The organism is Streptomyces sp. NPDC001750 (assembly GCF_042892615.1).
Lineage (GTDB): Bacteria > Actinomycetota > Actinomycetes > Streptomycetales > Streptomycetaceae > Streptomyces.
In genome coordinates, this window is the sequence record NZ_JBIAUE010000002.1 from 352,607 (window position 1) to 410,277 (window position 57,671).

A 57,671-nucleotide genomic window follows, 5' to 3' on the forward strand; every position below is an offset into this window, starting at 1 on the left:
GGCCGGTTCCGCGCCCCGGTCGCGCCAGGAGACGCGGAGCCGTTCTCGTACCTCGGTGACCAGCTGGGCGCGCAACTCCCGTCGCAACTCCCATAGTTCGCCGTCGGGGATGTCGGTGGCACCCTCCCAGGGCCCGGCGGCGCCGTCCCAGCGCCCGGGGGACCCGCCGTACCGGCCGCACAGCCGCAGGATCTCGGGGGCGACCCAGGTGGGAGCGTGGACTCCGTTGGTCACCGAGGCGATCGGCACCTCCTCGGCGTCGAAGCCCGGCCACAGCCCGGCGAACATCTCACGGCTGACCCGCCCGTGGAGGGTGGAGACGCCGTTGGCGCGCTGGGCGAGACGCAGCCCCATCACCGCCATGTTGAAGACGCGCGGCTCGCCGCCGGGGTAGGTCTCCGTGCCCAGGTCCAGGACGTGTTCGACGTCCACGCCCGGGAGTTCGCCCTCGTCGCCGAAGTACCGGGCGACGAGTTCGCGGTCGAAGCGGTCGATGCCGGCCGGCACGGGCGTGTGGGTGGTGAAGACCGTTCCGGCCCGTACGAACTCCACCGCGGCGTCGAAGTCCAGCCCCGAGTCGGCGAGTTCACGGATGCGTTCGAGGCCGAGGAATCCGGCGTGCCCCTCGTTGGTGTGGAACACCTCGGGCGCCGGATGGCCGGTGAGGCGGCAGTACGTGCGCACCGCCCGTACCCCGCCGATGCCGAGCAGCATCTCCTGGAGCAGCCGGTGCTCGCTGCCGCCCCCGTACAGCCGGTCGGTCACCTCGCGTTCGCCGGGAGCGTTCTCCTCCACCTCGGAGTCCAGCATCAGCAGCGGTACGCGTCCGACCCGGGCCTGCCAGATGTGGGCGTGCAGCGAGCGCCCGCCGGGCAGCGCGAGCACCACCCGGCTGGGGGTTCCGTCGGCCTCGCGGAGCTGGGTGAGCGGCAGCTCGTCCGGGTCGAGCACGGGGTAGTGCTCCTGCTGCCAGCCGTCGCGGGACAGGCTCTGACGGAAGTAGCCGTGCCGGTAGAGCAGACCGACGGCGACGAGCGGGACGCCCAGGTCGCTGGCGGCCTTGAGGTGGTCCCCGGCGAGGATGCCGAGCCCGCCGGAGTACTGGGGCAGAGCGGCGGTGACGCCGAACTCGGGCGAGAAGTAGGCGACGGCGGCCGGTAGTTCCACGCCGCGGCCGAGCTGTTCCTGGTACCACCTGGGCCCGTCCAGATAGTTCCGCAGATCCGCGGACACCTCGGCCAGCCGCTGCAGGAACTGTTCGTCCGCCGCCAGCTCGGCGAGCCGTGCGGCCGACACGGCGCCGAGCAGCCGCACGGGGTCGCATTCCGCCGTCCGCCGGATCTCCGGGTCGACGGCCTGGAAGAGTTCACGGGTCTCGGTGTGCCAGGACCAGCGCAGGTTGTGGGCGAGGTCGCTGAGCGGTCGAAGGGGGTCGGGGAGGACGGGACGCACGGTGAATCGACGAATGGCCTTCACACGTTCCACCTTTACAGGGGACATGCCGTTCCCGGCGGACGCACCACGGCGCGGCTCCGTCACCCTGCGGGATTCCCCGCCGCCCACGGAATGCCTCGGCGATGCGCGGATGTCCTTCGGGCCCGAATGGACGAATACGGCCCCGACACCTTCCGCACCCCGTGAATTCCGCCCGAATGCACTAAGAAATCGGGGTGCCGCAGGCCGTTTCGCGCGCGCTCGGCACTTCCACACCCGGCCGTTCGAGTGCCATTTGAGTGAATGCGAAAGAAGCGGCCACGCCCACACACCGTCAGCCGCCGACCGAGCGGCCGGAAGCGGCTAGAAAGGACGGACCCCCGTCGGTCGCGGTGGGCGCATTCGGCCCTCCGCGACACCGGCGCGCCCTGCTCGGCCCGAGCCCTGTCCCCAGAGGTTTCCATGATCGGTCGCATTCCCGTCCTCGACGTCGGCCCCCTCGTCGACTGCGGCAGAAGGCCAGCCAAGGCGGTCACCGGCGAGACCTTCCAGGTCACCGCGACCGTCTTCGGGGAGGGCCACGGTGCCGTCGCCGCGAACGTGGTCCTGCTGGACCCGAACGGGCGACCCGGGCCCTGGACGCCGATGCGCGAACTCGCCCCCGGCACCGACCGGTGGGGCGCCGACGTCACCCCGGACGCCGAGGGGCGCTGGACGTACGCGGTCGAGGCGTGGAGCGATCCGGTCACCACCTGGCGGCACGAGGCCGGCATCAAGATCCCGGCGGGGATCGACACCGCGCTCGTCCTGGCGGAGGGCGCCGAGCTGCACGAGCGGGCCGCCATGGGCGTGCCCAAGCGGGACGGGCGCGAGGCCGTGCTGGCCGCGGCCGACGCGCTGCGTGACGCGTCCCGCCCGGCCGCCGCCCGGCTGGCCGCGGCGCTGGCCCCCGAGGTACGGGCCGCGCTCGACCGCCATCCGCTGCGCGAGCTGGTCACCGGGTCCGCCCCGCTGCCGCTGCTGGTCGAGCGCCGAAGGGCCCTGTTCGGCTCGTGGTACGAACTGTTCCCGCGCTCGGAGGGCGCCACCGTCGAGCCGGCGGGGACTGCCGGGGCGGTCGCGGTGTCCGAGCCGGCCGGACGGTCCGGGCGGCCGGGACGGGCCGGACCGGACGGGGCCACGACGGCCGCGCCGCCGCGGATCGTCAGCGGCACCTTCCGTACCGCCGCCGAGCGGCTGCCCGCGGTCGCCGCCATGGGGTTCGACGTGGTCTACCTTCCGCCCGTCCACCCCATCGGCACCACGCATCGCAAGGGTCCCAACAACTCCCTCTCCGCCGCGCCGCACGACGTCGGCGTGCCGTGGGCGATCGGATCGGCCGAGGGCGGTCACGACGCCGTCCACCCGGATCTCGGCACCCTCGACGACTTCGACCATTTCGTCGCGACGGCGCGCAAGCTGCGCATGGAGATCGCGCTGGACTTCGCGCTCCAGTGCTCCCCCGACCACCCCTGGGTCCAGGAGCACCCCGACTGGTTCCGGCACCGCGCCGACGGTTCGATCGCCTACGCCGAGAATCCGCCGAAGAAATACCAGGACATCTATCCGATCGCCTTCGACAAGGACATGCGCGGCCTGGTCGAGGAAACGGTTCGCATTCTCCGTTTCTGGATGGACCACGGAGTGCGGATCTTCCGGGTCGACAATCCGCACACCAAACCGGTGGTCTTCTGGGAGAAGGTGATCGCCGAAATCAACGGGACCGACCCGGATGTGATCTTCCTGGCCGAGGCGTTCACCCGTCCCGCGATGATGCGTGCGCTGGCCGCCGTCGGTTTCCAGCAGTCCTACACGTATTTCACCTGGCGCGAGAGCAAGAAGGAGATCACCGAGTACATCACGGAACTGGCGGGCGAGACCGCCCCGTTCATGCGGCCCAATTTCTTCGTGAACACCCCGGACATCCTGCCGGGCCATCTTCAGGGCGGGGGTCGGCCGGCCTTCGAGGCACGGGCCGTGCTCGCCGCGACGCTGGCGCCTTCCTGGGGCGTGTACGCGGGCTACGAGCTGTGCGAGAACACGCCGGTGCGGCCGGGCAGCGAGGAATACCTCGACTCGGAGAAGTACCAGATCCGGATCAGGGACTGGGAGGCGGCGGCGCGCGAGGGCCGCACGCTGGCCCCGCTCATCACCCGTCTCAACCGCATCAGACGGTGTCACCCGGCTCTCCAGCAATTGCGTGATGTGCACTTCCACACCGTCGACAACGACGCGGTGATCGCGTACAGCAAGCGCTCGGGGCAGGACACCGTACTGGTGGTCGTCAACCTCGACCCGCACCACACCCAGGAGGCCACGGTCTCGTTGGACATGTCGCGACTCGGCCTCGACCGGCACGAGAGCGTGCCGGTGCGCGACGAGCTCACCGGCGACACCTATCACTGGGGCAGGGCCTTCTATGTGCGCCTGGAGCCGGGCGTCACGCCCGCGCACATCGTGGTCCTGCGACCGTCCCCGTCTACCGGAGGGTCACCCACACCATGATCGTCAATGAGCCCGTCCCCGACACGTTCGAGGACACCCCCGCCAAGGACCGCGATCCCGACTGGTTCAAGCGTGCCGTCTTCTACGAGGTACTGGTCCGTTCCTTCCAGGACTCCAACGGCGACGGCATCGGCGACCTCAAGGGCATCACCGCCAAGCTGGACTACCTCCAGTGGCTGGGCGTCGACTGCCTCTGGCTGCCACCGTTCTTCAAGTCCCCGCTGCGCGACGGCGGTTACGACGTCTCCGACTACACCGCCGTGCTGCCGGAGTTCGGCGACCTGGCCGACTTCGTCGAGTTCGTCGACGCCGCGCACCAGCGCGGCATGCGCGTGATCATCGACTTCGTCGTGAACCACACGAGCGATCAGCACGAGTGGTTCCAGCAGTCCCGCACCGACCCGGAGGGGCCGTACGGCGACTACTACGTCTGGGCCGACGACGACAAGCAGTTCCCGGACGCCCGGATCATCTTCGTCGACACGGAGACGTCCAACTGGACGTTCGACCCGGTGCGCAAGCAGTACTACTGGCACCGGTTCTTCTCCCACCAGCCCGACCTCAACTACGAGAACCCGGCGGTGCAGGAGGAGATCCTGGCCGCGCTGCGCTTCTGGCTGGACCTCGGCATCGACGGGTTCCGGCTGGACGCCGTGCCGTACCTCTTCCAGCGCGAGGGCACCAACTGCGAGAACCTCCCGGAGACTCACGACTTCCTCAAGCGGGTGCGCGAGGAGATCGACACGCACTACCCGGACACCGTGCTGCTCGCCGAGGCCAATCAGTGGCCGGAGGACGTCGTCGACTACTTCGGCGACTACCAGCGCGGCGGGGACGAGTGCCACATGGCGTTCCACTTCCCCGTGATGCCGAGGATCTTCATGGCGGTCCGGCGGGAGAGCCGCTACCCGGTCTCCGAAGTGCTGGCGAAGACCCCGGCGATCCCGAGCAACTGCCAGTGGGGCATCTTCCTGCGCAACCACGACGAACTCACCCTCGAAATGGTCACGGACGAGGAACGTGACTACATGTACGCGGAGTACGCCAAGGACCCGCGGATGCGCGCCAACATCGGCATCCGACGGCGCCTGGCGCCCCTGCTCGACAACGACCGCAACCAGATCGAACTGTTCACCGCGCTGCTGCTGTCCCTGCCGGGCTCCCCGATCCTCTACTACGGGGACGAGATCGGGATGGGCGACAACATCTGGCTGGGCGACCGGGACGCGGTGCGCACTCCGATGCAGTGGACGCCCGATCGCAACGCGGGCTTCTCCTCCAGCGATCCCGGGCGGCTCTACCTCCCCACGATCATGGACCCGGTCTACGGCTACCAGGTCACCAACGTCGAGGCGTCGATGGCCTCCCCGTCGTCGCTGCTGCACTGGACCCGGCGGATGATCGAGATCCGCAAGCAGAACCCCGCCTTCGGGCTCGGCTCGTTCAACGAACTGCCGTCGTCGAACCCGGCGGTGCTCGCCTTCACTCGCGAGCACGGGGACGACCTGGTGCTGTGCGTGAACAACTTCTCGCGGTTCGCGCAGCCCACGGAGCTCGATCTGCGCTCGTACGACGGGCGCCATCCGGTCGAGCTGATCGGCGGGGTGCGCTTCCCCGCCATCGGCTCGCTGCCCTATCTGCTGACGCTGGCGGGGCACGGGTTCTACTGGTTCCGGCTGCGGAAGGACGTACCGTCCAACTGACGGCGCGTCACTTCACGGCAACTGAACGCGGGGCGGTGACCGCCGCCCCGCACGGGGAACGCCCTTCCCCTCTCTCGCTCCTCTCGCCCATTCGCCGCGTCGAACGCTTCCGGACCCCTCTTCGAGCCGAGTCCGTACGGACCATCCTGACCCGACACATCCCGCACAGTCGGACAGCCAATGCCGCAATCCGGAACACTCTTCGCATCCTGTGGTGTGCCCGGGGAAAGGACGCGTTGCCATGTCGGAGGCTGCATCCATCCGGGTCGCCCTGGCCGACAGCACAGCTCTGCTTCCGTCTCTCGTCCCCCTGCTGCACGAATGGCTGCCCCGGCAGCGGTGGTTCGCGGGCAAGGGGCAGCCGATCAACGGCTTCTCGCTGGTGTCGGCGACCGAGATGCTGCCGGTGGACGCCCCTTCCGTGACCGCCGGATCCGGGGCCGGGCTGCTCCATCTGCTGGTGCGGGCCCATCAGCCGGCGGCGCCCGCGCGATGGCCCGCCGACTGCTACCAACTGCTGCTCGGAGTACGGGCCGCGCTGCCTCCCCCGCTGGCGCCCGCGCTCATCGGCCGTCCGGCGAACGGACCGCTCGCGGGCCGCGCGGTCTACGAGGGGCTGCGCGACCCCCGCCTCGCCGCGCTCCTGCTGGAGCGGCTGCGCACCCCCGGCGCGCTGGGCGCCCTGCGCTTCGGCCGGGGCGGCACACCCGTCGCCGCCGGACCGGCGCCGCGCGTGCTGGAAACCGAGCAGTCCAACACCTCGCTCGTCTACGGCGACGCCTACATCCTCAAGATCTTCCGCCGGGTGTTCCCGGGCACCAACCCCGATCTGGAACTGCCGCTGGCGCTCGCCCGCGAGGGGTGCGGCCGGGTGCCCGCCCCCGTCGCCTGGTTCGAGTCCATCGCGCCGGAACCGCTCACCCTCGGCGTTCTCCAGCCGTACCTGCGCGGCGCGGAGGACGGCTGGCAGCTCGCCCTGCGCGCCCTCGCCCGGGGCCACGACTTCACCGAAGAGGCGCACGCCCTCGGCCGGGCCACCGCCGAGGTGCACACCGCGCTCGCCGCCGCGCTGCCCACGCCCGTCCTGCGCCCCGCCCAGACCGCGCACCTGGCGGCCGGCATGGTGCGCAGACTGGAGGCTGCGGCGCGCGCGGTGCCCGCGCTCGTGCCGTACGTGCCCGGTCTGCGCGCGGCGTTCGACGCGGTGGCCTCGCTCGGGGACCGGGGCCACGGCCGGGCGGCCCAGCGGATCCACGGCGATCTCCATCTCGGCCAGACCCTGCGCGCGGCCGACGGTTTCTGGTCGCTGATCGACTTCGAGGGCGAGCCGGCCAGGCCGCTGGCCGAGCGCCGCCGCCCGCAGCCACCGGTGCGCGACGTCGCCGGCATGCTCCGCTCCTTCGACTACGCGGCCCGTTCGCACCGCCCGTGGAACGCCGAGTGGGCGGCGCGCTGCCGGACCGCGTACTGCGAGGGCTACGCCGAGGCCGCGGGCGTCGACCCGCGCAGCGAACCGGAACTGCTGCGCGCCCACGAGACCGACAAGGCGGTGTACGAGGTGCTGTACGAGGCACGGCACCGGCCCGACTGGCTGCCGGTCCCGATGGCGGCGATCCACCGTCTGGCCGCCGTCTCCGGCTGACGGGCCGCCTGCCCGGCGGCTGCCCGGCATCCGGCCGACACCTGTCCTCCCCGTTCGCTCTCCCCCACCACCCCGCGAAGGAGGCCGTCCCTGTGACCGCCCGTAAGCCGTCCCGCAACACGCCCGTCGACGAAGCGCCCGCCACACTCCCGGCCGCCACCGCATCGGTCGCCGCTGCCTCGGTCGCCACCGCATCGGTCGCCGCTGCCTCGGTCGCCACTCCGGCCACTACCGCACCGTCCGTCGCGGCGGCACCGATGACCACGGCCCCCGTGACCGCAGCACCGGCCACGACCGCCCCTGCCTCATCCGTCACTTCCGTCGCTTCCGTCGCATCCGCCTCCTCCGCCGCGGCGGCCCGGCTGAGGAGGCCCGCCGCTGAGCGGGACGGGGCGGGACGGGCCGTCGGGCGGACCGCACCCGCGCGTGCGCGCGTGGAGGGCTCCGGCGGCCAGGGGGTCCGCGAGGCGAGCCCCCTCGACGACGGCGACCGGGCCCGGCTGCTCGCCGGGGAGCACCACGACCCGCACGCCCTGCTCGGCGCCCATCCGGTGCGCGGCGGGGTGGTCTTCCGGGCGTTGCGCCCGTTCGCGCGGTCCGTGACCGTACTCGCCAAGGGGCTGCGGGCGCGGCTCCACGACGACGGGGACGGACTCTTCTCCGGGCTGCTGCCGATGCCCTCGCTGCCCGAGTACCGATTGCAGGTGGCCTACGAGGACACCGAGACCGAGGTGCACGACCCGTACCGCTTCCTGCCCGCGCTCGGTGAACTCGATCTGCATCTGATCGGCGAGGGTCGGCACGAGGAGCTGTGGACCGCGCTCGGCGCACACCCCATGGAGCACCAGGGCGTGGCCGGGACCCGTTTCACCGTCTGGGCGCCCGACGCGCGCGGGGTGCGGGTGGTCGGGGACTTCAACTTCTGGGACGGCACCGCGTTCCCGATGCGTTCGCTGGGCGCCAGCGGGGTGTGGGAGCTGTTCCTGCCCGGGATCGGCGAGGGCGCCCTGTACAAGTTCGACATCTGCCGCCCCGACGGTTCGCGCACCACGCGCGCCGACCCGATGGCGCGCCGCACCGAGGTGCCGCCCGCCACCGCGTCGATCGTGACGGCCGCGCACCACGAGTGGCGGGACCAGGAGTGGATGGCGCACCGCGGCGACGTGCCGGTGCACGAGGCGCCGTTCTCCGTCTACGAGGTCCATCTGCCTTCCTGGCGACCTGGTCTGACGTATCGCCAACTCGCCGAGCAGCTCCCCGGGTACGTACGCGACCTGGGATTCACGCACGTGGAGCTGATGCCGGTCGCCGAGCATCCCTTCGGCGGGTCCTGGGGCTATCAGGTCACGGGTTTCTACGCGCCGACGTCCCGTCTGGGCACGCCGGACGACTTCCGTCACCTCGTCGACGCGCTGCACCGGGCCGGTATCGGGGTGATCGTGGACTGGGTGCCCGCGCACTTCCCGCGCGACGACTGGGCACTCGCGGAGTTCGACGGCCGCCCGCTGTACGAACACTCCGACCCGGCGCGGGCCGCGCATCCGGACTGGGGGACGCTGGAGTTCGACTACGGACGCAAGGAGGTGCGCAACTTCCTGGTCGCGAACGCCACTTACTGGTGCGAGGAGTTCCACGTCGACGGGCTGCGCGTCGACGCGGTCGCCTCGATGCTCTACCTCGACTACTCGCGCGAGGACGGGCAGTGGTCCCCCAACGAGCACGGGGGCAGGGAGAATCCGGACGCCGTCGCCTTCCTCCAGGAGATGAACGCCACCGTCTACCGCCGCAACCCCGGCGTCGTCACCATCGCCGAGGAGTCCACCGCCTGGGACGGCGTCACCCGGGCCACCCACCACGTCGGGCACGGCGGTTACGGCGGGCTGGGCTTCGGGCTGAAGTGGAACATGGGCTGGATGCACGACTCCCTCCAGTACATGACGAAGGAGCCGGTGCACCGCAAGTACCACCACGACGAGATGACCTTCTCGATGGTGTACGCCTACAGCGAGAACTACGTGCTGCCGATCTCGCACGACGAGGTGGTGCACGGCAAGCAGGCGCTGGTGAGCAAGATGCCCGGCGACTGGTGGCAGCGGCGCGCCAACCACCGCGCCTACCTCGGCTTCATGTGGGCCCATCCGGGCAAGCAACTCCTCTTCATGGGGCAGGAGTTCGCGCAGGGGGCGGAATGGTCGCAGGAGCACGGCCCGGAGTGGTGGCTGCTCGACCCGACGTACGCGTCGGCGGGCGACCACCGGGGCGTGCGCGACCTGGTCGCCGATCTGAACGCGGTGTACCGCGCCACGCCCGCGCTCTGGCAGTGCGACACCGTGCCGGAGGGCTTCTCCTGGGTGGACGGCGGCGCGGCCGAGGACAACGTCTTCGCCTTCCTGCGCCACGACAGGCACGGTGCGCCGCTGCTCGCCGTCAGCAACTTCTCCCCGGTGGTGCGGCACGACTACCGCATCGGCGTCCCGGACGGGCTCGGCGGCCGGGTGGCGTGGGCGGAGGTGCTCAACACGGACGCGGCGCGGTACGGCGGCGGCGGTGTGTGCCACCCCGGTCCGCTGAAGGCCGAACCGGTGGCCGCGCACGGCCGGCCCGGCAGCCTGCTGCTGACACTGCCGCCGCTGGCCACGGTCTGGTTCCGGCCGGTGTGAGGACGGGGGCGGGGCGCGCGACCCGGCACACGGTCGCGCGTCCGCCGCTCACGCCGTCTCGTACGCGAGCACGTCGTCCAGTTCCTGGAGCAGCTTGCGCTTGGGCCGGGCGCCCACCATCGACTTCACCGGCTCGCCGGAGCGGAACACGAGCAGGGTCGGTGCCGACAGGACCGCGTAGCGGGTGCCGATGCCCGGGTTGTGGTCGATGTCGATCTGCACGACCTTGACGCGCCCGGCCCGCTCGGCGGCGACGGCGGCGAGCACCGGGGCGAGCCGGCGGCAGGGGCCGCACCAATCGGCGGTGAACTCGACCAGTACGGGGAGGTCGGCCGCCAGGACCTCCGTGTCGAAGGTGGCGTCGGTGACCTCGGTCACGCCCTCGGCATGGATCATCTGTCATCCTCCCAGTTCACAACGTGGTTCCGGTCCGCCGGGAAGCTCCGCCTCGGCCTCCAGCTCGGCCCGTGCGAGCTGCGCGCCCACCTGGGCGCGCACCGCCCGGAGCTGTTCGATGAGCGCGTCGAGTTCGCCGAGCTTGCGCCGGTAGACGGCGAGTGAGGCGGGGCAGGCGTCACCGGCCGGATGACCGGCACGCAGACACTCGACGAACGGGCGGGTCTCCTCCAGTTCGAACCCGAAGTCCTGGAGGGTCCGGATCTGCTCGACGAGGCGCAGGTCGTCCTCGTCGTACGCGCGGTACCCGTTCTCGGCGCGGCGCGCGGGCAGCAGTCCCCGCGACTCGTAGTACCGCAGGGTCCGTGTGGTCGTCCCGGCCCGCTCGGCCAACTCCCCGATCCGCATGACATCGACCGTAGACGTTGACGTGGACGTCAAGGCAAGCACGAAGGGCCGCCGCGGGAGATCCCGCGACGGCCCGTGCGACGACCGGCCGGTGGGCCGGGCATCCGTTCGGCCGGTGAGCCGGTGGCCCGGCGGTCGGGTCGGCGGTGATCCCCGATGCCGGTGGGCCGGCGATCAGGTCGGCCGGTCGTCCCGTGCCTGGTGACCCGGTCGCCCGGTGCCCGGCCGGCCCGCGCCTACGCCCTCGCCATGGCGGACTCCAGGTCACCGGCGCGCGGCTCCGGGATCTCCGCGCCCTCGTCCTCCTGGCTCAGCATCCGCTCGTTCCACGGGAGCGCGCCGGAGAGGACCTGGTCCACCCGCTCCTTGTCGATCTCCTTGGTCCAGGTGCCGACGAGGACGGTGGCCACCGCGTTCCCGGCGAAGTTCGTCAGGGCGCGGGCCTCGCTCATGAAGCGGTCGATGCCGACGATGAGCCCGACGCCGTCGACCAGTCCGGGCCGGTGCGACTGGAGACCGCCCGCGAGGGTGGCCAGGCCCGCGCCGGTGACCCCGGCCGCGCCCTTCGAGGCGACGATCATGAAGAGCAGCAGGGAGACCTGCTCACCGAAGCTCAGCGGGTCGCCCAGCGCGTTGGCGATGAAGAGCGAGGACATCGTGAGGTAGATCGCGGTGCCGTCGAGGTTGAAGGAGTACCCCGTCGGCACGGTGATGCCGACGACCGGCTTGCTGACGCCCAGGTGCTCCATCTTCGCGATGAGCCGCGGCAGCGCGGATTCGGAGGAGGAGGTGGAGAGGATCAGCAGGAACTCACGGCCCAGGTACTTCAGCAGCGCGATCAGATTGACCCCGGCGACCAGCCGCAGGATCGTACCGAGCACCACGAAGACGAAGAGCGCGCAGGTGACGTAGAAGCCGATCATGATGACGGCGAGGGACTTCAGCGCGTCGACGCCGGTCTCGCCGACCACGGCCGCCATCGCGCCGAACGCGCCGACCGGGGCCGCCCACATGATCATGGCGAGGATGCGGAAGACCAGGCGCTGGATGTGGCCGATGCCGCGCAGCACCGGTTCGCCCGCCGCTCCCATGGCCTGGAGCGCGAAACCCGCGAGCAGGGCGATCAGCAGGGTCTGGAGCACCTGGCCCTCGGTGAACGCGGACACGATCGTGGTGGGGATGATGCCGAGCAGGAAGTCCGTGGTCGACTCGCTCGCGCCCGTCGCCTGCTTCTCACCGGCGGCGCGTGCCGCCTCGGTGAGGTGGAGGCCCTGGCCGGGCTCCAGCAGGTTGCCGACGAGCAGACCGATGGCGAGCGCCACCGTCGACATCACCAGGAAGTAGCCGAGGGCGAGTCCGCCGACCGCGCCGACCTTGGCGGCCTTGCGCACCGATCCGACGCCCAGCACGATCGTGCAGAAGATGATGGGCGAGATCATCATCTTGATGAGGTTCACGAAGCCGGTGCCGATCGGCTTGAGCTCGACGGCGACGTCCGGGGCCACGAAGCCCACCAGGATGCCGAGAGCTACGGCGGCGATCACGGCCAGATACAGATAGTGCGTACGGTCCCGCTTGGCGGCTGCCACTCCCACGGGGGTTCTCCTCGGCTCGTCCGGGTCACTCCCCCGTCCCTGGGGGCGCAAGGGCTTTCCGGCGGATCGGGGCCGGAAAAACCCTCGGTGAATATCTCGCTCCGTGTGAGGGCGGTCACTGTTACGTGCATTTCGTTCATATGTTTCCGGCCAGGCAGACTGGGGGACATGCGTCTGCCCCTCACCCGTCCGCGAAGCCTGGCCGGACAGCTGTTCGCCATGCACGTGGTGCTGGTCGCGGCGGTGGTGGCGGGGTGCGCGTTCTTCACGTTCGCCTCCGGCCGGAAACAGGCGGAGGAGACCGCGACCCGGCAGGTGAGGACGGCGGCGCTGGCAATCGCCGACTCCCCGTCCGTACGTGAGGCGATCCGCGCCCCGGACCCGTCCGCCGTGCTTCAGCCGTACGCGGAGAAGGTCCGCAGGGACACCGGGATCGCGTTCGTCACCATCATGTCCCCGGAGCGGATCCGCTGGACGCATCCGGTCACCGACCGGATCGGGGAGGAGTTCCTCGGCCACACCTCGCGGGCGCTGCGCGGCGAGACGTTCGCCGAGACGTACACCGGCACCCTCGGTCCCTCGATCCGGGTCGTCACCCCGATCCGGGACGGCGGCAGGATCACCGGCCTGGTCAGCGCCGGCATCACGGTCGACCGGGTCTCCTCGCAGGTGCGGGCGCAGCTGGGGGCGCTGGGGCTGGCCGCGGGCGGGGCGCTGGTGCTCGGCGGTCTCGGCACGTACGTGATCAACGCCCGGCTCCGCCGGCACACGCACGGCATGAACGCGGCCGAGCTGAGCCGGCTGCACGACTACCACCAGGCCACGCTCCACGCGATGCGCGAGGGACTGCTGATGCTCGACGGGCGGCGCAGGATCGCGCTGATCAACGACGCGGGCCGGGAGCTGCTGGGGCTGGGGCCGGACGCCCTCGGACGCCGGGTCGCCGAGCTGAGGCTTCCGGCGCCGCTGACCGGGGCACTGCTCGCCTCCGAGGAGCGGGTCGACGAGCTGCATGTGACAGCGGACCGGGTGATCGTGGTCAACACCCGCCCGGTGGTGGGCGGGGAGCAGCGCGGCACGGTCGTGACCCTGCGCGATCACACCGAACTCCAGGCGCTGTCGGGGGAGTTGGACTCCGAGCGGGGGTTCACCCAGGCGTTGCGCTCGCAGGCCCACGAGGCGGCGAACCGGCTGCACACCGTGGTCTCGCTGATCGAACTGGGGCGGGCCGACGAGGCGGTCGGATTCGCCACCGTCGAACTGGAGCTGGCCCAGACCCTCACCGACCGGGTCGTCGGCGCGGTCGGCGAACCGGTACTGGCGGCGCTGCTGTTGGGCAAGGCGGCACAGGCCCACGAGCGGGGTGTGGAGCTGGTGCTCGCGGAGGACAGTCTGATCGACGACGGCGCCCTGCCCGCGACGCTGCCGGACCGGGACCTGGTGACGATCCTCGGCAACCTGATCGACAACGCGGTGGACGCGGCGTCGGAGGCGGCGGCCGACCACGACCCGCGGGGCGCGCCCCCTCCGACCGCACCCCCGGCCGCACCCGACGCGCCCCGCTCGGCCGACGCCCCCGTCGTGCCCGCCCCCCGTGACGGGGACCCGGGACGGCCCGCGGCCGGGACGGCCCCCGGGCGGGCCGGGCAGTACGGACGGGCCACGGTCACCGTGACCGCTCTCGCCGGGGAGGACGTGTTGCTGCTGAAGGTCGCCGACACCGGGGCGGGCATCGATCCTGCCGACGCCGCCGAGGTGTTCGACCGCGGCTGGTCGACGCGCGGCACGGGCCGGGGCATCGGGCTGGCCCTCGTACGGCAGGCGGTACGCCGCAACGGCGGGACGGTGGAGCTGGACCACAATGCCGGGGGCGGCGCCCGGTTCACGGTCCGATTGCCGCTGACGACCGGCGACCGCACGGAACACACCGCCGGGGAGGTCGTCCCGTGATCCGGGTACTGGTCGTCGAGGACGACCCCGTCGCCGCCGACGCCCATCGGCTGTACGTGGGCCGCGTCCCCGGGTTCGAGGTGGCCGCGGTCGCGCACTCGCGCGCGGAGGCGGTACGGACACTGGACCGCACACCGGTCGATCTGCTCCTCCTCGACCTGTACCTGCCCGACGGGCACGGCCTGCACCTGCTGCGTTCGCTGCGTGCGGCAGGGCACTCGGCGGACGTCATCGCGGTGACCTCGGCACGTGATCTGTCGGTGGTCCGGGAAGGGGTGTCGCTCGGCGTCGTCCAGTACGTGCTGAAGCCGTTCACCTTCGCCACGCTGCGCGACCGGCTCGTCCGCTACGCCGAGTTCCACGCGGCGGCCGGTGAGGCGAGCGGTCAGGACGAGGTGGACCGGGCGCTCGGAGTACTGCGCGCCCCGCAGCCGAACCGGCTGCCGAAGGGGCTCAGCGCCCCGACGCTGGAGGCCGTCACCCGCGTCCTGCGGGCCTCGGACGGCGTGACGGCGGCAGCGGCCGGGACCGAGCTGGGCATCTCGCGGATCACCGCGCGCCGGTACCTGGAGCACCTGGTGACGACCGGGCGCGCGGTGCGCAAGCCGCAGTACGGCCAGGTCGGGCGCCCGGAACTGCACTACCGGTGGGTGACCCGGGACCACTGACGCCGTGCCGACGGCGGCCCGGCCCGGCCGGCAACACGAGAGAGCACAGAACCGCGAGCCCGCGTCACGGGCACGGGCCCCGCACGAGCACAGGACCTCCGAACTCCTACCGGCACGGCTCGCGCGGGCACACCTCCGCACGGGCACACCTCCGCGCGGGCACGGCCCCGTACCGGCATAGGACCTTCCTACGAGCCGTGATATCGGTGGAACACACCGTGGTCGGACGGCGTTCCCGCTCCTACGGTGAAGCCGTGCGCCCCTCCCACTCCTCCGGCTCTCCCTCGTCCTTCGGCTCCCGACCTCCCTTCGACGCCTCCGCCGCACGCCGCCTCCGCGAGGCCCTGGGGATGCTGCCCGGCCACGTCGCGTACGGCCTCGCGGCCCAGTACGGGCTCCGGATCAGCACCGCGACGGTGCTCGCCTGGGAGCGCGGGCACGCCGTCCCGACCGGGCACGAACTCGCGGCACTGGCCGGGGTGTTGTGGTGCTCACCGGGCGAGTTGCTGACCTCGGTGCGCACCCTGCGGGAACACCGGACGGCCCGGCGGATGACCGTGGCGGAACTGGCCGGTCAGGTGGGGCTGACGCCCGCCGCGTATCTGCGGATGGAGGAGTCGGGGCGCTGGCGGGGCAACGAGCGCCAGTCGGCGGCGCTCTCCGAGGTGCTGGGGCTGACGGCCGCCGGGCTGGTGACGGTGTCCGGGCGGGACGAGGAGCTGGCGGAGCTGCTGCGCGCCTCGGTCACGACACGACGGCAGGCACCCGTCCGAGCGGTGGCGAAGCTGGTGCGGCTGGAGCGGGGGCGCCTCCAGGACGTGCTGGACCAGCTCCACGCCGACTACCGGGCGCTGGCGGCATCGGCGCCGGGCCGGACCGGCGCGGTCGGGGAGCCGCCCCGGGAGCCCTCCGGGGCGACGGGCGACGCGGAGCGGGCGTTCCTGGCGGGGATCGTGGAACGGTTCTGGCGGACGGCGGGGATGCGGGACAAAAGCGCCTGAACCACCCGCCGCCACGTGCATACGCCGCCGTCACGCCCGTACGCCGCCGCCACGTGCATACGCCGCCGTCACGTGGCCGGGGAAAACGCCACCGGGTCGAAGGAGAACAGGACCGTGCGGGCCGCCCCGTCGCAGCTCGTCTGCACCAGCTCGGCCTCGCGCCTGCCGTTGTGCACCTCCGTGCCGACGCACAGACGCGTGTGGACGGGGCGGATGCGGTAGCCCTCGACCGGATGCCCCACGGGCTCGATCCGGAACTCCTCCGCCGGGCCGCGACGGCCGCACTCCTGGTCCTGCATCGAGGCGCCGGCCTCCCGCGCCCCGTCCCAGACGCCCGTGCAGCCCAGGCCGTAGTCGGGGTGATCGGTCACGATCCGCCAGACGTCGTCCCCCAGCGGTTTCAGGGAGAAGTCCGGGATGGTCGGCCCGTCACAGGAGGTCTCGAAGAGCCGGCCGCTCTCGGAGCCGCGTTCCTCGGAGAGGCAGAGCCCGGAGCGGACCGAGCGGAGCTGTACCGTCCGCCCTTCGACAGGGCCGCCGACGGGAGCCGCCCCCGGCCGTTCGTCGCGTACGAGAACGACCGCGGTCACCGCGAGGGCGGCGAGCGCCACGAGGGACGCGGCGGCCGGCAGGACGGAACGGCGTCGGCGCAGGGCGGAGGGCGGAATCGCGGCCGGAACGATGGCCCGCCCGACCGCCCGACCGGCGTCCCTCCCCCGGCCCTCCCCGTTCCCATCGGCTTCCTCGCCCGCTGCGCCGGTCCCGCCCGCCTCCCCGCTCCCGTCCCCTCTCTCGTCTCCGTCGGCTCCCTCGGCCGCCGCGCCGGTTCCGTCCGCCTCCTCGATCCCGTCCGCCGCACCGGCCCGCCTCCCGCGCACGGCGAGTTCCTCGCGTACGGCGAGCCAGTCCACCACTTCCGCGGGCTCCCGGCCGCAGGCCCGTAAGAAGGCGACGAGAAGCTCCTCGCGCGGGACGGAGGCGCGCGCCAGCATGTTGGCGATCGTGGAGCGCGGGAGCACGTCGCCGGCCGCCTCCGCCCGCCGGGTCAGTTCGCGGAACGTCAGACCGGAACCGTCCTTGACCACCCTCAGCAGGGCGACGAACTCGGCCGCGCTCCGCACCTTCCGGGGATCCGGAATCCCGCCCTCGACCACCATGCGCTGTGCCCTCCCCTGGAATCGGCCGTCCGGACAGAGCTGGGACATGTCCGGGACAGGGGCAAGCCTTGTTGATCCGGGCCGGTGCCTCAAGAGTGGATTCCGGCAGCACGCCCCGCCCGGCGAGGCCCCACGAGGGCCCCGACCCGCGAGGGGAGACGGCCGGCGGCCCTGACCTTCCACGGGGGGATGGTCAGGGCCGCCGGGAACCCGCGGCCTCGCCCCGGCCCGCGACCGCTCGTCGGCGGGGGCGGGGCAGGGCAGGCAGCGGGCGGAAGGATCAGAAGACCGACTCGGCCTCGTCCATCCGGTTCTTGGGGACCGTCTTGAGCTGGGTGATGGCGTCCGCCAGCGGAACCATCGCGATGTCGTTGCCGCGCAGAGCCGTCATCCGGCCGAAGTCGCCCCGGTGCGCGGCCTCCACCGCGTGCCAGCCGAAGCGGGTGGCAAGCACCCGGTCGTACGCGGTCGGCGTACCGCCGCGCTGCACATGGCCGAGGATGACCGGCCGGGCCTCCTTGCCGAGCCTGGTCTCCAGCTCGATGGCCAGCCGGTTGCCGATGCCCTGGAAGCGTTCGTGACCGTACTGGTCGATCTCGCCCTTGGCGTACGGCATGGAGCCCTCGGCCGGGTGCGCGCCCTCGGCGACGCAGATGACCGCGAACTTCTTGCCGCGCGCGAACCGCGCCTCGACCATCTTGACCAGGTCGTCGACCTCGAAGCGGCGCTCGGGCAGGCAGATGCCGTGCGCACCGCCCGCCATCCCGGACTCCAGCGCGATCCAGCCGGCGTGCCGCCCCATCACCTCGACGACCATGACCCGCTGGTGCGACTCGGCGGTGGTCTTCAGACGGTCTATGGCGTCGGTGGCGACACCCACTGCCGTGTCGAAGCCGAAGGTGCGGTCGGTGGCGGAGATGTCGTTGTCGATGGTCTTGGGGACGCCGACGACCGGCATCCCGGCGTCCGCCAGCATCCGTGCGGCGGTGAGGGTGCCTTCGCCGCCGATCGGGATGAGGGCGTCCATGCCGTAACGGCGGCTCAGCTCCGCGCAGTTCTCCGCGGCCTCGCGCAGCCGCGCGCGCTCCAGGCGGGCCGATCCGAGTATGGTGCCGCCACGCGCGAGGATGCCGCTGACGGCGTTGAGGTCGAGAGGCCGGTAGTGGCCGTCGAGGAGCCCCTTGAACCCGTCCTCGAAGCCGATGACCTCGTCTCCGTGCCCCACCACGGCGCGGTGCACGACCGACCGGATCACTGCGTTCAGACCCGGACAGTCGCCGCCTGCCGTGAGAACTCCGATGCGCATCGTCCTGTGTCTCCTGCCTCGCTGGTGCCGTGCGTTCCGGGGGCGAGGACAAGATCCCCCGAACCGTGAAACATGACGATTGTCCCACGTGGTCTGGACCTCATGGTCTCGCCCGTTCCGGTGACGCCCGCCCGGGTGGCCCGTCGAATGCGGGGATGAATCACCGGCGCGCCGGTGGGGGCGCATGCGCCGTGGACGCGGGGAGCACGCCCGGCGGGCGACGTCGCGCACGCCCGGCGTATCGTCAACATGGCGATACGTCCCAAACCGCAAATATGGACGGGAGAGCACGCGTGGCGCGCAGCGTGTACGTGACCGGGATCGACCGGGGCGACGGCCGGCAGGTCGTCGATCTGGGAGTCATGGAGCTCCTGACGCGTCAGGTGGACCGGGTCGGAGTGTTCCGGCCGCTTGTCCACGACGGTCCCGACCGGCTGTTCGAGCTGCTGCGGGCCCGCTACCGGCTGCTCCAGGAACCCGCGTCGGTCTACGGGCTGGACTACGAGGAGGCGTCCGCGCTCCAGGCCGAGAAGGGTACCGACGAACTGGTCTCCCGGCTCGTCGAGCGCTTCCACCAGGTGGCCCAGGCGTACGAGGTGGTCCTGGTCCTCGGCACCGACTTCGCCGACACCCAGCTCCCCGACGAGCTCGCGCTCAACGCCCGCCTCGCCAACGAGTTCGGCGCCTCGGTGATAGCGGTGGTCGGCGGCAGGGGCCAGAACGCGCAGTCCGTGCGCGCGGAGGCGCGCAACGCGTACCGGGCGTACGCGGGGCTCGGCTGCGATGTCGTCTCGGTGATCGTGAACCGGGTGGCGGCCGGGGACCGCGACGCCCTCGCGGAGCGGCTGGCGTCACAGCTGCCCGTTCCCTGTTCGGTGCTGCCCGACGACGCGGCGCTCTCCGCGCCGACCGTCGCCCAGATCACCGCGGCGCTCGGCGGCACGGTGCTGCTCGGCGACGACTCCGGGCTGGCCAGGGACGCGCTGGACTTCGTCTTCGGCGGCGCGATGCTGCCGAACCTGCTGAAGGCGCTGACGCCGGGCTGCCTGGTGGTCACGCCCGGGGACCGGGCGGACCTGGTGGTCGGCTCGCTGGCCGCGCACAGCGCCGGGACCCCGCCCATCGCCGGTGTGCTGCTCACCCTGGACGAACATCCCGGTCCGGAGATCCTGACCCTGGCCGAGCGCCTCGCGCCGGGCACGCCGGTGGTCTCCGTGGCGGGCGGCTCCTTCCCCACCGCCTATGAACTCTTCGCCATGGAAGGCAAGTTGAACGCAGCGACGCCCCGCAAGGCGGAGACGGCCCTGGGCCTCTTCGAACGCCATGTGGACACCGGCGCCCTGCTGGAGCGGATCTCGGTGGCCCGCAGCGGGCGGATCACCCCGATGATGTTCGAGCACGAGCTGCTGGAGCAGGCGCGCGCCGACCGGCGCCGGGTGGTCCTGCCGGAGGGCACCGAGGAACGGGTGCTGCGCGCCGCCGACGTCCTGCTGCGCCGCGACGTCTGCGACCTCACGCTCCTCGGCGAGCCCGACGTCATCCGGAAGAAGGCCGCGGACCTGGGCATCGATCTCGCCGACACGCAGATCATCGACCCGCAGACCTCCGAGCTGCGTCAGCCGTTCGCCGAGCGGTACGCACGGCTGCGCGCGCACCGCGGCGTCACGACCGAGCTGGCGTACGACGTGGTCGCGGACGCCAACTACTTCGGCACGCTGATGGTCGAGCAGGGCTTCGCGGACGGCATGGTCTCCGGTTCCGTGCACTCCACGGCGGCGACCATCCGCCCCGCGTTCGAGATCATCAAGACCCGGTCCGCGGACGCCGGCGAGGGGACGGGCGGGCCCGTCCCCTCGATCGTCTCCTCCGTCTTCTTCATGTGCCTGGCCGACAGGGTCCTGGTGTACGGCGACTGCGCGGTCAACCCGGACCCGGACGCGCGGCAGCTCGCGGACATCGCGGTGCAGTCGGCCGCCACCGCCGCCCGCTTCGGCGTGGAGCCGCGGATCGCGATGCTGTCGTACTCGACCGGCACCTCCGGCTCGGGCGCCGACGTCGACAAGGTGCGCGAGGCGACCGCCCTGGTCCGGGCGAGCCGGCCGGACCTGCTGATCGAGGGGCCCATCCAGTACGACGCCGCGGTGGACCCGGGCGTCGCCGCGACGAAGCTGCCCGGTTCCGAGGTGGCGGGGCGGGCGACGGTGCTGATCTTCCCGGACCTGAACACCGGCAACAACACCTACAAGGCCGTGCAGCGCTCGGCGGGCGCGGTCGCGGTCGGACCCGTGCTCCAGGGTCTGCGCAAGCCCGTCAACGACCTGTCCCGCGGCGCGCTCGTCCAGGACATCGTCAACACCGTGGCCATCACCGCGATCCAGGCTCAGGGCGACGAGGTGTGGACCGCATGACCACCCCGGCCCCGACCCCGACCACCCCGGAGGGCACCCCGCTCATGGCGCCGCATCGCGTACTCGTCCTCAACTCCGGCTCCTCGTCGGTCAAGTACCAGCTTCTGGACATGACCGACCACTCCCGGCTGGCGGCCGGGCTGGTCGAGCGCATCGGCGAGGAGACGTCCCGGCTGGTGCACACCCCGCTGGCGGGAGGCACCGGCGAACGGCGCGAGCGCACCGGCCCGATCCCCGACCACGAGGCCGCGCTGAAGGCGGCGGCCGACGAGCTGGCGGCCGACGGGCTGGGCCTGGACTCCCCCGAGCTGGCGGCGATCGGCCACCGGGTGGTGCACGGCGGCCTGCGGTTCACCGAGCCGGTGGTGGTCGACGACGAGGTGCTGAAGGAGATCGAGCGCCTGGTCCCGGTGGCCCCGCTGCACAACCCGGCGAACCTCCTCGGCATCCGTACCGCCCAGGCACTGCGCCCGGACCTGCCGCAGGTGGCGGTGTTCGACACGGCGTTCCACACGACGATGCCGGAGTGCGCGGCGCGGTACGCGATCGACGTGGAGACCGCCGACGCGCACCGCATCCGGCGCTACGGCTTCCACGGCACCTCGCACGCGTACGTCTCCCGCAAGGCCGCCGAGCTGCTGGGACGCGCTCCCGAGGACGTCAACGTCATCGTGCTGCACCTGGGCAACGGCGCCTCCGCGTCGGCGGTGGCGGGCGGCCGGTGCGTGGAGACGTCGATGGGCCTGACCCCGCTGGAGGGGCTGGTGATGGGCACGCGTTCCGGCGACATCGATCCGGCCGTCACCTTCCACCTCCAGCGGGTGGCGGGGATGTCCGCGGACGAGATCGACGACCTGCTCAACAAGCGGAGCGGTCTGGTCGGACTGTGCGGCGACAACGACATGCGGGAGATCCGGCGCCGGGTCGACGAGGGCGACGGGCGGGCGGCGCTGGCCTTCGACATCTACGTGCACCGGCTGAAGAAGTACATCGGCGCCTATTCGGCGGTCCTCGCGCGGGTGGACGCGGTGGTGTTCACGGCGGGGGTCGGGGAGAACTCCGCACCGGTGCGGGAGGCTGCGATCGCCGGACTGGAGGGGTTCGGCCTGGCAGTGGACGCGGATCTGAACGCCGTGCGGTCCGGTGCGCCGCGGCTGATCTCGCCGGACCACGCGCGGGTGGCGGTCGCGGTGGTACCGACGGACGAGGAGCTGGAGATAGCCGTCCAGACCTTCGCACTCGTCGGACGGGACGACAACTGAGCACCCCCGCGCCCCTTTGTACCTTCCGCCAGACGGAATATTCCGTTGCTAAACAAACCGATAGGATCCGCCTCATGCGTCGTTCCAAAATCGTCTGTACGCTCGGCCCCGCCGTCGACTCGCACGAGCAGCTCGTCGCGCTGATCGAGGCCGGCATGAGCGTGGCCCGTTTCAACTTCAGCCACGGCAGCCACGAGGAGCACCAGGGGCGTTACGACCTGGTCCGCCGGGCCGCCGCCGAGACCGGCCGCGCCGTGGGTGTGCTCGCCGACCTCCAGGGCCCGAAGATCCGCCTGGGGAAGTTCGCCGAGGGGCCCGTCGAGCTGGTCCGCGGGGACGAGTTCACCATCACCGCGGAGGACGTGCCCGGTGACAAGTCGATCTGCGGCACGACGTACAAGGGCCTGCCCGGCGACGTCGCCAAGGGCGACCCGATCCTGATCAACGACGGCAACGTCGAGCTGAAGGTCGTCGCGGTCGAGGGCCCCCGGGTTCGGACGATCGTCATCGAGGGCGGTGTCATCTCCGACCACAAGGGCATCAACCTGCCCGGCGCGGCGGTCAACGTCCCGGCGCTGTCCGAGAAGGACGTCGAGGACCTGCGGTTCGCGCTGCGGATGGGCTGCGACCTGGTGGCGCTCTCCTTCGTGCGGGACGCCGACGACATCAAGGACGTCCACAAGGTGATGGACGAGGTGGGCCGCCGGGTCCCCGTCATCGCCAAGGTGGAGAAGCCGCAGGCGGTCGAGCACATGCAGGAGGTCGTCATGGCCTTCGACGGTGTGATGGTGGCCCGCGGTGACCTGGCCGTGGAGTATCCGCTGGAGAAGGTCCCGATGGTGCAGAAGCGCCTGGTGGAGCTCTGCCGGCGGAACGCCAAGCCGGTGATCGTGGCGACCCAGATGATGGAGTCGATGATCACCAACTCGCGGCCGACCCGCGCCGAGGCGTCCGACGTCGCCAACGCGATCCTGGACGGTGCGGACGCGGTCATGCTGTCCGCCGAGTCCAGCGTCGGCGCGTACCCGATCGAGACGGTCAAGACGATGTCGAAGATCGTCGTCGCCGCCGAGAACGAGCTGCTCTCCAAGGGCCTCCAGCCGCTGGTCCCGGGCAAGAAGCCGCGCACCCAGGGCGGTTCGGTGGCCCGCGCCGCCTGCGAGATCGCGGACTTCCTGAACGGCAAGGCGCTGGTCGCGTTCACCAAGTCCGGTGACACGGCCCGCCGCCTCTCCCGCTACCGCGCGGCCCAGCCCATCCTGGCCTTCACCACGGACGAGTCCACCCGCAACCAGCTCGCCCTGAGCTGGGGCGTCGAGGCGCACGTCGTCCCGCACGTGGACAACACGGACGCGATGGTCGACCTGGTCGACGCGGAGCTGCTGAAGCTGAGCCGCTACAACGCGGGCGACACCATGATCATCACGGCCGGCTCGCCCCCCGGCATCCCCGGCACCACGAACATGGTGCGCGTGCACCACGTGGGCGGCGGGGCGCGCGACTGACACCCGATGGACCGGTCCACGGAGTTCACGTTCGGCATCCCGTGGGTCATGAGCTTCTTCCACCAGGACTGGAGGCTGGACGCCTCCACGGAAGCGGAGGCCGTGGCCGGTCAGTTCGTGGAGGAGCTGGAGCCGGAAGCTGTGCTCCTGGTGCGACGTGACGCCCTGCTCCTCCACGACGGGCTTCCCCACGACCAAATCACCGTGTTGTGGAAGGCGTGCGCGGAAGGCGGGGAGTACTTCTTCCGCCGTGGTCGCCTCACGGACGGCGCCACGTGGATGCGGCAGGTGATCGAGGTGTGCGACACATGGCTCGCCCGCCGTCCGGACACCGTGACGCTCTCCGACGCGGACCGGTACGAGGGTACGTCGTGAGCGACATCGAGTACCTCGTGGACGCGTAGCCCGTGTCCGGGCAGCACCTCTGCGGTCCGCCGTGGCGGTGCGGTGCCTGACACACCCGTAGGACATGGCTGCGGGCCGTGTCCCTCCTGTGAGGGGCACGGCCCGCAGTGCTGTGCGGCTCCCGAACGGGTCGGTTCGGCTAGTGCTGTGGCCGGAAAGGTTTGCCGGGAAGCTCGCGGCGTCCGGTGCGGTGCGTCGCGAGGCGGAGGATCGCCTTCGTACGGGACGTACTCGGGTGATGCGACAACGCGGCGAGGTGCCGTGCCGGGTGTCGCGAGCCGACGAACCCTTCCGGTCGCAGCACTAGTGCCGTGACCGGCAAGGATTGCCCGGAAGGAGCGTCGTCCGGTGCGACGGGGCAAACGTTGCCGGGAGCGGCACTAGTGCCGCGACCGGGAAGGTTTGCCCCGAAGGAGCGTCGTCCGGTGCGTGCGATCGCAAGTCGGCCGGAAGCCCTCGTAGCGGGCTACGTGGGCTTTTGGCCGACGCCGCGAGCGTGCGTGCCGGGCAACGCGACGGGGCAAACGTTGCCGGTCGCGGCACTAGCTGTTGCCGCCGGTGAAGTAGTTGTGCAGTCCCGGCACCGTGAGCGTTCCGCCGAACTGGCCGGCCTGGGTCACCTTGACCTTGGTGAAGAAGGCGAAGGGGACGTTCAGCGGCGGCGGGCTCTGCGGGCTGAACGTGACCGGGATGAGGCCGAAGAGATTGCCCTTCAGCTCCTCCGTGTACATGGTCACCGTGCCGTTGCGGATGGTGGACGTGGAGCCCTTGCGCGCCTCGACATGGCCCGTGGTGCCGTTCGGGCCGACCGTCTTCTGGTGGAGGTCCTTGATGTCGATGGAGCTCGCGGTGAACTTCAGCACCTTCTTGACGGTGCCGTCGTACGTCTTCACCTCGACGATGCCCTTGTAGTCCAGCCCGTTCAGGGTGAGCAGCGAACTGTCCAGGATCCACGGGTCGGTGGGGAGCAGCGGCACGCCCGTCTCCAGGTCGGCCGCGGCCAGTGCCTTCGGGTCGGCGGTCGGGCACGGGAAGCGCGGCTTGGCGCCGTCCGGGATGTCCTCGTCCTTCTTGGCGTCGAGACCCTTGACGCTTTCGTCGAGTTCCTCGACGGGTGCCCCGGCCTTCTCCGCGGCCTCCCGGATGGCGGCGGCGGACCTGTCACCGGTCTTCTTCGCCGGGTCCGCCGGATCCGTGGACTTCTTCGCCGGGTCCGCAGGCCCCCGCCCGGGCTCGGCGGAGTCGCTCGGGGACGGCTTCGGGGACTCCGTGCCCGTGGACGGGGACGGGTCGGCGGTCTCCTTGTCCGGGATGCCGAACAGGTCCCTGAGCGCGTCGCCGACACCCAGCGGATCGAGCGGGTTCTTCGACTTCGTGGGGGTGGGTGTGGCGCTCGGCGTGACGGCCGGGGAATCCGCGGTGCGCGCATCGGAAGCGGTCTCGGACTCGGCCCCGGACTCGGACTCGGCCCCGGACCCGGGCTTCGCCGCGTCGTCCACCGACGGAGTCACCGAGGGCTTCGGCGCCTCGTCCTCGTCCTTGCCTCCGGAGTCGGTGGCGGACGGCGACGGGGACTTCGTCTCCGACGCGGACGGGGACGGCGACTCGCTCGGTTCGTCGGAGCGGGTCACGCAGGGGCCGGGCGCGAAGGGGATGTCCGAGTTGTCGTCGGCCAGCGCGAGCCGGGGCGTCAGCCCCATGCCCACGAAGACGGCCGTCGGCATCGCGGCGAGCGCGAACGCCTTGCCCGCGGGGATGTGCAGCTTCGTCAGCAACGACTTCCTGGGGGCCGCGTGGCGCGGTCCGGTTCTCGTCCGGTGGTCCTCCCCGGTCGAGTTCAGCTGTGTCTCGTCACCCCGCACGATGCCTCCCGCCGTCGGCCTCGACCGTCGCGTCGTCGTCCTGTTCCGGCTTCCGCTGGGGCACCACCGCCGCCTTGCGCAGGTCCGGGCCGGGCTCCGGTATCCCCGCACCGGCCTCGTCGAACTCCCCGCCCCGTGTACCGGTGTCCGGGGCTTCGGGCTCCGGCTCCCCGGGGGCCCAGGAGACGGAGAGCGCGCCGCCGAGCAGGGCGAACAGGAAGCCGATCAGGAAGCCGCCGATGTTGGCCACGGGTATGGAGACCAGCGCCAGCAGGATCGTGGCGATTCCGGCGAACACTCTCACGATGTGGTGGAACCACATGGTGAGGCCCAGCGTGACCAGCAGGACGCCGATGATCAGCGAACCCGCGCCGGCCGTCGTGGACATCGCCAGGGTGACGTTGCCGAGGTGCATGTTGGCGTACGGGAAGTACGCGATGGGCAGTCCGCCCATCATGGTGAACAGGCCCGCCCAGAACGGCCGGTTACCCCGCCAGGTGCGGAATTCGCGCCGGAAGACACGGAGAAAGTGCTCGTTCTGCCCTGTGGACTCGGGGCTCATGGAAAACAGCTCCCTGGAACCGGTACTGCTGTGAGAAGAGAAGGAACGGGTGGCCGGAGATCCCTCGCGGGTGCCCCGGCCACCCAGGCATATGCCCTAGTAGCAAGGCTTGTTGCCCGACTTCAACCGCAGGCTCAGGTCGGTGAGCTTGAAGGTTCCGGCGGTGGTCGCCCACGCCGTCTGCCTCACGTTGCTCAGCTTGGCCTCCTCGGCACGCTGCGCGAAGCCGTTCGGGTTGACCTTCTTCTCGGTACCGGGCTGGATGCCCGGCTTGCCGACGTCGCCCGCCGCCACACCGATGTCGATGTTCTTGAACTCGGCGTCCGCGTCGAGCTGGGCGATGTCCAGGTACAGGTTGGTCGCCTCGACCGGCTTGTCCGGGTTCGTACCCGCCGTCAGCCGCAGCGTGACGGTGCCGAGACCGAACGGAAGGTTCGGAGTGACCACCGACTGGCACATGTTGGTGATCGTGGCGTCACTGAAGCCGGAGACGGCGACGGCGTGCGCCGCGTCCTTGCCGTCGAGGGTCTTGCCGGTGGCCACGGAGCCGTACTGCACGAAGTCGTGACCGACGAGGGAGCCCGCCTTCACCTTGAACTCCTGGCCGGACACGCTGAACGACGCCGCCAGGGCGCCCTGCGCGAGACCGACCCCCACCGCGGCGGTCGCGGCGACGCTCGGCACCATGACCAGAGCGAAGCGCTTCCATCTCGTGCCGCCACGAACCTGGGAACTCATTCTCTTTCCTCCTTCTCGGACGTACATCTCCGGTACGGGCCGAGCCCGTCCTGGGATGGGAGAAGTGCTACGTCCTCGGTAAGGAGAGCGCCCGCGTACGGAGGCGGGAACCGCGCCCGAAATCACCGGCGATCACCCCCGAGCGACAACCACCGGCCGCGCAGTCGCGCGGCCCGATCGGACAGGCCCTGCCGGACGGCAGGAACCCCCCTGTCCGGAGCCGGTGTCACTGCCACCGGCCCACTCGGTGGGGACCCAACGGCGCCACCGCACCGGCTGGCGGCCGGGCTTGGCGTCATTGGACCGAGCGTGGCCGATCGTGGTGCATTCCCGCCCGCCGCACAAGGGGTTCGTTACTCACTGGTAATGGCGTGATGAACGGGGTGCGACAGCGTGGCACCACCCGGCCACACAGGGTGGCATCGAACGGAAGGGCGAAAGGTGGGATTCGGTTCTTTATCGGACAGAAACCAAGGAGTGATTTACTGCCAGTAACAGGCAGTCCCTTTATCAAGATTTGGTAAAGGGGGGCCGTCTCTTATCGCCCGTTCGCGAAAACGGCCGCGGTACCCCGAGGGGCACCGCGGCCGCGTTGTCACATCAGTACAAGACCCGCGTCGCGTCAGAACAGGACACGCGCCAGCGCCGTGCGCGCGGCGGTCACCCGCGGGTCCTCGGGGCCGATCACCTCGAACAGTTCCAGCAGCCGGACCCGCGCGGCGTTCCGGTCGTCGCCGAAGGTGCGGCGCACCGTCTCGACGAGCCGGCCGAAGGCGTCCTCGACATGACCGCCCACCAGATCCAGGTCGGCCGCGGCGAGTTGGGCGGCGACGTCGGCCGGCCGTTCGGCGGCGTCCTTGCGCACCTGCTGCGCGTCCATCTCCTTGACCCGGGAGAGCAGTTCGGCCTGGGCGAGGCCCAGCTTGGCCTCGGTGTTGGACGGGTCGTCGGCCAGGACGTTCCTGTACGCCCGCACGGCACCGGCGAAGTCGTTGGCGTCCAGGGCCCGCACGGCCGCTTCGAGCAGGGCGTCGTACGGACCGGCGGGGACCTCGGCCGGAGCCTGGTCGGCCGCTTCGGCGGCGTCCTGGTCGACCGTGATGCCGGTGAGCCCGAAGCGCTCCTCGCCGACCTGGATCAGCTGGTCGAGCGTCTGGCGGATCTGGGCCTCGGGGGCCGCGCCCTGGAAGAGCGGGAGGGCCTGCCCGGCGACGACGGCGAAGACCGCCGGGATGCCCTGGATGCCGAACTGCTGCATCAGCATCTGGTTGGCGTCGACATCGACCTTGGCCAGCACGAAGCGGCCGTTGTACTCCTGGGCCAGGCGCTCCAGCAACGGGCCCAGCTGCTTGCACGGCTGGCACCACTCGGCCCAGAAGTCGAGGACGACCGGGACCTCGGTGGAGCGCTGGAGGACCTCGCGCTCGAAGCCCGCCTCATCGACGTCGATCACCAGGGCGGACGGCGGTACGGCGCCCGCGCCACCCTGCCGGGCGGCATCGGCGCGGGCCTGCTCCGCCTTGGCCTTGGCCTCGCCGGCCGCCTTCACCGCGGCAAGGTCGACGACGCCGCTCATGGACATGTTCCTAGGCTGCATACGTACATCCTCCCCCCTCGGTGCGCCGATACGGAAAGCGATGGCCGAACCGCACCCGTCCGCGGCCCCGCCGGTGTGCGGGGTGGACGGCCGGACGCGGTCCGAGGGCCCCTGAATGGCCCGGTCGGCGCCGGGTCCCCACCCGGTGCCTGTGGCTGTCGTTCGGTCGTGGCGTCGGGAACGGCGTGACCACCGCCTTACGCTACGACCCGTAGCGTAACTGCCCCACCCCCTCCGCGCACAGGGGCATCCGGTGATCTGTCTCACGGTGCTCGGGCCCGTCCGGTTCTACTTACTGACCGGTATGGTCGCGGCATGCTGAGCCGCAGCCGCCCCGAATCCCCACGAACGGGACGCCCGCGCAGCGTCGCGGCCGATGAAGCGATCCTGGAGGCGACCCGTGCCTCCCTGGTCGATCTCGGCTGGTCGAAGCTGACGATGGGGGATGTGGCGGCGCGGGCCGGGGTCGCCAAGACGACCCTGTACCGGCGGTGGGCGGGCAAGAACGAGCTGGTGGTGGACGCCGTCGCGGTCCTCTTCGACGAGCTGGAGCTGCCCGACCTCGGCAGTCTGGCGGCCGATGTGCAGGCGGTGGTGCTCCAGTTCGCGGCACTGCTGGAGCGGCCCGAGACCCGGACCTCACTGATGGCGGTGGTCGCGGAGTCGACCCGGGACGAGGCGCTGCGGACCCGGATCCGCGACTCGATCGTGAACCGGCAGAAGCGGCTGGTGCTCCAGGGCCGACGACGGGCCCAGGAGCGGGGCGAGTTGCCCGTGGAACAGGACGACGGCCCGGCGAGCCGGACCGCGGACCTGATCTTCGACGTGATCGCCGGGGCGGTCGTGCACCGGGCCCTGGTGAGCGCCGAGCCCATCGACGCGGAATGGGCCCACCGCTTCACCGTGCTGCTGCTCGGGGGGCTCGGCGCGGCCGCCAAGGCGTGAGCCGCGCCCCGCTCCCCCGGGCGCCGGACCGCCGGTCCCGTCCACACACCGCGCGCGGGGGGGCCGCCGGCCCGCCGTGCGGCCGGCGGTCTTCGCGTGTGACGGGACCGGCGGACGTGCGTCAGAAGCCGGCCGGCTCCGTGTAGACGCCCCATTCGTCGCGCAGGGCCCCGCAGATCTCGCCGAGCGTGGCCTCGGCGCGTACCGCGTCGAGCATCGGCCCGATCATGTTGGAGCCGTCGCGGGCGGAGGCCAGCATCGCGTCCAGCGCCGCCGCGACCCGCGCGTCGTCGCGGGCGTCCTTGCGTGCGGCAAGCACCCGGACCTGCTCGCGCTCGACCTCGTGGCTGACGCGCAGGATCTCCAGGTCGCCGGTGACCGAGCCGTGGTGGACGTTGACGCCGACCACACGCTTGTCGCCCTTCTCCAGCGCCTGCTGGTAGCGGAAGGCGGACTCGGCGATCTCGCCGGTGAACCAGCCGTCCTCGATGCCGCGCAGGATCCCGGAGGTGATGGGCCCGACGGGGTGCTGTCCGTCGGGGTGGGCCCGCGTGCCGCGCTCCTTGATCTGGTCGAAGATCTTCTCGGCGTCGGCCTCGATGCGGTCGGTGAGCTGCTCGACGTACCAGGAACCGCCCAGCGGGTCGGCCACGTTGGCGACGCCGGTCTCCTCCATGAGCACCTGCTGGGTGCGCAGCGCGATCTCGGCGGCCTGCTCGGAGGGGAGCGCGAGGGTCTCGTCGAGGGCGTTGGTGTGCAGCGAGTTGGTGCCGCCGAGGACCGCGGAGAGCGCCTCGACCGCGGTCCGTACGACGTTGTTGTACGGCTGCTGCGCGGTGAGCGAGACACCGGCGGTCTGGGTGTGGAAGCGCAGCCACTGCGCCTTGTCGGTCTTCGCCCCGTAGGTCTCCTTCATCCAGCGGGCCCAGATCCGGCGGGCCGCGCGGAACTTGGCGATCTCCTCGAAGAAGTCGACGTGCGCGTCGAAGAAGAAGGACAGCCCGGGCGCGAAGGTGTCGACGTCCAGCCCTCGCGAGACGCCGAGCTCCACGTACCCGAAGCCGTCGGCCAAGGTGTACGCGAGCTCCTGCGCGGCCGTCGCACCGGCCTCGCGGATGTGGTAGCCGGAGACGGAGAGCGGCTTGTAGGCGGGGATCCCGCGGGCGCAGTGCTCCATGAGGTCGCCGATGAGGCGCAGGTGGGGCTCGGGCTGGAAGAGCCACTCCTTCTGCGCGATGTACTCCTTGAAGATGTCCGTCTGGAGCGTGCCGTTGAGGACGGACGGGTCGACGCCCTGGCGCTCGGCGGCGACCAGGTACATGCAGAAGACCGGTACGGCGGGCCCGCTGATCGTCATGGACGTCGTGACGTCGCCGAGCGGGATGTCCCGGAAGAGGACCTCCATGTCCGCCGCGGAGTCGATGGCCACCCCGCAGTGCCCGACCTCGCCGAGCGAGCGGGGGTCGTCGGAGTCGCGGCCCATCAGCGTCGGCATGTCGAATGCGACGCTCAGCCCGCCGCCACCCGCGGCGAGGATCATCTTGTAGCGCTCGTTGGTCTGCTCCGCGTTGCCGAAACCGGCGAACTGGCGGATCGTCCAGGTGCGCCCCCGGTAGCCGGTCGGGTGCAGCCCTCGGGTGAAGGGGTACTCACCGGGCCAGCCGATCCGCTCGAAGCCCTCGTACGCGTCCCCGGGGCGGGGGCCGTACACGGGCTCGACCGGGTCTCCCGAGAGCGTCGTGAAGTCCGCGTCACGCTTGCGGGCCTTGTCGTAACGGGCCTGCCAGCGGCGGCGGCCCTCCTCGATCGCGTCAGCGTCCATACCGTCGAATTTACTAGGACGTCCTAGTAAATGTCGATGGGAAACCGCCCGGTGCCTGGCACGGGGCGGTTCGGTGGGGTCGCGGGGGCGGGCCGCGACCCGTCGGTTCAGGCCTTGGCCGTCGCCGGGGAGGCGTCGGCGACCAGCGGCTCGACCTCGCGGACGACCTTGCGCTCGACGAAGAACGCGGCCGTCGGGATGGTGCCGGAGATCAGCACCCAGAGCAGCTTGCCGACCGGCCACTTCGCCTTGGAACCGAGGTCGAAGGCGAAGACCAGGTAGATGATGTAGAGGACGCCGTGGACCTGGGAGACGACGAGCGTCAGGCCCTCGCCCCTGTCGAAGCCGTACTTGAAGACCATGCAGGTGCAGAGCACCAGCAACATGACAGCGGTGACGTAGGCCATCACCCGGTACCGGGTCAGCACACTGCGTTTCATGGCATCGAGCGTAACCGGACGCCTGTGGCGATCTTGCAGCGGGCCGGGGTACCGGAACGCCCTCGTACGGTTTCCCCGAGGTCCCGGACCGGGGCCGCGCCACGGCTCCTCGAAGCCCCGTTCCAAGGCCCTCGCCCGGCTCCCGGAAGCCCCCGTCCGGGACCGTCCTACGGCTCCTCGAAGTCATGGGCCGCGATCCGCAACGGCCGCAGCATGGCGAAGATCTCCGCGCACTCCTCGGCGTCGTAGACCCCGAGCCCGAACTCCATGTCGACCAGGTCCTTGGTCGCCGCCTCGACGACCTCGCGGCCCTTGTCGGTGATGGAGGCGAGGGTGCCCCGGCCGTCGTTCGGGTTGGGCCGCTTGTCCACCAGGCCCGAGCGCACCAGCCGGTCCACGGTGTTCGTGACGGACGTGGGGTGGACCATGAGCCGCTCCCCGATCTTGGACATGGGCAGCTCGCCCGCCTTGGAGAAGGCCAGCAGCACCAGCGCCTCGTACCGGGCGAAGGTCAGCCCGTACGGCTTGACCACGGCGTCGACCTCGGCGAGCAGGATCTGCTGCGCGCGCATGATCGAGGTGATCGCGGCCATCGAGGGGACCGGCCCCCAGCGCTGCTGCCAGAGCTCGTCGGCGCGGGCGATGGGATCGAAGGGGAGACTGAGCGGCTTCGGCACGCAACCGACCTTACCCACTGGTCATATGGTGGTCAGCCTCGTCTCGGAGTTCGGTCCGGGCTCCGTCCCGGAGTTCGGTCGTGGCCCCGTCCCGGGGTTCGGTCGTGGCCGCCTCCCGGGTCCCGGGCGGGACCTCGTCCCGGGTCTCGGCCGGGCGGTCGGCGGGCGCGGTCCTCCGGGCCTCCCGTACGAGTGGCAGCAGGCACAGCACGCCGAGCGCTCCCGCCCCGGCGACCACGTGGTGCACGGGGAAGAACTCGGCGGCGAGCCCGGCGAGGGCCATGCCGACGCCCTGGAGCGTCATCATCCCGGCGGTGAGCACGGTCATGGCCCGGCCGCGCAGCGACTCCGGGACGGCCGCGACGAACCACTTGTCCAGGCCGATGACGTACGCCCCGCCGACTCCCGCCAGCGCCAGAACGACCACGGCCGGGGCCACTGCGGGGCGCAACGCGTACAGCACCAGGGGCAGCAGTTGCAGGGCCGCGGCCGGCAGCACGATCGAGGAGCGCACCCGGGGCGACAGCGCGGTGCCCACGTACAGCTCCGCCGCGATCTGGCCGACCGGCATCGCGCACATCAGCAGCCCGAGCGCGGCCGACCCGACCCCGATCTCGTCCGCGTACGGGGCGGCGAGCGCCACGGGCGCGACGAGGAACAGCGGCGGCACCCAGAACAGCAGCATCAGGGCGCGGATCCGGCGGTTCCCGAGCAGGCCGCGGGCCCCGGTGAGCGACTCCTTGAGAAGCGTGCCGCCGCCCGCACCCGCACCCGCCCTGGCCGGCCGGGCACGGGTGCCGAAGCGGAGCAGCGCCGCCGAGCAGAGGAACGTCACGGCGGTGATGGTGATCGCGCCGCGCGGGGTCACCACGGCGAGCAGCATCCCGCCCGCGCCGAAGCCGATGAGCACGGCGCTCTGCGAGACGATCCGCAGCAGCGAGCGGCCGAGGACGTAGCGGTCGCCGTCGCCCAGGATCTCGGTGAGCGCGGCCATCCGTGTCCCGGTGAAGACCGGCGACACCGCGGCGACCAGGCAGCGCAGGGCGAGCAGCCCGCCGACCGGGGTGCCCGGCAGCACCATCACCGCGACGCACGCCGCGCACACCAGATCGCAGGTGACGAGGACCCTGCGGGCGGGATACCGGTCGGCGATCCCGGCGAGGAGCGTGCCCCCGACGAGGTACGGGAGGAAACCGAGCGCGAAGGTGAGGGCGCTGAGCAGGGGCGAGCCGGTCAGGCCATACACCAGGACGGTGAGGGCGAGTTCGCTGACGACGACACCGAGCAGGGAGAGCAGGTGCGCGGCGAAGACCGCCCGGAACTCCCGCACGGCGAAGACGGCACGGTATCCGCGAGGGGTGCGGGGGCTGTCGGCGGTGCGGGCGACGGACGGCACGGTGGCGCGGTTCTCGGGCGGGGACTGCGCCGCGGTCCCGGTGTTTCTCGGCATGGGCGCAGCCTGCTGGTCCGGGGCCGCCTTCCCTAGACTTTCGGCCAGGGCCGAAAGTACGGAGGGCGGCACATGTCGTTCCAGTTGCACCTCGACGAGAGCGATCTGCTGCGCTGCCGGTTCGCGCTCTCGCCGCTCGGGGAGACGCAGGCCGCGGTGCGCGTGCTGGCCCAGCCCTACCGGCACGGCTACCACCTGCCGTGGCTGCGGCTGATCCGGGAGGCGGCGGCCGGGCTCGACCTGGAGCCGCTGTGGCTGCTGATGCCCCGCAGCGGGCACTGCCCGGACTTCTTCAGCCCGCCGCCCGCCGATCCTGTTCCTTCCTTCGAGGAGGAGATCGCGGGGGTGCGGTCACTCGATCCGCAGCTCGTCCGCCAGGACCTCGAACTGACGCTGGCGGGCCGTCCGGAGGCGCTGCGCTCCCCCACCGCACAGGCGCTGCTCGCCGATCCCGCCCAGGCCCTGCGGGTCCTGGCCGATCTGCTGGAACGGGCCTGGCGGGTGCTGGTCGAGCCGCACTGGCCGCGGCTGCGCGCCCTGCTGGAGGCGGACATCGCCTACCACTCGCGGCGGCTCGCGGCGGTCGGCTTCGAACGGCTGCTGGGCGAACTGAGCCCCCAGCTGAGCTGGTCGGAGTCGACGCTCACCATCGTCGGGATCCAGGGGCGGCACAGCCGGGTGCTGGGCGGGCAGGGGCTCGTCCTGATCCCGAGCGTCTTCTCCTGGCCGGACGCGGTGAGCGGTTTCGAACCGCCGTGGCAGCCGGCGATCTTCTATCCGGCGCGCGGGATCGGAGGGCTGTGGACGCGCTCCGCCGACCGCACCCCGCAGGCGCTCGCGCGGCTGCTCGGCCGGGGCCGGGCCGAGGTCCTGTGCGCGCTCGACGAACCGGCCGGGACGAGTGCGCTCGCCCACCGGCTGGGCCTCGCGCTCTCCTCCGTCTCGGAGCACCTGTCGGTGCTGCGCGCGGCGGGGCTGCTCACGTCGCGGCGGTACGGCCACCAGGTGCTGTACGAACGGACCCCGCTCGGGATCGCCCTGGCCGCGCCGGACGGCCAGGACGGGCGGGAATGACGGGAGAACCCCCGGCGGCGGCCGGGGGTTCCTCGGGTGCGCCACGCCGTACGGCTGCGCGCGGGCGTACACCTTGGCGCGGGCGTACACCTCGGCGCGGGGACACGGCTACGCGCGGGCGCACCCCCGGCGTGGGAACGCTGCCTCGCGCGGGCGCACGCCCCCGCGACGCCGCAGGGCGTGCGCCGTACGGCCGGTCAGCCCTCCGAGAGGTACCGCTCGACGGTCTCCACCTTGGACGTCAGTCCGTCGGTGACACCCGGGCGGATGTCGGCCTTCAGCACCAGGGAGACCCGTCCGGCGCGGGCCTCGACGGCGGCGACGGCGCGCTTGATGACGTCCATGACCTCGTCCCACTCGCCCTCGACGGAGGTGAACATGGCGTCCGTGCGGTTGGGCAGCCCGGACTCGCGGACGACCCTGACGGCGTCGGCGACGTACTCGCCGACGTCCTCGCCGACACCCAGCGGGCTGACCGAGAACGCGACGATCACGCGCCCACCACTCCCTCCCGGCGGGCCCGGGCGGCGATGACGCCGTCGGCCTCGTAGCGCTTGAGCAGCTTGTCCCCGTACAGCCCGCCGAACGGCAGCAGCGCGAGCAGGAAGAAGAGCGCGACCCGCTTCAGCGGCCACTTGGTCTTGGACCAGACGTCGAGCAGCAGCACGGCGTAGATCACGAAGAGCACACCGTGCAGGATGCCGAGCGGCATCATCAGGAAGTCGATGTCCGAGACCCGGCTGAGGATCGAGCCAAAGATGATCAGCGCCGGGAAGGAGAGCGCTTCGGGGATCGAGATGAGGCGCAGCCGGTGCAGGGCGGTAGCGGTCTTGATGTCCACGAGGGCACCTTCGGTGGGAGGGTCGTGACTGCTTGTGAACGAGGGCACAAGCGCCCCCATTGTGGCATCGGCTCGGGCGGTCTCCGGCGCCGGGGGCGTATGTCTCCGGTCACGCGCGCGCACGCCGGGGGCGCGTCCCGTCGTCGTGCGCCTCCGGCGTACGCCCGAGGCGATTCGTCCCGGGTCTGTGCGGATTCGGTACCGGGTGTGCATCAGGGGTGATTCAGGGGCGCCGTTCGGCCTTTGGGCCCTGTCCGGGCCGGGACGCTGCGGATACCGTCGGGCGGGTGGCGATGTTCCGACTCCAAGGCAGCAGAACTCTGGCCGTCGACCTGAACGGCGACGCCGTCAAGGCCAAGAACGGTTCGATGGTCGCGTACGACGGCCGGATGACGTTCAAGAAGATGACCGGCGGCGGCGACGGGCTGCGCGGCATGGTGACGCGCCGGCTGACCGGTGAGCAGATGTCCGTGATGCAGGTGACGGGCAAGGGCACCTGCTACTTCGCCGACCGCGCGAGCGAGATCAGCCTGGTCTCCCTGCACGGCGACAAGCTCTACGTCGAGGCGAGCAATCTGCTCTGCACCGACGCCGGGCTGCGCACCGGCACCACCTTCACCGGCCTGCGCGGCGGGGCGAGCGGCAACGGGCTGTTCACCACGACCGTCGAGGGCACCGGTCAGGTGGCGATCGTGTCGGACGGCGCGGCCGTGGGGCTGCGGGTCTCACCGCAGTACCCGCTGTTCGTCGACCCCGGCGCCTACATCGCCCACCAGGGGGATCTGCGGCAGCACCTCCAGTCCGGGGTGAACTTCCGGACGCTGATGGGCGAGGGCTCGGGCGAGGCGTTCCAGATGAGGTTCGAGGGCGAGGGGATCGTGTACGTCCAGCCCAGCGAGCGCAACACCCTGGGGGGCGAACTCTGATGCCGTTCCGTGAGATCAACGCGAAGATGGTCGAGGCGACGGTGGTTCCCGGCCAGAAGCTGTACAGCCAGCGGGGCGCGATGCTCGCCTACCGCGGCGAGGTCTCGTTCACCCCGAACATCCAGGGCGGCCAGGGCGGGATGCTGTCGATGATCGGCCGCCGGGTGGCGGGCGAGGCGACCCCGCTGATGACGGTCGAGGGGAACGGCACGGTGATGTTCGGCCACGGCGGCCATCACGTCCAGGTGATCGAGCTGTCCGGGGACACTCTGTACGTCGAGGCCGACCGGCTGCTCGCCTTCGACGGCTCGCTCCAGCAGTCCACCATGTTCATGGGCTCGCAGGGCGGGGTGATGGGCATGGTGCGCGGCCAGGTGACCGGCCAGGGCCTGTTCACCACGACGCTGACCGGCCATGGGGCGGTCGCCGTGATGGCCCACGGCGGGGTGATCGAGCTGCCGATCAACCCCGGCGACGAGGTGCACGTGGACCCGCAGGCGTACGTCGCGCACCACGGCAATGTGCGCAACAAGCTCTCCGCCGCGCTCGGCTGGCGCGAGATGGTGGGGCGCGGCTCCGGCGAGGCGTTCCAGCTGGAGCTGAGCGGCAGCGGCACGGTCTATGTCCAGGCATCGGAGGAGAAGCTGTGAGCACGCCCGTCGTCTTCGACCCGATGACGCTGCCCTCGGACGACAACGTCAACGCGTACACGTTCTGCGTGGAGCTGGCCGGAAGCCAGTGGTTCCTGCAGAAGGGCAAGATGATCGCCTACTACGGGCGGATCGAGTTCGACGGCGTCGGCCACGGCCGCTTCGAGCGGCTGCTGCGGACGAGCTTCCATTCGCCGCTGCACGCGAGCGACTGGGTGGTGGCGGAGGGCAGCGGCAAGATGCTGCTCGCGGACCGGGCGTTCGACGTGAACTCTTACGACCTGGAGGACGGGAACCTGACGATCCGTTCGGGCAACCTGCTGGCGTTCCAGCCGTCCCTGGCGCTCAAGCAGTCGATCGTGCCGGGGTTCCTGACGCTGATCGGCACGGGGAAGTTCGTGGCCGCGTCCAACGGCCCGGTGGTCTTCATGGAACCGCCGCTCCGGGTCGACCCGCAGGCACTGGTGGGCTGGGCGGACTGCCCCTCGCCGTGCCACCACTACGACCACGGGTATCTGACGGGCGTGCTGGGCGGTCTGCGGGCGCTGACCGGGATCGGCGGCACCTCGGGCGAGGAGCACCAGTTCGAGTTCGTCGGCGCGGGTACGGTCCTGCTCCAGTCGTCCGAGGCGCTGCTGCCCGACCAGCCGACGGGCGCGACACCGACCCAGCCGGGGGTGCCGGGCGGCTCGGGTCAACCCGGCGCCTCACACCGTCCGTCCGGTCAGCTCGGGGACCTCCAGCGTCGCTTCGGTTGGTGAACGGTAGCCTGCGCACTGTGACGCCGGGCGCCCGCACCCCGCGCTCCGAGCCGCGTTCGCGCCCGTACCACGGACGCCGCACCTTTACTTCGTCCGTCTTTCAACTTCTTAGGTAGAATCGTCATATGGAGACCGAGACCGAGACCGCCACTCGCTGGCTGAACAACGCGGAGCAGTGCGCCTGGCGCACCCATCTGGAGGTCAGCAGACTGCTGATGCACCAGCTCGAGAAGGACCTCCAGCCCTTCGGCCTGACCATGAACGACTACGAGATCCTGGTCAACCTCTCGGAGTCGGAGGGTCAGCGCATGCGCATGAGCGACCTCGCCACCGCGACGCTGCAGTCCAAGAGCAGGCTCTCGCACCAGATCACCCGCATGGAGAACGCGGGCCTGGTCCGCCGGGAGAACTGCGAGTCCGACCGGCGCGGACTGTACGGCGTCCTCACCGAACACGGCGCGGAGACCATGCGGAAGGTGGCGCCGCACCACGTGGCGTCGGTGCGCAGGCACTTCATGGACCTGCTGACGCCGGAGGCGCTGGACAACCTGCACACGGCACTGACCCCGGTGGCCGAGCATCTGCGCGGCCGACGCGGAAAGATCTGACCGCGGCGGAAGGATCCGGCCGCGGGCGATGCGAGCTCGCGGGCGACGTGCCCCCGCGGGCCGCCCGGCCCCGCGGGCGGGACGAACCGCGCACGGCGTGACCTCGCGAGCGGCACGATCCCACGGGCGAGGTGGCGCCCACGGCACGGGTCGAGGGCAGGCCGTCCGGCTCAGTCGGCGGCCGGCAGCCACAGCTCGAAGCACGCGCCGCCCTCCGGGGCGTCGCCCACCGTCAGCCGGCCACCGTGCCGTACGGCGACATCACGCGCGATGGCCAGACCCAGCCCGGCGCCGCCCTCGTCCCGGCTGCGGGCGTCGTCGAGGCGTACGAAGCGTTCGAATACCCGTTCACGCTCGTTCGGCGGTACCCCCGCCCCGTCGTCGGTGACCGCGACGGCGACCCCGCCGCGCTCCCGACGTACCGAGACCGTCACCGCGTGCTCCGCGTGACGCTCGGCGTTGTCCAGCAGATTGCCGATCACCCGGGCCAACTGCGCCCGGGAGCCGGTCACTTCGAGGCCACCGGAGTCCGGTGCACGCACGGCGGGAGCGATCCGGTCGCCGCTGCGCTGGGAGACCGCCTCATGGACCAGCACCCCCAGGTCCAGCGTCGAGCGGCCCGGCCGCTCCCCCGCGTCCAGCCGGGCCAGCAGCAGCAGATCGGCCGCCAGCGCCTGGAGCCGTACGGTGTCGGCGACGGCCCCCGGCAGATCCAGCAGTTCCGGATGCGCGGCGCCCACCTCCAGCTGGGTGCGCAGCGAGGCGATCGGGCTGCGCAGCTCGTGCGAGGCGTCGGCGACGAAACGCCGCTGCCGCTCCACCGACGCCTCCAGGGCCGTCAGCGTCTCGTTGGTGGTACGGGCCAGCCGGGCGATCTCGTCCCGGGAGCCAGGCTCCGGCACCCGCCTGCTCACATCCTCGGACGCGGTGATCGCGGCCATCTCCCGGCGGATGCCCTCGACCGGGCGCAGCGCCCGACGGGTCACCAGCCAGGTCACCCCGGCGACCACGACGAGCAGCACCGGCAGCCCGGCCAGCATCGCGGTGCGCACGCTGCCGACGGCCTCCCGCTCGGCCGCCAGCGGGGCACCCGCGTGGACGGTCAGGGTCGTCCCGGCGGGGGTGGTCGCCCGCACGGAAGCGAAACGGTATTCGGCCGTCTCGCCGTCGACGGTGGCGGTGCCGTTGTCGAAGTCCGGTTCGTCGGAGTCGACCTCGCCCCGGCCGGGTTCGGAGCGACCGCCGCCGTCGCCGTCGTCCGACTCGTCGTCTCCCCCGGAGCCGGGGGCGGAGCCGTCGGGGCTCGCCGGTGCGGTGGAGGGGGCCGGGGTGACGCGGTCCGTGCCGGTCCCGGAGATCGCCTCCAGGTCCTTGGACACGGCGACCACCCGCCCGTCCTCGTCCGTCACCTGGACCGGGTGGTCCTCCTCGTCGCGCATCTCCAGCCGGTCGTACGGCACACCGAGGGCGAGCTGCCCGGCGACCTCGCGGGCCACCACCTCGGCCTGGAGACCCGCCTGGCCGATGAGGTTCGCGCGCAGCACGAGGAGCACGGCGAGCCCGGCCCCGACCAGTGCGAGCGCGACGACGGCGGTGGCACCGAGCGCCGCCCTGGCGCGTACCGACCTCACGGCCCCTCCTCCAGCCGGTACCCGGCGCCCCGCACCGTGCGGATGAGTGCCGCGCCGAGCTTGCGCCGCAGCGCGCTGACGTACACCTCGACGATGTTCGGATCGCCGTCGTAGGCGAAGTCCCAGACGTGTTCCAGGATGTCCGCCTTGCTCACCACCTGTCCGGGGCGCAGCGCGAGCTGTTCCAGCACCGCGAACTCCTTGGTGGTGAGCGGGATCTCGGTTCCGGCGAGACGGACCCGACGTGCGGCGGTGTCCATGCGCAGCGCGCCGACGGTGACCACCGGCGAGCCGGACCCGCCGCCCCGGCGCCGCAACAGCGCCCGGATCCTGGCGACCAGCACCACGTACGAGAACGGCTTGGTCAGATAGTCGTCGGCCCCGGTGTCCAGGCCCTCCGCCTCGTCGTACTCGCCGTCCTTCGCGGTGAGCATCAGGATCGGCACGTCGTGTCCGGCGGCGCGCAGGGCGGCGCAGACCCGGTAGCCGTTCATCCCGGGCAGCATGATGTCGAGGACGACGAGGTCGTACGCGCCGTCGGCGGCCCGGTGCAGCCCTTCGATGCCGTCGTGCACGACGTCCACGGCGAAGCCCTCGGCGGTGAGCCCGCCGGCCAGGGACGCCGCCAGCCGCTTCTCGTCCTCCACGATCAAAAGGCGCATGGATCCAGGGTCGCAAACCGATCCTGAAGGCGGCTTCAGCCGCCTTCAGGCTGCGTTCAGCATCACCCCGGCAGTGTGGGACCCGCCGATACCGACACCCGACCGGGAGGTACCCCATGAAGCGCAGGATCGTCGTCGCCGCCGTCGCCGCGGCCGTGCTCGTCGGCGGCGGGACCGCCACCGCCATGGCCTTCGCGGACAACGAGGGACACGACCGCGACGCCGCCCGCAGCAGTACGCCGGGCGCCGGAACCGCCCGCGTGGACGTCGGGGACGCCACGGCCGCCGCCGTCGAGGCCGTCCCGGGCACGGTCACCGAGGCCGAGCTGGACGACGAGGACGGCACGGTCGTCTGGGAGCTGGACGTGTACGGCTCCGACGGCGGGTGGCACGACGTGACGGTGGACGCGGGCAGGGGCACGGTGCTCGGCACGCATGCCGCCGACGACCGCGACGGCCGTGACGCGCACGCCCCCCGCTCGGCCGCCGTCTCCCTGGACGCCGCCGTCAGGGCCGCGCTCGGGACCGCACCGGGCACGGTGACGTCGGTCGACCTGGACGACGACCACGACGGCCGGGGCGGGGCATCCCACTGGGAGGTCGAGGTCCGGGGCGAGAACGGCACGCACCACGAGCTGAACGTCGACGCGCGGACCGGGAAGGTCACGGCGGACCGGTCGGACGACGGCGATGCCCAGGGGGACGACAGGGACGACAGGGACGACAGGGACGACCACCACGACGACCGGGACGACGACTGAGGTCTCGCGCCCGGGGTTACGACCTGGGGGGCGATAGGGAGTGGATCAGGGAGCGTCGTCATGCGCCTTCGATTGCAAGGCGGAGGAGGGAGTCGATGCGGCGCATCGACAACCGACGACAACGCCGCAAGCGGAGTCGCAGGGCGGCGCGAGCCCGCTCCCTATCGGTCCCCAGGTCGTCAGGGGCCGCCGGTGGGCGGCGGGTGGGGGCGCGCGGCTCAGGGCGCGTAGCTCAGGACCGTCCCCTCGTCCAACGACAGGAAGACGACGTTTCCGCGCGCGAGGAGCGAGATGCCCGCCGGGTCGCGCGGGGTGCCCGGTGTGGGCCATCCGTTCGGCGGGTCGCCGGCGAACCCCGGATCGCCCTCGGCGGCCAGGTCCAGGGGCGACACCTTGCGGTCGCCCACGACGAGGGCGCGGTCACCGGCGACGGACGGACGGCCGAAGGTGTTCATGCCCTCGCCGCCCTCGTACGTGACCCAGTACTGCCGCCCGTCGGACAGTCCGAACGCGTACGTCCGCGTCCGGCTGCTCACCACGACCTTGCCGTCGCGGGACAGGGCGGGCCGGTAGGCGATGTCCACCCCGGCGGCGACCGAGCGGCGGTTCTGCGGGGCCGTCACGTCGACGACCGTCAGGCCGTTCGAACCGGAGCAGAGGAGCTGCCGCCCCTTCAGGACCGGCATGCGGCAGGAGATCTCACCGGCCGCGATGCCGCCCAGTCGGCTGCCGTCGGAGCCCTTCAGCACGGTGACGCCCTCGCCCGCCGCGACGAGCCGGCCGTCGGCGAAGGCCAGTCCGGCCCCGTCGGCCGGGTCGTCCCACTCCTTGTCCCACACGAGCTCGTGCGTACCGGTGAGCCGACGGGCGAGGAGGTGGGCGCGGCCGGTGCCGCCGGGCTTCGTGGCGAAGTAGAGCACCCCGCCGGACTCGACGGAATCGGCCACGCGGGCACCGCCGGGCAGCGGCTCCCGCCAGCGCTCGGCCCCGTCGGTCAGCCCGCGCGCGACCAGGGAGCCGTTCTCGAAGGCGTACACGGTGGTGCCGAGGACGGCGGCCACCGGGACCGGGCCGGTTCCCGCGCTCACCGGGTCGGTCGCCCAGCGCTTCTTCCCGTTCGCGGCGTCCAGCGCGGTGACGCGCCGCGGTCCGCCGCAGACCAGGGCGGTGTCCGTGAGGACGCACGCCGCCGGGCCGCCGTCCTCGATCCGGCTCTTCCACGCCTGCCAGCCCGCCGGACGGGCGGAGAGTTCCGTGGCCGCCGTCCCGAAGTCGCCGGTGCGACCGGCGTCCGCGCCGGGGACGACGACGGCTGCGGCACCACGCCGAACGGCGGAGGCGGATGCGGACGGTTCACCCGCGCGGTCGCCGTCCCCGGCGTCCCGCCCGAGCACCCCCGGCCGCAGGACGGCCCCGAGCGCCGCGCACACCACGACGGCGGCGGCCGTCAGCCCGGTCCGAAGAACCCGCTTCCGCCGTCCGTCACCCGGTGCGGCCACGGGCACGACCGGCGTCGGGGCGAACGGCGGAGCGCTGCGGGCCGGTGCCAGGGTCGGCGCTCGGAGGGGCGCCCGCGGTACGGCGGGCAGTGGTGCGACCGCCTCCGCGACGGTCCGCGCCCCGGCCGCGTGCTCGTCGAGCAGTCCCCTGACCCCGTCCGTCCAGGGGAAGGCGCCCGGTGCCGCCATCACCGCTCCCCGCCCCGGCAGCAGCATCTCGACGAGCTGGTCCGGGGTCGGCCGGTCCCCGGCCCCGGTGCGCAGACACGCCTCGATCACCTCGCGCAACCGGGGCGGCACACCGGACAGTTCGGCCTCGCCCCGGGAGATCCGGAAGATCACGGCCGCCATGTCCGAGTCGTCGAACGGCCCCCGCCCCGCCGCCGCGAAGGCGAGCACCGCGCCCAGGCAGAACACGTCGGACGCCGGGACGAGCGAGCGTGAGCCGTTGACGTGCTCGGGCGAGATGTAGCCGGGGCTGCCCACCACCACGCCGGTCCGGGTCAGCTGGGTGGCGTCGAACGCCTGGGCGATACCGAAGTCGATCACCTTCGGCCCGTCCGCGCCGAGCAGCACGTTGCCGGGCTTGAGGTCGCGGTGGAGGACCCGCACGGCGTGCATGTCGGCGAGCGCGCGGGCGAGCCCGGCCCCCGTCTCGCGCACGACGTGCTCGGGCAGCGGCCCGACGCGGGTCACCGCCTCGGCGAGCGAGGGGCCCGGCACGTACTCGGTCGCCAGCCAGGGCGGCCGACCGTTCGCGTCGCCGCCCACCAGGGCCGCGGTGTGCGGGCTGCGGACGGCACCCGCCGCGTCGATCTCGCGCCGGAAGCGGATCCGGAAGCCGTCGTCGAGGTCGAGGTCCGGGCGCACGGTCTTCAGCGCGACCAGCCCGTCGAGCGGGTCGGTGGCACCCGCCGGACGCGCCAGGTACACCTCGCCCATGCCGCCCGCCCCCAGCAGCCCGAGTGGCTGGTACGGCCCGATCACTCCGGCCCGGCCGGGCGGAAGCGGCTCGATCACTGTGCGCCTCCAGGGCTGTTCGTCGGACGGTCCGACTGCTGGTCGGACGATTCAGCTGTGCGTCAGGCGGTTCACCCGGGCAGCGGCACGGAGAGCGTGGTGCCGTCGTCGTAGACGACGTGGACGACGCCACCGACCGGCAGCACCTGCGGGTCGAGCAGTTCCTTGTCGAGCTCGACGCCATTGGGCACGGGGTCGTACGTCGGTGTCCGGCTCGGCCCCGGGGCGCCCGCCGTCCGGGTCCGCTGCAGGGGGCCGAGGGTGCCGTCGTGACGGATCGGAACCGTGTACAGGGTGGTGCTGTCCGCCCACACCAGGGTGTCCGCGACGATCAACGGGTCGGAGACCGGGTTGCTCATGCCCGGCGCCTGCTTCCCGCCGAGCGGGAACCGGCCGAGCGTGCGGCCGCCGTCACGGCTCACGACGACGAGTTCGTCCGGCACGCCCGGTGTGTACTCCTCGCCCCTCCGGCGGAACGTGATCACGGTGTCGTCGAGCGCGGTCAGGCGCGCCCCGGCGACCAGTGCCCGGTCGAGCGGCACCCGCCCCTCCGCCTGGAGCGTCCCGGCCTCGTACCGCAGGGCGATCATGTCGAAGCCGAAGCCGGAGGGGTCGTCGTTCCTGACGTCGACGGCACAGAAGGCCGAACGACCCCGCACCCGTAGTTCCCCGCAGCCCGTACTGGTGCGACCCTTCCCCTCGCCCTGCACGGCCTCGCCACCGGCCGTGCCCAGCAGGGCACCGTCCTCGGGCCGGAACGCCTTCGGCGCTTCCTCGCCGATCGCGTACAGCACCTTTCCGTCGGTGGCGACCGGCCAGAAGTTGCCCTTGCGCGCATTGGAGACGGTCTGCGGGGCCAGCGGCTTCTCCCACTTCCGGGTGCCGGTCGCGCGGTCGTGGGCGGCGAGCGAGGCACCCTCCGGGGCGGCCGTGGTCGCGGCGAAGACCAGGTCTCCGAGGACCAGCGGAGCACTGTGCAGGTCGTGCGCGCCACCGGACTCGGTCTCCCAGCGGACTGCGCCGGTCCGCGCGTCCAGCGACTGCAGCCGGCCGCCCGCGGCGAGCAGCACGGTGTCGTCGTGGACGGTGGGCCGGGTGGCGTCGGCCGGCATGAAGAACTGGCCGCGCGGCCCCCAGCCCGCCGCCCTGCTCGTCTGACCGGTGCCGAACGTCCACAGCTGGTGCCCGTCCGCCGCCGACAGCGCCTCGTACGTGCCGTCGACGAGCCGGCACACGAGCACGTCGCGGCCCGCGGAGCAGCCGATCGGCGACTGGGAGAACCTGCCCTTCCAGGGTTTCTTCCAGCCCGTGGGCCGGACGTCGCGGCCGTACGGGACCGTGCCCGAGCCGTCCGGTCCGCCGTTCTCGTCCACCCCCGCCACGATCCGGGCGGCGGGTGAACCGCCCTTGCCCGTCGCTCCGTCGGCGGTGTCGCGGTCGCCGTGGCCGTTCCGCCAGGCCAGGATGGAGCCGGTGGCCGCGCCCAGCACGATCAGGGCGGCGAGGGCGGCTCCCAGGGCGCGGCGGGAGCGGCGCGGGGGCGGGGCGAGGCCGGGGCCCTGGGTGGGCGCGATGTGCAGGCCGGGCGCGAAATCGGTGCCCCGGGTGGGCAGTTGGTGGGGTGCCGGGTGGCTGCCGGTGGCGGCCTCGGTGGGGGTGTAGCCGGGCAGCAGGGGGCCGTCGAGCGCGAGGACGCGGGCCAGTTCGCGTTCGTACTCGGCGATGTGACGGGCCACCGGTTCCGGCCACCGCACGGCGGCTCCTGGCTCCAGCCTCCGGGCGAGTTCCCCGGCGGTGGGGCGGGCGGACGGGTCGGCGGTCAGGCAGTCCGCCAGGACGGCGCGCAGCGCCTCGGGCACGCCGTCGAGATCGGCCTCGACGTACTTGACCCGGTAGAGCACGGCGGCGACCGGGCCATCCCCGAACGGGTCGCGGCCGGTGGCGGCGAAGCACAGCACGGAGGCCAGGCAGAAGACGTCCGAGGCGGGGACGACGCGTCCGCTTCCCGCCACGTGCTCCGGGGACATGAAGGCGGGGCTGCCGACCATGCGGCTGGTGGTGGTGAGCGGGGTCGCGCCGGGGTCCCGGGCGATGCCGAAGTCGATGAGGCGCGGGCCGTCCGCGGCGAGCATCACGTTGCCGGGCTTCACGTCGCGGTGGACGATGCCGGCCGCGTGGACGGCGGCCAGGGCGCGGGCGAGCCCGGCGCCGAGCATCCGCACCTCGGCCTCGTCCATCGCCCCGGCGCCCCGGACGGCCGCGGACAGGGTCGGTCCGGCCACGTATCCGGTTGCCAGCCAGGGCACTTCGGCCTCGGCGTCCCCGTCGAGCAGCCGGGCGAGGTGGGGGCCGTCGACGGACCGGGCGACGGTGATCTCTCGGCGGAAGCGGTCGCGGAAGCCCGGGTCGCCCGCCACATCGCGGCGGACCGTCTTGACGGCGACCGGGACTCCACCGCCCGTCCGCGCTCCGCCCCCATCACCGGCCGCGCCGGCTTCGCACAGCGCGAGGAAGACCTCCCCCATGCCGCCCGCCCCGAGCCTGGCCCGTATCCCGTAGGGCCCGATCCTTCTGGGCGAGTCCTCCCGCAACGGCCCCAGCATGCGCCAATCCCCCCGTCGACAACGCGCGCAGCGCCGGGGAACACCGGGGAAGGCCGGGTTCCGTCGCGTGCGTCCGGCGGTAATTTTGCCACGGACACGTCACGCTGCGCGGTCCCGGACCTGTCACGGGACGGCACCGGACCCGTACCCCCGGCGGCGGAACCGACGCACCGTCGGCCGCGTCCGCATGGGGCCCATGCCCCGGCGCCGGACCACGGCCGCCCGGCGGACCGGCCCGGCTCGGAGGTCCGGCCCGGAGGCCGCCGTGGCCGGGGCCCCGCCCACCTCCGCTCAGGCCTCGGTGAGCCCCGCCACCAGTTCGTCCGCCGCCGCGTACGGATCGAGGCTCCCCGCCACGATGCGTTCCGCGAGCGCGCCGAGGTGACGGTCGCCGTGCAGATCGCCGATGCGCTCGCGCAGCCGCGTGACGGCGATGGTCTCGACCTCGCGGGCCGCGCGGGCCGTACGCCGCTCGGCGAGGACGCCACGCTCCTCCATCCACGCCCGGTGCTTCTCCAGCGCCTCGACGACCTCGTCGATCCCCTCGCCCCGGGCCGCGACCGTCTTCACGATCGGCGGGCGCCAGTCGCCGGGACCGCGGGCCTCGCCCAGGCCCAGCATGTGGTTGAGCTCGCGCGCGGTGGCGTCCGCCCCGTCCCGGTCGGCCTTGTTGACCACGTACACGTCACCGATCTCCAGGATTCCGGCCTTCGCCGCCTGGATGCCGTCGCCCATGCCGGGGGCCAGCAGGACGACGGAGGTGTCCGCCTGGGAGGCGATCTCCACCTCCGACTGGCCGACGCCGACCGTCTCCACCAGGACCACGTCGCAGCCCGCCGCGTCCAGCACCCGGATCGCCTGCGGCGCCGCCCAGGCGAGGCCGCCCAGATGCCCGCGGGTGGCCATGGAACGGATGTAGACGCCCGGGTCCGAGGCGTGCTCCGACATCCGCACCCGGTCGCCCAGGAGCGCCCCGCCGGAGAACGGCGAGGACGGGTCGACGGCCAGCACGCCGACCCGCTTGCCGGCCCGCCGGTACGCCGAGACCAGCGCCGACGTCGATGTCGACTTGCCGACACCGGGCGAGCCGGTCAGGCCGACCACGTACGCGTTGCCGGTCAGCGGCGCCAGGGCCGCCATCACCTCGCGCAGCTGCGGCGACGCCCCCTCGACCAGGGAGATGAGCCGCGCCACGGCCCTCGGCCGGCCGGCCCGGGCCTGCTCGACCAGGGTGGGGACGTCCACCATCACCGCTCCGTTCACTCGCGCGTGCTCCACGTGTACTACGTACGGCCCAGCCGGGCCGTTCCCGGGCCCGGACGTACGGTCCGGACCCGCTCGCGTGCGTACGGTCCGTCCCCCGGGCGGACGTACGGTCCCGTCCCCGGGCGGCGGGCCGCTGCGGCCTACTTCTTCGGGACGCGGACGATCAGGGCGTCGCCCTGGCCGCCGCCGCCGCACAGCGCCGCCGCGCCGACGCCACCGCCGCGCCGCTTCAGCTCCAGCGCCAGGTGCAGCACCAGCCGGGCACCGGACATGCCGATCGGGTGACCGAGCGCGATGGCACCGCCGTTGACGTTGACCTTGTCGGAGGTGACGCCGAGGTCCTTCATGGACTGGACGGCGACCGCCGCGAACGCCTCGTTGATCTCGATCAGGTCGAGGTCCTCGACCTGGATGCCCTCCTTCTTCAGGGCGTGCAGGATCGCGTTGGACGGCTGCGACTGGAGCGAGTTGTCGGGGCCCGCCACATTGCCGTGGGCACCGATCTCCGCGATCCACTCCAGGCCCAGCTCCTCGGCCTTGGCCCTGCTCATGACGACGACGGCCGCGGCACCGTCGGAGATCTGCGAGGAGGTGCCCGCGGTGATCGTGCCGTCCTTGGTGAAGGCCGGGCGCAGCCGGGCCAGGGACTCGACGGTCGTCTCCGCGCGGATGCCCTCGTCCTTGGCGAAGAGGACCGGGTCGCCCTTGCGCTGCGGGATCTCGACCGGGGTGATCTCGGCCTCGAAGACGCCGTTCTTCTGGGCGGCGGCGGCACGCTGGTGGGAGAGGGCGCCGATCTCGTCCTGGGCGGCACGGGTCAGCCCCAGACGGGTGTTGTGCTTCTCCGTGGACTCGCCCATCGGGATGTTCTCGTAGGCGTCGGTCAGGCCGTCGTACGCCATGGAGTCGAGCATCTCGACGGCGCCGTACTTGTGGCCCTCGCGGGACTTCGGGAGCAGGTGCGGGGCGTTGGTCATCGACTCCTGGCCGCCCGCGACGACGATGTCGAACTCACCCGCGCGGATCAGCTGGTCGGCCAGCGCGATCGCGTCGAGTCCGGACAGGCACACCTTGTTGACGGTGAGCGCGGGGACGTTCATCGGGATGCCCGCCTTGACGGCGGCCTGGCGCGCCGGGATCTGCCCCGCACCGGCCTGGAGCACCTGGCCCATGATCACGTACTCGACCTGGTCGCCACCGATGCCGGCCCGGTCCAGCGCGGCCTTGATGGCGATGCCGCCGAGGTCGGCCCCGGAGAAGCTCTTCAGGGAGCCGAGGAGGCGGCCCATGGGCGTACGCGCGCCCGCGACGATCACTGAGGTGGTACCGGTCGTTCCTGACATGAGCCGCAGCCCCTTGGGGTGAGATGTGAACGAGGGTTTACTCGAATGTACTGAGCGGTACTCCGCCCGTCATCCGGCAACGGGTGTGATGGCGCGCACGTTGCGTAACCATCGGTGGAGCGCTGCACTGGTTCCATGCTGACGCGAATCGACCACATCGGGATCGCCTGTTCCGACCTCGACAGGACCATCGATTTCTACCGGACGACCTACGGGTTCGAGGTGTTCCACACCGAGGTCAACGAGGAGCAGGGTGTGCGCGAGGCCATGCTCAAGATCAACGATACGTCCGACGGCGGCGCTTCGTACCTCCAGCTCCTGGAGCCGATCCGGGAGGACTCCCCGGTCGGCAAGTGGATGGCGAAGAACGGCGAGGGCGTCCACCACATCGCCTTCGGCACCGCGGACGTCGACGCCGACGCCGCGGAGATCCGGGGGAAGGGCGTCAGGGTGCTCTACGACGAGCCGCGGACCGGGTCGATGGGGTCCCGGATCACCTTCCTGCACCCCAAGGACTGTCACGGTGTCCTGACCGAACTGGTCACCTCCGCAGCGGAGCACTGACCTCCGGATACCCGGCCCGGTAGAGTGGGCCGTTCCGGGCCGGGGCCGGGTCGGGGCCGCGGCGCGTCCCCAGCCGTTGATCTGTCACCATTCCCCGGGGGACCGTTCACCGGCGAACGGTACTCGTAGGAGAGTTGCGACCATGGGACGGATGGGACCGCGCAGTGCGGGGCTACGAACGCCAGGAGAGCCACCGAGCTGACGACGACCATCTCTCGCGGTTCGAAGCCGAGATGGACCGGCTGAAGACCGACCGGGAGAAGGCCGTCCAGCACGCCGAGGACCTCGGTTACCAGGTCGAGGTCTTGCGCGCCAAGCTGCACGAGGCTCGGCGCAATCTCGCGAACCGTCCCGCGTACGACAACGCGGACATCGGTTACCAGGCCGAGCAGTTGCTCCGGAACGCGCAGGTCCAGGCCGAGCAACTGCGCACCGACGCCGAGCGGGAGCTGCGCGAGGCACGTGCACAGACGCAGCGGATCCTTCAGGAGCACGCCGAGCATCAGGCGCGGCTCCAGGCCGAGTTGCACAACGAGGCCGTGCAGCGTCGCCAGCAGCTCGACCAGGAGCTGGCCGAGCGCCGCCGTACGGTCGAGTCCCACGTCAACGAGAACGTCGCCTGGGCCGAGCAGCTGAGGGCCCGGACGGAGTCCCAGGCACGCCGGCTGCTGGAGGAGTCCAGGGCCGAGGCCGAACAGGCGCTGGCGGCGGCGCGGGCGGAGACCGGCCGGCTGGCGGAGGAGACCCGGCAGCGGCTCGGGGCCGAGGCCGAGGCGGCCCGCGCCGAGGCCGAGGCGCTGCTGCTGCGTGCCCGCAAGGACGCCGAGCGGCTGCTGAGCACCGCCTCCGCGCAGGCGCAGGAGGCGACCAGTCACGCCGAGCGGCTGCGGTCGTCGACGACCGCCGAGACCGAGCAGGCGCGGCAGCAGACCGCGGAGCTGAACCGGGCCGCCGAGCAGCGCATGCAGGAGGCCGAGACCCGGCTGCGCGAGGCCCGGCTGGAGGCCGAGAAGGTCACCTCCGAGGCGAAGGAGGCGGCCGTCAAGCGGCTGGCCGCCGCCGAGTCGGACAACGAGCAGCGCACGCGCACGGCCAGGTCGGAGATCGCCCGGCTGGTCGGCGAGGCCACCAAGGAGGCCGAGACGCTCAGGGCGGAGGCCGAGCAGGCGCTCGCCGACGCCCGTGCCGAGGCGGAGCGGCTGAAGTCCGAGGCGGCGGAGAAGGCCCGTTCGGCCGCCGCCGAGGACGCCGCCGCCCAGCTCGCCAAGGCCGCCAGGTCCGCCGAGGAGGTGCTGACCAAGGCGTCCGAGGACGCGAAGTCCACCACCCGGGCAGCGAGCGAGGAGGCCGAGCGGATCCGCCGCGAGGCCGAGGCCGAGGCGGACCGGCTGCGCGACGAGGCCGCCGAGCAGGCCGACCAGCTCAAGGGCGCGGCCAAGGACGACACCAAGGAGTACCGGGCCAAGACGGTCGAGCTCCAGGAGGAGGCGCGCCGGCTGCGCGGCGAGGCCGAGCAGCTGCGTTCCGAGGCGGTCGCCGAGGGCGAGCGGATCCGGGGCGAGGCCCGCCGCGAGGCCGTCCAGCAGATCGAGGAGGGCGCGAAGACCGCCGAGGAGCTGCTGGCGAAGGCCAAGGGCGACGCGGAGGAGCTGCGCGCCACCGCGAGCACGGAGAGCGAACGGGTCCGTACCGAGGCGTCCGAGCGTGCCGCCTCGCTGCGCAAGCAGGCCGAGGAGGCTCTGGAGCGCGCCCGCGCTGAGGCGGAGCAGCTGCGGACCGAGGCCGAGGAGCAGGCCGAGTCCACCACCACCGCGGCGGAGCGTGCGGCGGCGGAGCTGCGCGAGGAGACCGAGCGCGCGGTCGCGGCGCGGCAGGCGGAGGCGGCCGAGGAGCTGTCCCGGCTGCGGACCGAGGCCGAAACCAAGGTCACCGCCGCCGAGCAGGAGCTCACGGACGCGCGCGCCGAGGCGGAGCGCATCCGGCGCGAGACGAACGAGGAGTCCGAGCGGCTGCGCGCGGAGGCCGCCGAGCGGCTGCGGGCGCTGCGCGAGCAGGCGGAGGCGGAGGCGGAGCGGCTGCGCGACGAGGCCGCCGCGGACGCCTCGCAGGCGCGCGCGGAGGGCGAGTCCACGGCCGTACGGCTGCGGTCGGAGGCCGCCGCGGAGGCGGAGCGGCTCAAGTCCGAGGCCAAGGAGAGCGCCGACCGGCTGCGGTCGGAGGCCGCGGCCGCCGCCGAACGGGTGGAGGCGGAGGCCACCGAGGCCCTGGAGGCCGCGCGGGAGGAGGCCAACCGGCGTCGCCGGGAGGCGGAGGAGACCCTCGGCTCGGCCCGTACGGAGGCGAACCGGGAGCGCGAGCGGGCCCGCGAGCAGAGCGAGGAACTGCTTGCCTCCGCCCGCAAGCGGGTCGAGGAGGCGCAGGCCGAGGCCCAGCGCCTGGTCGAGGAGGCGGACGGCCGGGCGACCGAGCTCGTCGCCGCGGCCGAGCAGTCCGCCCAGAAGGTGCGGGACGCGGTCAGCGGGCTCCACGAGCAGGCCGAGGAGGAGATCGCCGGGCTGCGCTCGGCCGCCGAGCACGCCGCGGAGCGGACCAGGTCCGAGGCGCAGGAGGAGGCGGACCGGGTCCGCACCGACGCGTACGCGGAACGCGACCGGGCGGGCGAGGACGCGGCCCGGATCCGTCAGGAGGCGCGGGAGGAGTCCGAGGCCGCGAAGGCGATGGCCGAGCGGACCGTCGCGGAGGCGATCGCCGAGTCCGAGCGGCTGCGCGCGGACGCCGCGGAGTACAGCCAGCGGATGCGTACCGAGGCGTCCGACTCGCTGGCGTCGGCCGAGCAGGACGCGGCGCGCAGCCGGGCCGAGGCCCGCGAGGACGCCAACCGGATGCGGTCCGAGGCCGCGGCCCAGGCCGACCGGCTGGTGGGCGAGGCGACGAGCGAGTCCGAGCGGCTGCGCACCGAATCGACGCAGCAGGCCACCGAGCTCGTCGACACGGCCACCCGGCAGGCCACGCAGCTGGTCGAGGAGGCGACGGGACGGGCCACGCGGCTGGTCGACGACGCGACCCAGCAGGCCGCGCTCCTCGTCGACGAGGCGAAGCAGCAGGCGCAGCGGGTGACCGGCGAGGCCGCGGACGAGGCGGAACGGCTGCGCGCGGAGGCGGCGGCCACCGTCGCGTCGGCGCAGGAGCACGCGGCCCGTACCCGCGAGGAGGCGGAGCGGGTGCGCGCCGAGGCGGAGGCTGCGGCCGAGCGGATGCGGAGCGACGCTCGCGAGGAGGCGGACCGGCTGCTCGACGAGGCGCGGGAGACGGCGGCGAAGCGCCGTGCCGACGCGGCCGAGCAGGCGGACCAGCTCGTCGAGAAGGCTCAGGAGGAGGCGCTGCGCACCGCCACGGAGGCGGAGAAGCAGGCCGACACGATGGTCGGCGTGGCCCGCAAGGAGGCCGTGCGGATCACCTCGGAGGCGACTGTGGAGGGCAACTCCCTGGTGGAGCGGGCCCGTACGGACGCCGACGAGCTGCTGGTCGGCGCGCGCCGGGACGCCACGGCGATCCGGGAACGGGCCGAGGAGCTCAGGGCCCGGATCGAGAGCGAGATCGAGGAGCTGCACGACCGGGCCCGGCGGGAGACCGCCGAGCAGATGAAGACGGCGGGCGAGCGCGTCGACAAGCTGATGAAGGCGGCGACCGAGCAGCGCGAGGACGCCGATGCCAAGGCCAAGGAGCTGCTGGCGAACGCGAATTCGGAGGCGAGCAAGGTCCGGATCGCCGCGGTGAAGCGGGCCGAGTCGCTGCTGAAGGAGGCCGAGCAGAAGAAGGCATCGCTGGTCCGCGAGGCCGAGAAGCTGCGGGCGGACGCCGAGGCCGAGGCCGAGCGCATGGTGGCCGAGGGCAAGCGCGAACTCGACGTGCTGGTACGCCGGCGCGAGGACATCAACACCGAGATCTCGCGTGTGCAGGACGTGCTGGAGGCCCTGGAGTCGTTCGAGACGCCGTCGAGCGGCAAGGGTTCGGGCGGTGGTTCGGGCGGTGGCGTCAAGGCCGGTGCCTCCGCGGGCTCCCGCTCGAACGGCAAGTCGTCCGGCTAGTGCCGTGGCCGGACGGGTTTGCCGGGAAGCTCGCGGCGTCCGGCGCGGTGCATCGCAAGGCGGAGGATCGCCCTCGTACGGGACGTACTCGGGTGATGCGACAACGCGGCGAGGTGCCGTGCCGGACGGGGCGACGGGGCAAACGTTGCCGGGAGCGGCACCAGTTCGGTGACCGGCGGACGTCGCCGGTCACGGAACGGAGACCATCTGCCGGACCTCGTACGGCGGACGGCGGTTCGAAGCCGGTCCCGATGTCATGACCGGCGGCGGCCACCCGAATGGTCGTCACCGGTCACGGAAGCGGCGCCGACATCACGTCATGTCCGCGCCGAGAAAGGGGAGTTCGAGCCCGTGGGTGGCAAGCGTTACGGGGGGCCGGCCACCCAAAAGGGGCGTCATTCTCCAGATCAAACCTGCATCCACTCGATGACACGCCGTTCCGGCGCCTAGGATTCCCCCTAACACCTCACCGGTCTCTTCGACAGGAACCCCATGAGCGACCCTTCCTCCCCTTTCGGCTTCGAGCTCGTGCGACGCGGATACGACCGCGGTCAGGTGGACGACCGCATCACCAAGCTCGTCGCCGACCGTGATAGCGCCCTCGCCCGCATCACGTCTCTGGAAAAGCGCATCGAGGAGCTGCACCTCGAGACGCAGAACGCCCAGGCCCAGGTGACCGACGCGGAGCCGTCGTACGCTGGCCTCGGCGCGCGGGTGGAGAAGATCCTCCGCCTGGCCGAGGAGGAGGCGAAGGACCTGCGCGAGGAGGCCCGTCGCGCCGCCGAGCAGCACCGCGAGCTCGCCGAGTCGGCCGCCCAGCAGGTCCGCAACGACGCCGAGGCGTTCGCGGCCGAGCGCAAGGCGAAGGCCGAGGACGAGGGCGTGCGCATCGTCGAGAAGGCCAAGGGCGAGGCCGGCACGCTGCGTGCGGAGGCCCAGAAGGACGCCGCGCAGAAGCGCGAGGAGGCCGACGCCCTCTTCGAGGAGACCCGTGCCAAGGCCGCCCAGGCCGCCGCGGACTTCGAGACCAACCTGGCCAAGCGCCGCGACCAGTCGGAGCGCGACCTCGCGTCCCGTCAGGCCAAGGCCGAGAAGCGCCTCGCCGAGATCGAGCACCGCGCCGAGCAGCTCCGCCTGGAGGCCGAGAAGCTCCGTACGGACGCCGAGCGCCGGGCCCGCCAGACGGTCGAGACCGCGCAGCGTCAGTCCGAGGACATCGTGGCCGACGCGAACGCGAAGGCCGACCGGATCCGCAGCGAATCGGAGCGCGAGCTGGCGGCGCTCACCAACCGCCGCGACTCGATCAACGCCCAGCTGACGAACGTCCGCGAGATGCTGGCGACGCTCACCGGTGCCGCGGTGGCTGCCGCGGGCTCCCCCTCCGACGAGGAGTCGTCCGGCCGCGGCGTCCCGGCCCAGCAGACCCGCTGATCCGTACGACTGCGACCGTACCCACGCGTACCCCCTGACGCGCCCGGTTCCGCCCCTGTGGTGGCGCCGGGCGCGCGGCCGTTCTAGCGTGAACTCATGATCGAGCTCGATGGCCTCACCAAGCGCTTCGGGAACAAGGTCGCCGTCGACCGGCTCTCGTTCCGGGTCCGCCCCGGGCTGGTGACGGGTTTTCTGGGACCGAACGGGGCGGGCAAGTCGACCACGATGCGGATGATGCTCGGGCTCGACAACCCGACGAGCGGTTCGGTACGCATCGACGGCAGGCACTACCGCGACCTCGACGAACCCCTGAAGCACGTCGGCGCGCTGCTGGACGCCAAGTCGATGCACGGCGGGCGCAGCGCGTACAACAATCTGCTCTGTCTCGCGCAGAGCAACCGCATCCCGGCGAGCCGGGTCGCCGAGGTGTTGGAGACCGTCGGTCTGACCGCGGTCGCGAAGAAGAAGTCCAGGGGCTTCTCGCTCGGGATGGGCCAGCGGCTCGGCATCGCGTCGGCGCTGCTCGGCGACCCGCGGGTGCTGCTCTTCGACGAACCCGTCAACGGGCTCGACCCCGAGGGCATCCACTGGATCCGCAATCTGATGAAGGCGCTGGCCGCGGAGGGCCGGACCATCTTCGTCTCCTCGCACCTGATGAGCGAAATGGCACTCACCGCCGACCATTTGATCGTGATCGGCCAGGGTCGGCTGCTCGCCGACACTTCGATGGCCGATTTCATCCAGCGGAACTCCCGGAGTTTCGTCCGGCTGCGCTCCCCGGACCGGGAGCGGCTGCGGGACGTGCTGCACGCGGAGGGGCTGGTCGCGGTCGAGGCGGGGAGCGGCGTGCTGGAGATCGACGGCACCACCACCGAGGTGCTGGGCGAGCTGGCCGCCCGGCACCGGATCGTGCTGCACGAGCTGAGCGCCCAGCGGGCCTCCCTGGAAGAGGCGTTCATGCGGATGACGGCGGACTCGGTGGAGTACCACGCGCACTCGGAGCCGGGCACGGCGCCTCCGCCCCCGGGCCCGCGCTGGGGCGAACAGTACGGCCGGCTGACCGCGGGCGCCCCCGGCCCCGCCGGTGCGATCGACCCCGCCGGAACGACCGGCACCACGGACGCGACCCGCACCCCAGGCATCACCGCCACCACGGACAGCACAGGCATCACCGCCACCACGAGCACGACCGGCACCACTGGCACCACAGACATCACCGGCAAGGAGGTCTGACGACGATGGCATCGGTACCCGCGGTCCTGACCTCCGAATGGACCAAGATCCGTACGGTCTCGTCGACCGTCTGGACGCTCATCGCCGCGTTCGGCGTCACCGTCGTGATGAGCGCGGCGATCTGCGCGCTGATGAACGCTCAGTTCGACAACCTTCCGCCCATGGAGCGGGCCACCTTCGACCCGACCCCGATCAGCTTCTCCGGTCTGACCCTCGGGCAGCTCGCCATGGTCGTCTTCGGCGTCCTGGTGGTCGGTACGGAGTACAGCTCGGGCATGATCCGGACCTCGCTGGCGGCCGTGCCCCGGCGCGGCACGTTCCTGTTCGGCAAGATCGCGGTGGCCGGTGTGCTGGCGCTGGCGGTCGGCGTCGTCACCGCCTTCGTCTCGTTCTTCCTCGGCCAGGCCCTGCTCGGCGACCTCGGCACGACCATCGGTGCGCCCCATGTGCTGCGGGCGGTCATCGGCGGCGGGCTGTACATGGGCCTGATCGGGATCTTCTCCATGGGCGTGGCGACCATACTGCGCAGCTCCATGCTGTCGCTGGGCATCCTGATGCCGTTCTTCTTCCTGG

The 57,671-nt window shown here is 72.1% G+C and carries 45 protein-coding genes (2 of these 45 running past the window's edge); 23 read left to right on the forward strand and 22 right to left on the reverse strand.

Going from position 1 to position 57,671, the window contains the following annotated elements; translation table 11 throughout:
- Positions 1–1,476 carry the 5' portion of an alpha-glucan family phosphorylase gene (gene glgP, locus ACFYY6_RS04900; protein ID WP_386609267.1) on the reverse strand. 1,149 nt of this gene lie to the left of the window's left edge, so the window shows 1,476 of its 2,625 coding nt (coding positions 1–1,476); the start codon lies at positions 1,474–1,476; its stop codon lies beyond the left edge, outside the window.
- Positions 1,477–1,896: 420 nt separating this feature from the next.
- On the opposite strand from glgP, the gene ACFYY6_RS04905 reads away from it, so the two are divergent.
- The 4 genes from ACFYY6_RS04905 to glgB all read left to right on the forward strand — a co-directional run bounded on the left by ACFYY6_RS04905 (position 1,897) and on the right by glgB (position 9,983).
- Positions 1,897–3,978, forward strand: a complete 2,082-nt coding sequence (locus ACFYY6_RS04905) for an alpha-1,4-glucan--maltose-1-phosphate maltosyltransferase (RefSeq protein ID WP_351631080.1) — start codon at positions 1,897–1,899, stop codon at positions 3,976–3,978.
- Positions 3,975–5,681 (forward strand): maltose alpha-D-glucosyltransferase, encoded by a 1,707-nt coding sequence (treS, locus tag ACFYY6_RS04910; protein ID WP_351520865.1) that lies wholly within the window; start codon positions 3,975–3,977, stop codon positions 5,679–5,681. The genes ACFYY6_RS04905 and treS overlap by 4 nt, the downstream gene beginning before the upstream one ends.
- A gap of 241 nt (positions 5,682–5,922) precedes the next feature.
- The gene (locus ACFYY6_RS04915; RefSeq protein WP_351520863.1) at positions 5,923–7,323 is read left to right on the forward strand and encodes a maltokinase; all 1,401 of its coding nucleotides are present in this window, start codon (positions 5,923–5,925) and stop codon (positions 7,321–7,323) included.
- Positions 7,324–7,415: 92 nt separating this feature from the next.
- Positions 7,416–9,983 (forward strand): 1,4-alpha-glucan branching enzyme, encoded by a 2,568-nt coding sequence (glgB, locus tag ACFYY6_RS04920; RefSeq protein WP_386609268.1) that lies wholly within the window; start codon positions 7,416–7,418, stop codon positions 9,981–9,983.
- A gap of 48 nt (positions 9,984–10,031) precedes the next feature.
- Here glgB and trxA read toward each other — a convergent pair whose 3' ends face one another.
- The 3 genes from trxA to ACFYY6_RS04935 all read right to left on the reverse strand — a co-directional run bounded on the left by trxA (position 10,032) and on the right by ACFYY6_RS04935 (position 12,382).
- The gene (trxA, locus tag ACFYY6_RS04925) at positions 10,032–10,379 is read right to left on the reverse strand and encodes a thioredoxin (RefSeq protein ID WP_351520861.1); all 348 of its coding nucleotides are present in this window, start codon (positions 10,377–10,379) and stop codon (positions 10,032–10,034) included.
- Positions 10,380–10,382: 3 nt separating this feature from the next.
- Entirely contained in the window at positions 10,383–10,787 is a 405-nt protein-coding gene (locus ACFYY6_RS04930) for a MerR family transcriptional regulator (protein WP_351520859.1), read from the reverse strand.
- A gap of 236 nt (positions 10,788–11,023) precedes the next feature.
- On the reverse strand, positions 11,024–12,382 hold the full coding sequence (locus tag ACFYY6_RS04935; protein ID WP_351631068.1) for a cation:dicarboxylate symporter family transporter: 1,359 nt from the start codon (positions 12,380–12,382) through the stop codon (positions 11,024–11,026).
- A gap of 168 nt (positions 12,383–12,550) precedes the next feature.
- Between ACFYY6_RS04935 and ACFYY6_RS04940 the strand changes: the two genes are divergently transcribed.
- The 3 genes from ACFYY6_RS04940 to ACFYY6_RS04950 all read left to right on the forward strand — a co-directional run bounded on the left by ACFYY6_RS04940 (position 12,551) and on the right by ACFYY6_RS04950 (position 16,001).
- Positions 12,551–14,332: an ATP-binding protein gene (locus tag ACFYY6_RS04940; RefSeq protein ID WP_351631065.1), complete on the forward strand. Its 1,782-nt coding sequence runs from the start codon at positions 12,551–12,553 to the stop codon at positions 14,330–14,332.
- Positions 14,329–15,000: a response regulator gene (locus ACFYY6_RS04945; RefSeq protein WP_389191695.1), complete on the forward strand. Its 672-nt coding sequence runs from the start codon at positions 14,329–14,331 to the stop codon at positions 14,998–15,000. Before ACFYY6_RS04940 ends, ACFYY6_RS04945 begins: the two co-directional genes overlap by 4 nt.
- Positions 15,001–15,350: 350 nt before the next feature.
- Complete coding sequence (locus ACFYY6_RS04950; protein ID WP_351631062.1) at positions 15,351–16,001, forward strand: XRE family transcriptional regulator; 651 nt, start codon at positions 15,351–15,353, stop codon at positions 15,999–16,001.
- Between the two features lie 68 nt (positions 16,002–16,069).
- Here ACFYY6_RS04950 and ACFYY6_RS04955 read toward each other — a convergent pair whose 3' ends face one another.
- Entirely contained in the window at positions 16,070–17,206 is a 1,137-nt protein-coding gene (locus ACFYY6_RS04955; protein WP_389191698.1) for an RICIN domain-containing protein, read from the reverse strand.
- Between the two features lie 232 nt (positions 17,207–17,438).
- On the reverse strand, positions 17,439–18,464 hold the full coding sequence (locus ACFYY6_RS04960) for an ATP-dependent 6-phosphofructokinase (protein WP_351520851.1): 1,026 nt from the start codon (positions 18,462–18,464) through the stop codon (positions 17,439–17,441).
- 293 nt (positions 18,465–18,757) lie between these two features.
- Here ACFYY6_RS04960 and pta point away from each other — a divergent pair, with 293 nt between their 5' ends.
- The 4 genes from pta (at position 18,758) to ACFYY6_RS04980 (ending at position 24,014) form a co-directional block, all read left to right on the forward strand.
- Complete coding sequence (gene pta / locus ACFYY6_RS04965; protein WP_386609272.1) at positions 18,758–20,872, forward strand: phosphate acetyltransferase; 2,115 nt, start codon at positions 18,758–18,760, stop codon at positions 20,870–20,872.
- Between the two features lie 44 nt (positions 20,873–20,916).
- Positions 20,917–22,134, forward strand: a complete 1,218-nt coding sequence (locus tag ACFYY6_RS04970; RefSeq protein WP_351520885.1) for an acetate kinase — start codon at positions 20,917–20,919, stop codon at positions 22,132–22,134.
- A 74-nt stretch (positions 22,135–22,208) separates the two neighbouring features.
- On the forward strand, positions 22,209–23,639 hold the full coding sequence (gene pyk / locus ACFYY6_RS04975) for a pyruvate kinase (protein WP_351520847.1): 1,431 nt from the start codon (positions 22,209–22,211) through the stop codon (positions 23,637–23,639).
- 6 nt (positions 23,640–23,645) lie between these two features.
- A complete protein-coding gene (locus tag ACFYY6_RS04980) occupies positions 23,646–24,014 on the forward strand; it encodes a hypothetical protein (RefSeq protein ID WP_389191701.1) in 369 nt (122 codons plus the stop codon).
- Positions 24,015–24,586: 572 nt separating this feature from the next.
- On the opposite strand, the gene ACFYY6_RS04985 is transcribed toward ACFYY6_RS04980, so the two are convergent.
- The 4 genes from ACFYY6_RS04985 to ACFYY6_RS05000 all read right to left on the reverse strand — a co-directional run bounded on the left by ACFYY6_RS04985 (position 24,587) and on the right by ACFYY6_RS05000 (position 28,803).
- Positions 24,587–25,906 carry a hypothetical protein gene (locus ACFYY6_RS04985; protein ID WP_389191704.1) on the reverse strand — a complete coding sequence of 440 codons (1,320 nt, stop codon included), beginning with the start codon at positions 25,904–25,906 and terminating at the stop codon, positions 24,587–24,589.
- Positions 25,896–26,468 carry a DUF6114 domain-containing protein gene (locus tag ACFYY6_RS04990; RefSeq protein WP_351520842.1) on the reverse strand — a complete coding sequence of 191 codons (573 nt, stop codon included), beginning with the start codon at positions 26,466–26,468 and terminating at the stop codon, positions 25,896–25,898. Before ACFYY6_RS04990 ends, ACFYY6_RS04985 begins: the two co-directional genes overlap by 11 nt.
- A 96-nt stretch (positions 26,469–26,564) precedes the next feature.
- Complete coding sequence (locus ACFYY6_RS04995; protein ID WP_351520840.1) at positions 26,565–27,206, reverse strand: DUF6230 family protein; 642 nt, start codon at positions 27,204–27,206, stop codon at positions 26,565–26,567.
- Positions 27,207–27,828: 622 nt separating this feature from the next.
- Positions 27,829–28,803 (reverse strand): tetratricopeptide repeat protein, encoded by a 975-nt coding sequence (locus ACFYY6_RS05000; RefSeq protein ID WP_351520838.1) that lies wholly within the window; start codon positions 28,801–28,803, stop codon positions 27,829–27,831.
- Between the two features lie 315 nt (positions 28,804–29,118).
- Between ACFYY6_RS05000 and ACFYY6_RS05005 the strand changes: the two genes are divergently transcribed.
- A complete protein-coding gene (locus ACFYY6_RS05005) occupies positions 29,119–29,748 on the forward strand; it encodes a TetR/AcrR family transcriptional regulator (protein ID WP_351520837.1) in 630 nt (209 codons plus the stop codon).
- 121 nt (positions 29,749–29,869) lie between these two features.
- Here the strand turns inward: ACFYY6_RS05005 and ACFYY6_RS05010 are convergent, their stop codons facing one another.
- The 4 genes from ACFYY6_RS05010 to ACFYY6_RS05025 form a co-directional block, all read right to left on the reverse strand.
- Positions 29,870–31,570, reverse strand: a complete 1,701-nt coding sequence (locus ACFYY6_RS05010; protein ID WP_389191707.1) for a methylmalonyl-CoA mutase — start codon at positions 31,568–31,570, stop codon at positions 29,870–29,872.
- 107 nt (positions 31,571–31,677) lie between these two features.
- Positions 31,678–32,010, reverse strand: coding sequence for a DUF3817 domain-containing protein (locus tag ACFYY6_RS05015; RefSeq protein ID WP_351520834.1), 333 nt, complete (start codon positions 32,008–32,010; stop codon positions 31,678–31,680).
- 167 nt (positions 32,011–32,177) lie between these two features.
- Positions 32,178–32,687, reverse strand: coding sequence for a MarR family transcriptional regulator (locus ACFYY6_RS05020; RefSeq protein ID WP_351520833.1), 510 nt, complete (start codon positions 32,685–32,687; stop codon positions 32,178–32,180).
- Between the two features lie 10 nt (positions 32,688–32,697).
- A complete protein-coding gene (locus tag ACFYY6_RS05025; RefSeq protein WP_389191709.1) occupies positions 32,698–34,137 on the reverse strand; it encodes an MFS transporter in 1,440 nt (479 codons plus the stop codon).
- Positions 34,138–34,209: 72 nt separating this feature from the next.
- Here ACFYY6_RS05025 and ACFYY6_RS05030 point away from each other — a divergent pair, with 72 nt between their 5' ends.
- Positions 34,210–35,211 carry a DUF5937 family protein gene (locus ACFYY6_RS05030; protein WP_351525491.1) on the forward strand — a complete coding sequence of 334 codons (1,002 nt, stop codon included), beginning with the start codon at positions 34,210–34,212 and terminating at the stop codon, positions 35,209–35,211.
- Between the two features lie 197 nt (positions 35,212–35,408).
- On the opposite strand, the gene ACFYY6_RS05035 is transcribed toward ACFYY6_RS05030, so the two are convergent.
- Both ACFYY6_RS05035 and ACFYY6_RS05040 read right to left on the reverse strand, forming a co-directional pair.
- On the reverse strand, positions 35,409–35,705 hold the full coding sequence (locus tag ACFYY6_RS05035; protein WP_351525490.1) for an MTH1187 family thiamine-binding protein: 297 nt from the start codon (positions 35,703–35,705) through the stop codon (positions 35,409–35,411).
- A complete protein-coding gene (locus ACFYY6_RS05040; RefSeq protein WP_351525489.1) occupies positions 35,702–36,052 on the reverse strand; it encodes a DUF3817 domain-containing protein in 351 nt (116 codons plus the stop codon). The genes ACFYY6_RS05035 and ACFYY6_RS05040 overlap by 4 nt, the downstream gene beginning before the upstream one ends.
- A 293-nt stretch (positions 36,053–36,345) precedes the next feature.
- Between ACFYY6_RS05040 and ACFYY6_RS05045 the strand changes: the two genes are divergently transcribed.
- The 4 genes from ACFYY6_RS05045 to ACFYY6_RS05060 all read left to right on the forward strand — a co-directional run bounded on the left by ACFYY6_RS05045 (position 36,346) and on the right by ACFYY6_RS05060 (position 38,997).
- Positions 36,346–36,978 (forward strand): AIM24 family protein, encoded by a 633-nt coding sequence (locus ACFYY6_RS05045; RefSeq protein ID WP_351525493.1) that lies wholly within the window; start codon positions 36,346–36,348, stop codon positions 36,976–36,978.
- Entirely contained in the window at positions 36,978–37,628 is a 651-nt protein-coding gene (locus tag ACFYY6_RS05050; RefSeq protein WP_351525488.1) for an AIM24 family protein, read from the forward strand. Before ACFYY6_RS05045 ends, ACFYY6_RS05050 begins: the two co-directional genes overlap by 1 nt.
- Complete coding sequence (locus tag ACFYY6_RS05055) at positions 37,625–38,389, forward strand: AIM24 family protein (protein WP_351525487.1); 765 nt, start codon at positions 37,625–37,627, stop codon at positions 38,387–38,389. Before ACFYY6_RS05050 ends, ACFYY6_RS05055 begins: the two co-directional genes overlap by 4 nt.
- Before the next feature lie 125 nt (positions 38,390–38,514).
- On the forward strand, positions 38,515–38,997 hold the full coding sequence (locus tag ACFYY6_RS05060) for a MarR family winged helix-turn-helix transcriptional regulator (RefSeq protein ID WP_073792118.1): 483 nt from the start codon (positions 38,515–38,517) through the stop codon (positions 38,995–38,997).
- A gap of 170 nt (positions 38,998–39,167) precedes the next feature.
- Here ACFYY6_RS05060 and ACFYY6_RS05065 read toward each other — a convergent pair whose 3' ends face one another.
- Together ACFYY6_RS05065 and ACFYY6_RS05070 are read right to left on the reverse strand one after the other, a co-directional pair.
- The gene (locus ACFYY6_RS05065; protein WP_351525486.1) at positions 39,168–40,628 is read right to left on the reverse strand and encodes a HAMP domain-containing sensor histidine kinase; all 1,461 of its coding nucleotides are present in this window, start codon (positions 40,626–40,628) and stop codon (positions 39,168–39,170) included.
- Positions 40,625–41,290 carry a response regulator transcription factor gene (locus ACFYY6_RS05070; RefSeq protein WP_351525485.1) on the reverse strand — a complete coding sequence of 222 codons (666 nt, stop codon included), beginning with the start codon at positions 41,288–41,290 and terminating at the stop codon, positions 40,625–40,627. Before ACFYY6_RS05070 ends, ACFYY6_RS05065 begins: the two co-directional genes overlap by 4 nt.
- Positions 41,291–41,406: 116 nt before the next feature.
- Between ACFYY6_RS05070 and ACFYY6_RS05075 the strand changes: the two genes are divergently transcribed.
- Positions 41,407–42,051: a PepSY domain-containing protein gene (locus ACFYY6_RS05075; RefSeq protein ID WP_389191712.1), complete on the forward strand. Its 645-nt coding sequence runs from the start codon at positions 41,407–41,409 to the stop codon at positions 42,049–42,051.
- Between the two features lie 218 nt (positions 42,052–42,269).
- Here ACFYY6_RS05075 and ACFYY6_RS05080 read toward each other — a convergent pair whose 3' ends face one another.
- From ACFYY6_RS05080 to ACFYY6_RS05095, 4 genes are all read right to left on the reverse strand, one after another.
- Entirely contained in the window at positions 42,270–44,570 is a 2,301-nt protein-coding gene (locus ACFYY6_RS05080) for a protein kinase (RefSeq protein WP_389191715.1), read from the reverse strand.
- Positions 44,571–44,641: 71 nt separating this feature from the next.
- Positions 44,642–47,173 carry a protein kinase gene (locus tag ACFYY6_RS05085; RefSeq protein WP_351524387.1) on the reverse strand — a complete coding sequence of 844 codons (2,532 nt, stop codon included), beginning with the start codon at positions 47,171–47,173 and terminating at the stop codon, positions 44,642–44,644.
- A 291-nt stretch (positions 47,174–47,464) separates the two neighbouring features.
- The gene (meaB, locus tag ACFYY6_RS05090) at positions 47,465–48,421 is read right to left on the reverse strand and encodes a methylmalonyl Co-A mutase-associated GTPase MeaB (RefSeq protein ID WP_351524389.1); all 957 of its coding nucleotides are present in this window, start codon (positions 48,419–48,421) and stop codon (positions 47,465–47,467) included.
- A 158-nt stretch (positions 48,422–48,579) separates the two neighbouring features.
- Positions 48,580–49,782 (reverse strand): acetyl-CoA C-acetyltransferase, encoded by a 1,203-nt coding sequence (locus tag ACFYY6_RS05095; protein WP_351524386.1) that lies wholly within the window; start codon positions 49,780–49,782, stop codon positions 48,580–48,582.
- Positions 49,783–49,917: 135 nt separating this feature from the next.
- Between ACFYY6_RS05095 and mce the strand changes: the two genes are divergently transcribed.
- The 5 genes from mce to ACFYY6_RS05120 all read left to right on the forward strand — a co-directional run.
- A complete protein-coding gene (mce, locus tag ACFYY6_RS05100) occupies positions 49,918–50,346 on the forward strand; it encodes a methylmalonyl-CoA epimerase (protein WP_351524385.1) in 429 nt (142 codons plus the stop codon).
- Between the two features lie 164 nt (positions 50,347–50,510).
- Positions 50,511–54,434: a polarized growth protein Scy gene (gene scy, locus ACFYY6_RS05105; protein ID WP_389191718.1), complete on the forward strand. Its 3,924-nt coding sequence runs from the start codon at positions 50,511–50,513 to the stop codon at positions 54,432–54,434.
- A gap of 492 nt (positions 54,435–54,926) precedes the next feature.
- Entirely contained in the window at positions 54,927–55,865 is a 939-nt protein-coding gene (locus ACFYY6_RS05110; protein WP_351524383.1) for a cellulose-binding protein, read from the forward strand.
- Positions 55,866–55,961: 96 nt separating this feature from the next.
- Positions 55,962–57,098 (forward strand): ATP-binding cassette domain-containing protein, encoded by a 1,137-nt coding sequence (locus ACFYY6_RS05115; protein ID WP_351631009.1) that lies wholly within the window; start codon positions 55,962–55,964, stop codon positions 57,096–57,098.
- A gap of 5 nt (positions 57,099–57,103) precedes the next feature.
- On the forward strand, positions 57,104–57,671 hold the 5' portion of the coding sequence (locus tag ACFYY6_RS05120) for an ABC transporter permease subunit (protein WP_351524381.1). It continues 212 nt past the right edge of the window; 568 of the gene's 780 nt are visible here — the first part of the coding sequence; its start codon is at positions 57,104–57,106; its stop codon lies beyond the right edge, outside the window.

Coding starts and splice junctions, on each gene's coding strand:
- pyk (WP_351520847.1), top strand. CDS start 22,209: ATGCGTCGTTCCAAAATCGTCTGTACGCTCGGCCCCGCCGTCGACTCG.
- ACFYY6_RS05000 (WP_351520838.1), bottom strand. CDS start 28,803: ATGCAGCCTAGGAACATGTCCATGAGCGGCGTCGTCGACCTTGCCGCG.
- ACFYY6_RS04915 (WP_351520863.1), top strand. CDS start 5,923: ATGTCGGAGGCTGCATCCATCCGGGTCGCCCTGGCCGACAGCACAGCT.
- ACFYY6_RS04980 (WP_389191701.1), top strand. CDS start 23,646: ATGGACCGGTCCACGGAGTTCACGTTCGGCATCCCGTGGGTCATGAGC.
- ACFYY6_RS05060 (WP_073792118.1), top strand. CDS start 38,515: ATGGAGACCGAGACCGAGACCGCCACTCGCTGGCTGAACAACGCGGAG.
- treS (WP_351520865.1), top strand. CDS start 3,975: ATGATCGTCAATGAGCCCGTCCCCGACACGTTCGAGGACACCCCCGCC.
- ACFYY6_RS05030 (WP_351525491.1), top strand. CDS start 34,210: ATGTCGTTCCAGTTGCACCTCGACGAGAGCGATCTGCTGCGCTGCCGG.
- ACFYY6_RS04905 (WP_351631080.1), top strand. CDS start 1,897: ATGATCGGTCGCATTCCCGTCCTCGACGTCGGCCCCCTCGTCGACTGC.
- ACFYY6_RS04930 (WP_351520859.1), bottom strand. CDS start 10,787: ATGCGGATCGGGGAGTTGGCCGAGCGGGCCGGGACGACCACACGGACC.
- ACFYY6_RS04955 (WP_389191698.1), bottom strand. CDS start 17,206: ATGTCCCAGCTCTGTCCGGACGGCCGATTCCAGGGGAGGGCACAGCGC.
- ACFYY6_RS05075 (WP_389191712.1), top strand. CDS start 41,407: ATGAAGCGCAGGATCGTCGTCGCCGCCGTCGCCGCGGCCGTGCTCGTC.
- trxA (WP_351520861.1), bottom strand. CDS start 10,379: ATGATCCATGCCGAGGGCGTGACCGAGGTCACCGACGCCACCTTCGAC.
- ACFYY6_RS05110 (WP_351524383.1), top strand. CDS start 54,927: ATGAGCGACCCTTCCTCCCCTTTCGGCTTCGAGCTCGTGCGACGCGGA.
- ACFYY6_RS04995 (WP_351520840.1), bottom strand. CDS start 27,206: ATGAGTTCCCAGGTTCGTGGCGGCACGAGATGGAAGCGCTTCGCTCTG.
- ACFYY6_RS04970 (WP_351520885.1), top strand. CDS start 20,917: ATGGCGCCGCATCGCGTACTCGTCCTCAACTCCGGCTCCTCGTCGGTC.
- ACFYY6_RS04990 (WP_351520842.1), bottom strand. CDS start 26,468: ATGAGCCCCGAGTCCACAGGGCAGAACGAGCACTTTCTCCGTGTCTTC.
- ACFYY6_RS04940 (WP_351631065.1), top strand. CDS start 12,551: ATGCGTCTGCCCCTCACCCGTCCGCGAAGCCTGGCCGGACAGCTGTTC.
- meaB (WP_351524389.1), bottom strand. CDS start 48,421: ATGGTGGACGTCCCCACCCTGGTCGAGCAGGCCCGGGCCGGCCGGCCG.
- ACFYY6_RS05095 (WP_351524386.1), bottom strand. CDS start 49,782: ATGTCAGGAACGACCGGTACCACCTCAGTGATCGTCGCGGGCGCGCGT.
- ACFYY6_RS04960 (WP_351520851.1), bottom strand. CDS start 18,464: ATGCGCATCGGAGTTCTCACGGCAGGCGGCGACTGTCCGGGTCTGAAC.
- ACFYY6_RS05045 (WP_351525493.1), top strand. CDS start 36,346: ATGTTCCGACTCCAAGGCAGCAGAACTCTGGCCGTCGACCTGAACGGC.
- ACFYY6_RS05085 (WP_351524387.1), bottom strand. CDS start 47,173: ATGCTGGGGCCGTTGCGGGAGGACTCGCCCAGAAGGATCGGGCCCTAC.
- ACFYY6_RS05010 (WP_389191707.1), bottom strand. CDS start 31,570: ATGGACGCTGACGCGATCGAGGAGGGCCGCCGCCGCTGGCAGGCCCGT.
- ACFYY6_RS05025 (WP_389191709.1), bottom strand. CDS start 34,137: ATGCCGAGAAACACCGGGACCGCGGCGCAGTCCCCGCCCGAGAACCGC.
- ACFYY6_RS05050 (WP_351525488.1), top strand. CDS start 36,978: ATGCCGTTCCGTGAGATCAACGCGAAGATGGTCGAGGCGACGGTGGTT.
- ACFYY6_RS05070 (WP_351525485.1), bottom strand. CDS start 41,290: ATGCGCCTTTTGATCGTGGAGGACGAGAAGCGGCTGGCGGCGTCCCTG.
- ACFYY6_RS04950 (WP_351631062.1), top strand. CDS start 15,351: ATGCTGCCCGGCCACGTCGCGTACGGCCTCGCGGCCCAGTACGGGCTC.
- ACFYY6_RS05005 (WP_351520837.1), top strand. CDS start 29,119: ATGCTGAGCCGCAGCCGCCCCGAATCCCCACGAACGGGACGCCCGCGC.
- ACFYY6_RS05115 (WP_351631009.1), top strand. CDS start 55,962: ATGATCGAGCTCGATGGCCTCACCAAGCGCTTCGGGAACAAGGTCGCC.
- ACFYY6_RS05015 (WP_351520834.1), bottom strand. CDS start 32,010: ATGAAACGCAGTGTGCTGACCCGGTACCGGGTGATGGCCTACGTCACC.
- mce (WP_351524385.1), top strand. CDS start 49,918: ATGCTGACGCGAATCGACCACATCGGGATCGCCTGTTCCGACCTCGAC.